This is a genomic window from Patescibacteria group bacterium, assembly GCA_035549555.1.
GTDB lineage: Bacteria > Patescibacteriota > Microgenomatia > UBA8517 > UBA8517 > Co84-156.
Map to the genome: position 1 here is coordinate 340794 of DASZQR010000010.1, position 56626 is coordinate 397419.

Annotated in this window: 65 protein-coding genes, 1 tRNA gene and 1 pseudogene (2 of these 67 only partly in view); 13 read left to right on the forward strand and 54 right to left on the reverse strand. The window is 33.4% G+C overall.

The genetic code is table 11. The annotated features are described in order from the left end of the window. The 4 genes in view from VG895_02630 to VG895_02645 are tightly spaced (each overlapping or abutting the next) and all read right to left on the reverse strand, a layout consistent with a single transcriptional unit that may run on beyond the window. Positions 1–193: the 5' portion of an oligosaccharide flippase family protein gene (locus VG895_02630; GenBank protein ID HWA51920.1), read on the reverse strand. It extends 1049 nt beyond the left edge of the window; 193 of the gene's 1242 nt are visible here — the first part of the coding sequence; its start codon is at positions 191–193; the stop codon falls past the left edge of the window. Beyond that, the gene (locus VG895_02635) at positions 168–1040 is read right to left on the reverse strand and encodes a glycosyltransferase (protein HWA51921.1); all 873 of its coding nucleotides are present in this window, start codon (positions 1038–1040) and stop codon (positions 168–170) included. Before VG895_02635 ends, VG895_02630 begins: the two co-directional genes overlap by 26 nt. After that, positions 1028–1957, reverse strand: a complete 930-nt coding sequence (locus VG895_02640) for a glycosyltransferase family 4 protein (GenBank protein ID HWA51922.1) — start codon at positions 1955–1957, stop codon at positions 1028–1030. Before VG895_02640 ends, VG895_02635 begins: the two co-directional genes overlap by 13 nt. Then, positions 1954–2694 (reverse strand): class I SAM-dependent methyltransferase, encoded by a 741-nt coding sequence (locus VG895_02645; protein ID HWA51923.1) that lies wholly within the window; start codon positions 2692–2694, stop codon positions 1954–1956. Before VG895_02645 ends, VG895_02640 begins: the two co-directional genes overlap by 4 nt. Positions 2695–2751: 57 nt before the next feature. Between VG895_02645 and VG895_02650 the strand changes: the two genes are divergently transcribed. Then, complete coding sequence (locus VG895_02650; GenBank protein HWA51924.1) at positions 2752–4521, forward strand: C39 family peptidase; 1770 nt, start codon at positions 2752–2754, stop codon at positions 4519–4521. 103 nt (positions 4522–4624) lie between these two features. Here VG895_02650 and VG895_02655 read toward each other — a convergent pair whose 3' ends face one another. Next, positions 4625–5029 carry a hypothetical protein gene (locus VG895_02655; GenBank protein ID HWA51925.1) on the reverse strand — a complete coding sequence of 135 codons (405 nt, stop codon included), beginning with the start codon at positions 5027–5029 and terminating at the stop codon, positions 4625–4627. 152 nt (positions 5030–5181) lie between these two features. Between VG895_02655 and msrB the strand changes: the two genes are divergently transcribed. Beyond that, complete coding sequence (gene msrB, locus VG895_02660) at positions 5182–5568, forward strand: peptide-methionine (R)-S-oxide reductase MsrB (protein HWA51926.1); 387 nt, start codon at positions 5182–5184, stop codon at positions 5566–5568. Here msrB and VG895_02665 read toward each other — a convergent pair. Both VG895_02665 and VG895_02670 read right to left on the reverse strand, forming a co-directional pair. Then, complete coding sequence (locus VG895_02665; protein HWA51927.1) at positions 5534–6064, reverse strand: hypothetical protein; 531 nt, start codon at positions 6062–6064, stop codon at positions 5534–5536. The genes msrB and VG895_02665 overlap by 35 nt on opposite strands. A gap of 37 nt (positions 6065–6101) precedes the next feature. After that, a tRNA-Val gene (locus VG895_02670) sits at positions 6102–6175 on the reverse strand. Between the two features lie 89 nt (positions 6176–6264). Here VG895_02670 and VG895_02675 point away from each other — a divergent pair. The 3 genes from VG895_02675 to lepB are packed head-to-tail and all read left to right on the forward strand — an operon-like array spanning position 6265 to position 7907. Next, positions 6265–7017 (forward strand): guanosine monophosphate reductase, encoded by a 753-nt coding sequence (locus VG895_02675; GenBank protein ID HWA51928.1) that lies wholly within the window; start codon positions 6265–6267, stop codon positions 7015–7017. After that, positions 7007–7321 carry an IMP dehydrogenase gene (locus VG895_02680; GenBank protein HWA51929.1) on the forward strand — a complete coding sequence of 105 codons (315 nt, stop codon included), beginning with the start codon at positions 7007–7009 and terminating at the stop codon, positions 7319–7321. The genes VG895_02675 and VG895_02680 overlap by 11 nt, the downstream gene beginning before the upstream one ends. A gap of 22 nt (positions 7322–7343) precedes the next feature. Beyond that, a complete protein-coding gene (gene lepB / locus VG895_02685) occupies positions 7344–7907 on the forward strand; it encodes a signal peptidase I (protein HWA51930.1) in 564 nt (187 codons plus the stop codon). Between the two features lies 1 nt (position 7908). Here the strand turns inward: lepB and VG895_02690 are convergent, their stop codons facing one another. The 14 genes and pseudogenes from VG895_02690 to mraY all read right to left on the reverse strand — a co-directional run bounded on the left by VG895_02690 (position 7909) and on the right by mraY (position 21291). Beyond that, complete coding sequence (locus tag VG895_02690) at positions 7909–8748, reverse strand: ParB/RepB/Spo0J family partition protein (GenBank protein ID HWA51931.1); 840 nt, start codon at positions 8746–8748, stop codon at positions 7909–7911. Next, positions 8741–8989 (reverse strand): 50S ribosomal protein L27, encoded by a 249-nt coding sequence (locus VG895_02695; protein ID HWA51932.1) that lies wholly within the window; start codon positions 8987–8989, stop codon positions 8741–8743. Before VG895_02695 ends, VG895_02690 begins: the two co-directional genes overlap by 8 nt. 42 nt (positions 8990–9031) lie before the next feature. After that, on the reverse strand, positions 9032–9337 hold the full coding sequence (gene rplU, locus VG895_02700) for a 50S ribosomal protein L21 (protein HWA51933.1): 306 nt from the start codon (positions 9335–9337) through the stop codon (positions 9032–9034). A gap of 17 nt (positions 9338–9354) precedes the next feature. Beyond that, positions 9355–10377, reverse strand: coding sequence for an FtsW/RodA/SpoVE family cell cycle protein (locus VG895_02705; protein ID HWA51934.1), 1023 nt, complete (start codon positions 10375–10377; stop codon positions 9355–9357). Between the two features lie 25 nt (positions 10378–10402). Next, positions 10403–13150: an isoleucine--tRNA ligase gene (gene ileS, locus VG895_02710; protein ID HWA51935.1), complete on the reverse strand. Its 2748-nt coding sequence runs from the start codon at positions 13148–13150 to the stop codon at positions 10403–10405. A 147-nt stretch (positions 13151–13297) separates the two neighbouring features. Continuing rightward, on the reverse strand, positions 13298–13564 hold the full coding sequence (locus VG895_02715) for a hypothetical protein (protein ID HWA51936.1): 267 nt from the start codon (positions 13562–13564) through the stop codon (positions 13298–13300). Between the two features lie 21 nt (positions 13565–13585). Continuing rightward, positions 13586–14536: a phosphodiester glycosidase family protein gene (locus tag VG895_02720; protein ID HWA51937.1), complete on the reverse strand. Its 951-nt coding sequence runs from the start codon at positions 14534–14536 to the stop codon at positions 13586–13588. Positions 14537–14646: 110 nt separating this feature from the next. After that, positions 14647–14898 (reverse strand): hypothetical protein, encoded by a 252-nt coding sequence (locus tag VG895_02725; GenBank protein HWA51938.1) that lies wholly within the window; start codon positions 14896–14898, stop codon positions 14647–14649. Between the two features lie 212 nt (positions 14899–15110). After that, a pseudogene (gene ftsZ, locus VG895_02730) lies at positions 15111–16073 on the reverse strand (cell division protein FtsZ). A gap of 60 nt (positions 16074–16133) precedes the next feature. Continuing rightward, positions 16134–17402 (reverse strand): cell division protein FtsA, encoded by a 1269-nt coding sequence (gene ftsA, locus VG895_02735; GenBank protein ID HWA51939.1) that lies wholly within the window; start codon positions 17400–17402, stop codon positions 16134–16136. Positions 17403–17406: 4 nt separating this feature from the next. Beyond that, entirely contained in the window at positions 17407–18066 is a 660-nt protein-coding gene (locus tag VG895_02740) for a hypothetical protein (protein HWA51940.1), read from the reverse strand. Continuing rightward, a complete protein-coding gene (locus VG895_02745; protein ID HWA51941.1) occupies positions 18063–19178 on the reverse strand; it encodes a UDP-N-acetylglucosamine--N-acetylmuramyl-(pentapeptide) pyrophosphoryl-undecaprenol N-acetylglucosamine transferase in 1116 nt (371 codons plus the stop codon). Before VG895_02745 ends, VG895_02740 begins: the two co-directional genes overlap by 4 nt. Next, positions 19162–20235 (reverse strand): putative lipid II flippase FtsW, encoded by a 1074-nt coding sequence (gene ftsW / locus VG895_02750; GenBank protein ID HWA51942.1) that lies wholly within the window; start codon positions 20233–20235, stop codon positions 19162–19164. Before ftsW ends, VG895_02745 begins: the two co-directional genes overlap by 17 nt. Positions 20236–20238: 3 nt before the next feature. Next, a complete protein-coding gene (gene mraY, locus VG895_02755) occupies positions 20239–21291 on the reverse strand; it encodes a phospho-N-acetylmuramoyl-pentapeptide-transferase (GenBank protein HWA51943.1) in 1053 nt (350 codons plus the stop codon). Between the two features lie 52 nt (positions 21292–21343). Here mraY and VG895_02760 point away from each other — a divergent pair, with 52 nt between their 5' ends. After that, complete coding sequence (locus tag VG895_02760) at positions 21344–22030, forward strand: M15 family metallopeptidase (GenBank protein HWA51944.1); 687 nt, start codon at positions 21344–21346, stop codon at positions 22028–22030. Here VG895_02760 and VG895_02765 read toward each other — a convergent pair. The 4 genes from VG895_02765 to VG895_02780 are packed head-to-tail and all read right to left on the reverse strand — an operon-like array spanning position 22027 to position 25211. Continuing rightward, positions 22027–23706, reverse strand: coding sequence for a penicillin-binding protein 2 (locus VG895_02765; protein ID HWA51945.1), 1680 nt, complete (start codon positions 23704–23706; stop codon positions 22027–22029). The genes VG895_02760 and VG895_02765 overlap by 4 nt on opposite strands. Next, positions 23703–23978 (reverse strand): hypothetical protein, encoded by a 276-nt coding sequence (locus VG895_02770; GenBank protein HWA51946.1) that lies wholly within the window; start codon positions 23976–23978, stop codon positions 23703–23705. Before VG895_02770 ends, VG895_02765 begins: the two co-directional genes overlap by 4 nt. Further along, on the reverse strand, positions 23956–24777 hold the full coding sequence (rsmH, locus tag VG895_02775; protein ID HWA51947.1) for a 16S rRNA (cytosine(1402)-N(4))-methyltransferase RsmH: 822 nt from the start codon (positions 24775–24777) through the stop codon (positions 23956–23958). Before rsmH ends, VG895_02770 begins: the two co-directional genes overlap by 23 nt. Then, on the reverse strand, positions 24774–25211 hold the full coding sequence (locus VG895_02780) for a hypothetical protein (GenBank protein ID HWA51948.1): 438 nt from the start codon (positions 25209–25211) through the stop codon (positions 24774–24776). The genes rsmH and VG895_02780 overlap by 4 nt, the downstream gene beginning before the upstream one ends. A 125-nt stretch (positions 25212–25336) precedes the next feature. On the opposite strand from VG895_02780, the gene VG895_02785 reads away from it, so the two are divergent. Further along, positions 25337–25531, forward strand: a complete 195-nt coding sequence (locus VG895_02785) for a hypothetical protein (protein ID HWA51949.1) — start codon at positions 25337–25339, stop codon at positions 25529–25531. Here VG895_02785 and VG895_02790 read toward each other — a convergent pair. Genes VG895_02790 through VG895_02805 form a run of 4 tightly spaced genes read right to left on the reverse strand, consistent with a single transcriptional unit; the run spans position 25528 to position 28284 of the window. Then, positions 25528–26196 (reverse strand): hypothetical protein, encoded by a 669-nt coding sequence (locus VG895_02790; protein HWA51950.1) that lies wholly within the window; start codon positions 26194–26196, stop codon positions 25528–25530. The two genes, VG895_02785 and VG895_02790, sit on opposite strands and share 4 nt — an antisense overlap. An 18-nt stretch (positions 26197–26214) precedes the next feature. Next, positions 26215–26526, reverse strand: a complete 312-nt coding sequence (locus tag VG895_02795; protein ID HWA51951.1) for a hypothetical protein — start codon at positions 26524–26526, stop codon at positions 26215–26217. A 39-nt stretch (positions 26527–26565) separates the two neighbouring features. Next, the gene (locus VG895_02800) at positions 26566–27873 is read right to left on the reverse strand and encodes a glycine--tRNA ligase (protein HWA51952.1); all 1308 of its coding nucleotides are present in this window, start codon (positions 27871–27873) and stop codon (positions 26566–26568) included. A 24-nt stretch (positions 27874–27897) separates the two neighbouring features. Further along, positions 27898–28284 (reverse strand): TspO/MBR family protein, encoded by a 387-nt coding sequence (locus tag VG895_02805; GenBank protein HWA51953.1) that lies wholly within the window; start codon positions 28282–28284, stop codon positions 27898–27900. 24 nt (positions 28285–28308) lie between these two features. On the opposite strand from VG895_02805, the gene VG895_02810 reads away from it, so the two are divergent. Further along, the gene (locus VG895_02810) at positions 28309–29367 is read left to right on the forward strand and encodes an LCP family protein (GenBank protein HWA51954.1); all 1059 of its coding nucleotides are present in this window, start codon (positions 28309–28311) and stop codon (positions 29365–29367) included. On the opposite strand, the gene VG895_02815 is transcribed toward VG895_02810, so the two are convergent. From VG895_02815 to VG895_02840, 6 genes are all read right to left on the reverse strand, one after another. Then, positions 29368–30201: a PD-(D/E)XK nuclease family protein gene (locus VG895_02815; protein HWA51955.1), complete on the reverse strand. Its 834-nt coding sequence runs from the start codon at positions 30199–30201 to the stop codon at positions 29368–29370. 22 nt (positions 30202–30223) lie between these two features. After that, positions 30224–30562: a hypothetical protein gene (locus VG895_02820; protein ID HWA51956.1), complete on the reverse strand. Its 339-nt coding sequence runs from the start codon at positions 30560–30562 to the stop codon at positions 30224–30226. Between the two features lie 44 nt (positions 30563–30606). Further along, a complete protein-coding gene (locus tag VG895_02825; protein HWA51957.1) occupies positions 30607–30840 on the reverse strand; it encodes a hypothetical protein in 234 nt (77 codons plus the stop codon). After that, on the reverse strand, positions 30841–31323 hold the full coding sequence (locus VG895_02830; protein ID HWA51958.1) for an NUDIX hydrolase: 483 nt from the start codon (positions 31321–31323) through the stop codon (positions 30841–30843). Next, positions 31324–31722, reverse strand: coding sequence for a cupin domain-containing protein (locus tag VG895_02835; GenBank protein HWA51959.1), 399 nt, complete (start codon positions 31720–31722; stop codon positions 31324–31326). A gap of 103 nt (positions 31723–31825) precedes the next feature. Further along, positions 31826–33079: a DUF2130 domain-containing protein gene (locus VG895_02840; protein HWA51960.1), complete on the reverse strand. Its 1254-nt coding sequence runs from the start codon at positions 33077–33079 to the stop codon at positions 31826–31828. A 28-nt stretch (positions 33080–33107) separates the two neighbouring features. On the opposite strand from VG895_02840, the gene VG895_02845 reads away from it, so the two are divergent. Continuing rightward, the gene (locus tag VG895_02845; protein HWA51961.1) at positions 33108–33767 is read left to right on the forward strand and encodes a hypothetical protein; all 660 of its coding nucleotides are present in this window, start codon (positions 33108–33110) and stop codon (positions 33765–33767) included. Here the strand turns inward: VG895_02845 and VG895_02850 are convergent. From VG895_02850 to VG895_02880, 7 genes are read right to left on the reverse strand one after another with little or no spacing between them, the layout of a single operon-like run. After that, positions 33764–34522, reverse strand: a complete 759-nt coding sequence (locus tag VG895_02850) for a PD-(D/E)XK nuclease family protein (protein HWA51962.1) — start codon at positions 34520–34522, stop codon at positions 33764–33766. The genes VG895_02845 and VG895_02850 overlap by 4 nt on opposite strands. Next, complete coding sequence (locus tag VG895_02855; GenBank protein HWA51963.1) at positions 34515–35216, reverse strand: hypothetical protein; 702 nt, start codon at positions 35214–35216, stop codon at positions 34515–34517. The genes VG895_02850 and VG895_02855 overlap by 8 nt, the downstream gene beginning before the upstream one ends. A gap of 2 nt (positions 35217–35218) precedes the next feature. Beyond that, on the reverse strand, positions 35219–38053 hold the full coding sequence (locus VG895_02860; GenBank protein HWA51964.1) for a type I restriction endonuclease subunit R: 2835 nt from the start codon (positions 38051–38053) through the stop codon (positions 35219–35221). Beyond that, positions 38013–38687 (reverse strand): DUF4145 domain-containing protein, encoded by a 675-nt coding sequence (locus tag VG895_02865; GenBank protein ID HWA51965.1) that lies wholly within the window; start codon positions 38685–38687, stop codon positions 38013–38015. Before VG895_02865 ends, VG895_02860 begins: the two co-directional genes overlap by 41 nt. A gap of 2 nt (positions 38688–38689) precedes the next feature. Further along, a complete protein-coding gene (locus tag VG895_02870) occupies positions 38690–39913 on the reverse strand; it encodes a restriction endonuclease subunit S (protein HWA51966.1) in 1224 nt (407 codons plus the stop codon). A 2-nt stretch (positions 39914–39915) separates the two neighbouring features. Continuing rightward, positions 39916–40758, reverse strand: coding sequence for a KilA-N domain-containing protein (locus VG895_02875; GenBank protein ID HWA51967.1), 843 nt, complete (start codon positions 40756–40758; stop codon positions 39916–39918). Between the two features lies 1 nt (position 40759). Further along, positions 40760–42337 (reverse strand): type I restriction-modification system subunit M, encoded by a 1578-nt coding sequence (locus VG895_02880; GenBank protein ID HWA51968.1) that lies wholly within the window; start codon positions 42335–42337, stop codon positions 40760–40762. A gap of 46 nt (positions 42338–42383) precedes the next feature. On the opposite strand from VG895_02880, the gene VG895_02885 reads away from it, so the two are divergent. Next, positions 42384–42590: a hypothetical protein gene (locus tag VG895_02885; GenBank protein HWA51969.1), complete on the forward strand. Its 207-nt coding sequence runs from the start codon at positions 42384–42386 to the stop codon at positions 42588–42590. On the opposite strand, the gene VG895_02890 is transcribed toward VG895_02885, so the two are convergent. Further along, a complete protein-coding gene (locus tag VG895_02890; protein ID HWA51970.1) occupies positions 42568–43296 on the reverse strand; it encodes a site-specific DNA-methyltransferase in 729 nt (242 codons plus the stop codon). The two genes, VG895_02885 and VG895_02890, sit on opposite strands and share 23 nt — an antisense overlap. Here VG895_02890 and VG895_02895 point away from each other — a divergent pair. Then, positions 43274–44038 carry a phosphodiester glycosidase family protein gene (locus VG895_02895; protein ID HWA51971.1) on the forward strand — a complete coding sequence of 255 codons (765 nt, stop codon included), beginning with the start codon at positions 43274–43276 and terminating at the stop codon, positions 44036–44038. The genes VG895_02890 and VG895_02895 overlap by 23 nt on opposite strands. On the opposite strand, the gene recO is transcribed toward VG895_02895, so the two are convergent. From recO to VG895_02925, 6 genes are read right to left on the reverse strand one after another with little or no spacing between them, the layout of a single operon-like run. Continuing rightward, positions 44004–44558 (reverse strand): DNA repair protein RecO, encoded by a 555-nt coding sequence (gene recO, locus VG895_02900; GenBank protein ID HWA51972.1) that lies wholly within the window; start codon positions 44556–44558, stop codon positions 44004–44006. The genes VG895_02895 and recO overlap by 35 nt on opposite strands. Then, on the reverse strand, positions 44555–45727 hold the full coding sequence (locus VG895_02905) for a hypothetical protein (protein HWA51973.1): 1173 nt from the start codon (positions 45725–45727) through the stop codon (positions 44555–44557). The genes recO and VG895_02905 overlap by 4 nt, the downstream gene beginning before the upstream one ends. 10 nt (positions 45728–45737) lie before the next feature. Then, a complete protein-coding gene (locus VG895_02910; protein ID HWA51974.1) occupies positions 45738–47774 on the reverse strand; it encodes a DUF4012 domain-containing protein in 2037 nt (678 codons plus the stop codon). A gap of 47 nt (positions 47775–47821) precedes the next feature. Continuing rightward, a complete protein-coding gene (locus VG895_02915) occupies positions 47822–48457 on the reverse strand; it encodes a sugar transferase (GenBank protein HWA51975.1) in 636 nt (211 codons plus the stop codon). A gap of 6 nt (positions 48458–48463) precedes the next feature. Further along, positions 48464–49546 carry a sugar phosphate nucleotidyltransferase gene (locus VG895_02920; protein ID HWA51976.1) on the reverse strand — a complete coding sequence of 361 codons (1083 nt, stop codon included), beginning with the start codon at positions 49544–49546 and terminating at the stop codon, positions 48464–48466. Positions 49547–49557: 11 nt separating this feature from the next. Next, positions 49558–50610 carry a glycosyltransferase gene (locus VG895_02925; protein HWA51977.1) on the reverse strand — a complete coding sequence of 351 codons (1053 nt, stop codon included), beginning with the start codon at positions 50608–50610 and terminating at the stop codon, positions 49558–49560. Positions 50611–50640: 30 nt separating this feature from the next. Here VG895_02925 and VG895_02930 point away from each other — a divergent pair, with 30 nt between their 5' ends. Then, positions 50641–51042, forward strand: coding sequence for a hypothetical protein (locus VG895_02930; GenBank protein HWA51978.1), 402 nt, complete (start codon positions 50641–50643; stop codon positions 51040–51042). Here VG895_02930 and VG895_02935 read toward each other — a convergent pair. From VG895_02935 to VG895_02945, 3 genes are read right to left on the reverse strand one after another with little or no spacing between them, the layout of a single operon-like run. Beyond that, positions 51039–52175 carry a glycosyltransferase family 1 protein gene (locus VG895_02935; protein ID HWA51979.1) on the reverse strand — a complete coding sequence of 379 codons (1137 nt, stop codon included), beginning with the start codon at positions 52173–52175 and terminating at the stop codon, positions 51039–51041. The two genes, VG895_02930 and VG895_02935, sit on opposite strands and share 4 nt — an antisense overlap. Position 52176: 1 nt before the next feature. Further along, positions 52177–53025, reverse strand: coding sequence for a glycosyltransferase family 2 protein (locus VG895_02940; GenBank protein HWA51980.1), 849 nt, complete (start codon positions 53023–53025; stop codon positions 52177–52179). After that, the gene (locus VG895_02945; protein ID HWA51981.1) at positions 52997–54187 is read right to left on the reverse strand and encodes a glycosyltransferase family 4 protein; all 1191 of its coding nucleotides are present in this window, start codon (positions 54185–54187) and stop codon (positions 52997–52999) included. Before VG895_02945 ends, VG895_02940 begins: the two co-directional genes overlap by 29 nt. Positions 54188–54240: 53 nt before the next feature. Here VG895_02945 and VG895_02950 point away from each other — a divergent pair, with 53 nt between their 5' ends. Beyond that, the gene (locus VG895_02950; protein HWA51982.1) at positions 54241–54768 is read left to right on the forward strand and encodes a hypothetical protein; all 528 of its coding nucleotides are present in this window, start codon (positions 54241–54243) and stop codon (positions 54766–54768) included. 10 nt (positions 54769–54778) lie between these two features. Here the strand turns inward: VG895_02950 and VG895_02955 are convergent, their stop codons facing one another. Both VG895_02955 and VG895_02960 read right to left on the reverse strand, forming a co-directional pair. Next, positions 54779–56254: a glycosyltransferase family 39 protein gene (locus VG895_02955; GenBank protein HWA51983.1), complete on the reverse strand. Its 1476-nt coding sequence runs from the start codon at positions 56252–56254 to the stop codon at positions 54779–54781. After that, positions 56235–56626 carry the end of an O-antigen ligase family protein gene (locus tag VG895_02960; GenBank protein ID HWA51984.1) on the reverse strand. Its footprint extends 949 nt past the window's final position, so the window shows 392 of its 1341 coding nt (coding positions 950–1341); its start codon lies off the right edge, out of view; its stop codon occupies positions 56235–56237. Before VG895_02960 ends, VG895_02955 begins: the two co-directional genes overlap by 20 nt.

The window sequence follows — 56626 nt, forward strand, 5'->3', positions numbered from 1 at the left end:
TATTTATTCCGGTTTCTGTAATAAGCTCCAAAATTCCAAGTACTAAAACGCCTACACCAAAAACTCCAAATTCGACTGGACCAAAGACAAAATGAGACAAAAGTATTATTTTAATCAAGCTAATACCCATTGCAATTGCGTTTAAAACTGCAGCCCAAGAAAAACCTTTAATTATTTGTTTTGTATATCCCATTTAAAAAACCAAGCATTATTGCAAAATCGCTTGATACTTGAATTATAATTCCCCAAAGCCCTGCTTTCCAGTAACTATAAAATAAATACACTATAAATAACGGACAAATAAGTATAAAAATAAAATATCTCAAAAAAATAGTTAATACTTTTATGTTATGTTTCGTTAATTTGCCTGACTGCACATCTCCTCTTGCATAATAAAAAAACTTTTTACAAGCATCTTTTAAATTATCGGCTACTTCCCAAAAAACAATTGCCTTTTTGACTCTTACAATTTTAAAATTATTTTTTAAAATCTTCTGATTAAAGTCAGTATCTTCTCCAGCTTTATCAAATTTTTCATCAAATCCTTTAACGCTTTCCCAAATATTTTTACGAAAAGCAATCGATCTCGTTGATGGTAAAAAATTATCATCAAAATTTTTCGGCAATACTCCTAAATATTTTTTTAAAGATTGCTGAAATTTAGATTTTCCTGTCATTTTATAAAATCCGGCAACAACGCTAGTACTCTTATTTTTAAAAGGTTCTGTAATATTTTTTAGCCAATTTTTATCACAAACACATCCAGCATCAGTCATTGCAATAACTTCTTTTTTAGAATTCTTAACAGCCAAATTTCTTCCTTTTGAAATACTCGCACTTGTATAAACAATTAACTTTAAATTTTTTAATTTATTTTTATAACTATTAATAATACTAATGGTTTCATCAGTGCTTCCTCCGTCAACTAAAATAATTTCATCCGGTTTTCTTGTTTGTAAAATTATTGAATCAAGAAGTTTTTTTATACTTTTCTCTTCATTAAATGTCGTAATGCAAAGTGAGACTTTTAAGACTGCCATAATTGCAAATATTTTCCAGCAAGATTTTGATATGTATTTTCTTTTGCATATCTATAAGCGCCGTCCGTGTCTTTATTTTCTATAAATTTATATATTGGCGACATTTTCCAATAATCTTCTTTGAGTTTTGTGTCCCAAAAAACTTTTACTTTTGCTTTATAAACAAAAGCTTCAAGACAAGCAAGATAGCCTCCAGGAACAATATATTCACTTTTTTGCAAAAACTTTATTGGGTCAGTAAATCCATAAATTTTTCCATATTTTTTGCACTTTTCTTTTAATTCTCCATCTCCAACAAAATTTACTTTAATATTTCTGTTAGTTTTTAAATATTTTAAAAAATTCAAAATTCCAGTATCTTTTGAGAGTCTGCCAATAAAAGTAATTTCGTGCATTTTTTTAAAATTCCTTTCTGGAATATTAGCTGCTCCATAAATAAGTAAATTACATTTACACCCGATATATTTCTCTAAAAATTTTCCAACTCCAATGGAGCCTTTTGCAAATTTCACTGCAAGTTTTTTCTGCCAGATAGCGCTTGGAGAAAAAGGATTACTCCATTCAAGTCCGTGAATTGTTACAAAAAATTTTTTATCAGGATATAAAAATTTAAAAGGCAAATACCAGATAAAAACATCATGTATATGAATAATATTGGCTTCAAAAATCATCTTACGATTGTCAAAAATAAACTTCCAGATATAAATTAGTCCAATATATCTTTGTTTAGGATATTTAAAACGAATAATTTTAATACGTTGATAAATTTCTTCGTCTTTAAGTTTATCGTCAAACTTTTCAGTAATAATAGTTACTTCATGTTTTTGCTTAATTAAAATTTTAGAAAGCTCGAGTACATGTTTTTCAACTCCACCAATATGAGGATAAAAATAGTGAGAAAAGAAAATAATTTTCATTTTTTTTGTGCAACAATATAATAATTAGAAGCACCAAAAATAGGTATTGTTAAATTATCAAAAAAGGTAACAATGTCGGAAAAAGGTCCTCTTATATATCTAATAAATTTTCCGGCAGTGGAATTAGTAAAAAGAAAGTTTCTAAGTATACCTTCAGTTTCGACAAATTTTATTATTTTAAATCCATTATTTTCGAATAGTTTTTTAAATTCTTTGGCAGAATATCTCCTCAGATGACCAACCCTATTGTCAAAGTTTTTTAGCATTCCCAACCTGTATAAAGGAGCTGTGATTGAAGGTGAGGATGCGATTACAATACTTTCATTACCACACATCGAATAAATCTTATTAACTGCAATCTTGTCATTAGGAATATGCTCTAAAACCTCTGAAATTAAAACACCATCAAATTTTCCTTTAATTACTGACCCAGGGAAACTGGTAATCGAATATGATATATTTTCTCCAAATCCAAATTTGGAGGAATTTTTAACAGCAGCGTCAATAGCCTTCTCAGAAATATCAACACCTTTTATTTTTATGTTTGGATAATTGCTTACTATATAAAAATCGATTGTTCCCACTCCACATCCAATATCTAAAATTTCAGACTTTTTTGCAAAGAATTCATTCACCAACAAAATAGTGTTCCTATATGTAAAGTTATTAGAACTTATAATTCTTTTCTGCAACTTAACACCAGAGTGATATTTTTCATGAATGTTCTTTCTATTCATAGAATATAGTTTATAAGCACTTGACAAACAAACTCAAGTTTTATTTACTTAATTAATGTGAATAAGTTTAAGCTAAAATTCATCTTAACCTCAATAACCCTTATATCACTTCTATTTCTATCCCCAAAAAATATCTTCGCAATAAGTTTCAGCGACGATTTTGAAAATCAAAACTACAGTAATTGGACCATAATTAATGGTAATTGGTCCGTTCAAAACATACAAAACAGCTATCGCTTTGGAGGTACAGTTACAACTCAAAATACCGGAATTGAAGCTGAAACAGGAGATTTTAGTTGGTCAAATTATAAATTCTCTGTAGACCTTTTACCATTACAAGGAACAGACAGAAATATTCTCTTCAGAATAACAAACCAAAGAGTCAATCTCTTTAATTTAAACTTACCAGTTTCTTATGGAATACATATGTACTCAAACCATATTTGGTTACAAAAATTCACGAGCAGTGGATACGTAGAACCCGTCAACAATGATACAACATTGCCACTAGGAGTAGTCAGCAAAATTACCGTAACAGCGAATGGAAATCATATACAAGTATTTATTAATAATACCTCATCTGCAGTTTTAGATTGGACAGACACAAACAACCCCATATTATCAGGGAAAATTGGTTTATTAATTACAACTGGAGCCAATGCACCTTCCGAAGACTGGTTTGATAACATAACAGTCTCTGACCTCCCTTCAAATCCATTACCATCTCTAAATGTTCCAGACATTAAACAATTTACTTCTCCCTGGGGAACAAAAGTTTACGACACAGCCAAAAGCTGGTCGCCATTTGATCCAACAATCAAATCTTGGGGCTGTGCTTTAACATCAGCGGATATGGTTTTGCAATATTATGGTTTTAATATAAACCCAGAAGACTTAAATACTTGGCTTAATTCCCAAACCGATGGCTACATTTATCCTGGTTTATTAAATTGGCTTGCAATTTCTCGTTACTCAAAAACTCACGCAAACAATAATCAACCATCACTGGAATTCTTAAGAAAGGGAAATACAAATCAAAATTTAACTGACGAACTGACAAATAATCGTCCTGCAATCCTTGAAGAACCGGGCCATTTTATAGTTGCAAAGTCGCTAACCTCAAATAGCTTTGGTATAAACGACCCAGCATATAATAATCATCCAGATTTAACTTCTTATGGTAATACTTTTGAATCCCTTGAAACTTACACCCCAAGCCACACAAATTTGAGTTATATAATGTTAACAATCGATCCAAACTTTAATATTAAAGTTTTTGATACAAATAATAATGAAATAACGGGCGACACATTTATTCAAAATCCTCTAATTAACGATACAAATAATTCCTCATTAAGTGGAAATCCACTAAAAATATTCATGTTTCCAAAACCAATAAACGGAAATTACAAAATTGAAGTTTCAGGAAACGGAATTTATGAATTAGATTCTTATCTTTATGATGCAAATGGAAATGTAAATTTAAATAAAATAAACGGAATTTTAGGAAACAATGAAACAGATAATTACCAAATCACAATCGGCCAGAAAAATTCCACAAATGAAAACTTAACAATAAATTCAATTATTCAGGATTTGTTTGATGCAAAAAATCAAAACAAAATAAAATCTCAATATGTTTATGATGAAACTCTACTTCTATTAAATACTGCAAACAAGGCGTTAAGTTTTAATCAAACACTCGCTGCCAAAAATACCTTAAATGCTGCAATTCAGTTTCTTAAATCTCAAACTCCAAAAGGAATAGACAATCAAACTTCCCAAATTCTCCAGTCAGAAATTCAAAATTTAATCCAAACAATTTAATAAGGATCAGTATGCCATCGCATAACACTAAGACTCGAAAGAGTACTTTCAACTAAAGGTTCTTTTCCTTTTTTATTATTCTTTGTTATTACTATTAGATTTCTCATACTTTGGATGCGTTTGCAAATTCTTTATTTTTTCTACTATTTACCTCAGTCATAATTTCTGTTTCTGAAGGCCATATTTGCAATCCTTCTTTTGTTTCTGAATCAGTAATATTGGTCAACAATTCATTTAAATCATCACCTCTAATATGTGTAAACATAGGATTGTTTTTCTTCTTGTCATCAAAGTTTGCAGGACTAATAAAATGCCACTTTCCCAATACATCTTCAAAGACCAAACCAGAATGCGATCTCCAATTTCCCTTTTTAAATGAATCATTATTGTCAGCTCTTGCTTCGATTAGAAATAACGTTTTAAATAAATTTGAATATCTATCAACCAAAAACATTGCAGCAAATTCAGAATTAATAAAACAATTCTGTTCTGTAGATCTTTTTGCCAAAACTCCTAAATTCTTATTTCCAAAAAAAGTATAATTATTTGTTGCATCTTTTATAGAAATTGCCAGAGAAAATGTAATGGCATCTGCTACCGCACTTTCTATATCTGAAACTTTAGAAAATATTTCTGTAATAAATATATTATAATATACTTATGCCAACAAACGCAGATTGGAAGAAAAAATTAACAGCAAAACAATATGCTGTAACTTGCGAAGGTTCTACCGAGCCACCGTTTACAGGTGAATATTTATATAATCATGAAACTGGAATGTACAATTGTGTTCGCTGCGGCAATCCTTTATTTTCATCCAAAACAAAATTTGATTCAGGAAGCGGTTGGCCAAGTTTTTGGGACACGGCCAAAAAAGAAGGCAGTGTTATAGAAAAAAATGATGATTCTCTTGGAATGCATAGAGTAGAAGTAGTTTGTGCAAATTGTTGCGCTCATTTGGGCCATGTTTTTGAAGACGGCCCGCAAGATCAAACAGGTTTAAGGTATTGTATCAACTCTGCGGCTTTAAGTTTTCAAAAGAAGTAACCAAAGAATCTCTAAAGCCTCTGAGTAACTCAATTCTATGTTGATGTATATATCTATCTATTTCTGATTCTGTTTCTTCACTTTCAGCATCCGGACCATCATAAGCTATCCATAATAATTCTTTAAGATTACGAAACTCTTGAGAGACAACACATGCATAATCCTCCAACAATCCATTAAAATTATCTGTTTCCAAATATATAGAGTCGTTATCAACAAACTCACCATCAGGAGCAATTTTTATCACTTTTTGTTGATTAATATCACCTCCACAAGCTTGCCTAAACCTAGGAGTTAAACTTTGAATAAAACCAGACAAATTACCCTGGACCACAACAACTTCAGGTAGAACTTTGCTTAAAGTACTATTTTCTAAAGGTATAGGTAAACCACTAATATGATTTATTAAATTAGCTACAACAATTTTATTCCTTATCAATAAGATTTCTTCTTTTAATGTTTCTGCACTTTCTGGAGAAGCTGTTTTTTCCACCATTTTCAGAATAATACATCAATTTATATCAAAAATAAAGTGGTCGTGGCTGGGCTCGAACCAGCGACCTTTGCAATGTGAATGCAATGCTCTAACCAACTGAGCTACACGACCTCTTATTAAATTCATATTTTAGCATTTTTAAGATTTTATTAAAATTCTTGATTTTGATTTTATTTTTTCTTAAAGTATTTCTTGCGCCTATGAAAAAAATAAAGCTTGGTCTTTCTTATGACGATGTGCTTTTAATCCCTACATATTCAGAAATTGAATCACGGTCTGACGTAGATCTTACTACTAAAATTTCTCCGCATGTAACTCTATCACTTCCTCTTATCAGTATTAATATGACTGATGTCACCGGAGTTGAAATGGCAATTGCTCTTGGAAAATTAGGAGGTTTAGGATTTTTACCAAGATTTTTTAGCCCTGACGAACAATCAGACATGGTTTCAAAGGTTAAAAAAGCAAATGTGCAAGTTGGCGCAGCTCTTGGAATAAAAGAAGGATATCTGGAAAGAGCTGAAAAATTAGCAAAGGCAGGAGTTGATATTCTTACAATCGATGTTGCTCATGGCCATATGCAAAAAACTCTTGAAGTCACTAAAGATTTAAAAAATAAATTTGGCAAAGATATCGACATCATTTCTGGCGTAATTGGAACATACGAAGGTGCAGCTGATCTATTTAAAGCTGGCGCTGACTCTGCCAGAGTTGGAGTCGGCCCAGGGACAATCTGCATTACAAGAATTCAAACAGGAGTTGGAGTTCCTCAAATTACTGGAGTAATTGAGGCATCACGTGCGGCAAGAAAATTTGGAAAAACTATTCTTTGTGATGGCGGAACAAAAAATTCTGGAGACGTTGTAAAAGGTCTTGCAGCTGGAGCATCGGCAGTTGTCATTGGAAGTCAGTTTGCAGGAACTGAAGAAGCGCCAGGAGAATTTGTTAATTAATAACGGAATAAAATACAAATCATATAATGCATCAACTAGTCTTGCCGAAAAACAAAAACACGTTAAAAATTTAAAAGATCTCGGAAAAAATTATACAAAACATATCGAAGGTGTTGAAAGTTTAGTGCAATATAAAGGCCCAATGGCAGATTTAGTTGAAAAGATGTCTGCAAATATCAGATCTGGATTTAGTTATTGTGGAGCAAGGAATATAAATCAACTTTGGGAAAATGCCCAATTTATTCGCGTTAGTCCGCACGGCGCAAAAGAAAACGGACATCATGATGTAATTGTAAACGCCTAGTTTTTCCTGCATAATAAGCTATATGCTTTTATCACGACTCAAATCCTTCTTTTTAGATATTATCCAAGTGGTAATTTTTGCCGTTTCCATTTTCCTTTTTGTATATCTTTTAATTTTGCAGCCTCATAAAATAAATGGAGAATCCATGGAAACTAATTTCCACGACGGAGAATATATCTTAACAGAAAAAGTAACTTATGATTTCAACAAACCGCAACGAGGAGACGTAATTGTTTTCAAAGCTCCGCCAGATGGCCATGATGAATATATAAAAAGAATCATTGGTCTTCCTGGCGAGACTGTAAAAGTTCAAGGTTGCCATGTTTATGTAAACGATAAGTTATTGGATGAGGGAGCTTATTTATCAAGCGATGTCTGTACAAATCCGGGAACTTTTGCAACTGAAGGTCTTGAAATCCAAATTCCTGCAAATAATTATTTTGTACTAGGAGACAATCGCCAGCATTCTCTCGATGGAAGATATTTTGGTTTAATAAGCCAGGATAAATTTACAGGACGTGCATGGATTGTTTATTGGCCAATTAAAAACGCAGAGGTCGTAAAAAGGCAGACTTACTCATTATAAATTAAGCAGCTTTCAAAGAATTATAAATCTTTTGGAGTCTATTTTCGGTTTCTTCCAAACTTCCCTTAAGTAAAAATGTAACTTTAGTCTGGCTTCTTGAGCGAACAAGTTTTACAGAAGTTGATTTTGGATCATCGCCGTTTGTGAGCCCCTTTTGCATTTCATCCTGCATTCGATCAATATCTTCACTAATAATTCTCATATCTGCAATTCTAGACTTTGGTTTTGGAGCCTGTCCTGTTTTTGCTTTCATACGTCTCGCAAGCTCTTCTGCTCTTCGCACAGATCCGCTTTCGCGTAAAATTATTTTATAAGCTTCAATCATTAATCCAGAATCATCAATTGCGCTTAATGCTCTTGCATGTCCTTCAGAAATAAGTCCTGAAAGAAGCCCGTCTTTAAGTGCATCAGGAAGTTGTAAAAGTCTCATTGAATTACTTACATAAGCAACAGATTTTCCAATTCGGACTGCAACTTCGCTAGTTGTAAGCGCAAATTCATTCATTAATCTTTCAAATCCTTTAGCGCGGTCCAGCGCATTAAGATCAACTCTTTGCACATTTTCCACAATTGCCATTTCAAGCATTCCCTTTGGCGAAGTTTCACGAATAATCGCTGGAACATGTGTAAGCCCGGCAAGTTTGCTTGCTCTCCATCGCCTCTCACCTGCAATTATTTGAAATCCTGCTGGGGTTTTAGCAACAACCAAAGGTTCAAGAACTCCATGTTCTTTTATAGAATCAACCAAATCAACTAAAGATTCTGGTGTTATAACTCCGCGAGGCTGTAAAGGATTGCTTTGAAGCTCTTCTACTGCAATTTGTACAATTTGATCAGCCATTTATTGAAATGAATTTTTTACCTAATTTTGTCCCAAAATTCACAGTTCCTTCAAAAATAGAAAATACAGTGAAATCTCGTCCGTATTTGGTGCCGGATCCTGCATGAACTTTGCTTCCGTGCTGGCGTACCAAAACTGATCCAGCTTTTACTTTTTGTCCATGAGAAACTTTGACGCCAAGCCTTTTTCCTGCTGGCGATGTATGTTGTCTTGTTTTCCCTGCTGCTTTATGATGTGACATATTTAATTAACTATAAGAAATTTTTTCACGAAAGTCAATAGATCAGATTTTAATACTTTGTACTAGAAGTTTAGAGTATTTAGCTCTAAATCCAATTCGTCTTCGATATCGGCTTTTAGCATGATATTTAGCTGAATAAATCTTTTCACCCTTAACAACAGGCTCAATCATTTTAAGTGCAACCTTTGCTTTTTCCAATATTGGAGTTCCAAGAGTCACTTTTCCCTCATCAGAAAGCATGAGAACTTGTGCTTCAGCTACATCTCCGGGGAGTTTATCCACCAAAATCTCGTCTCCCTCAGAGACTCTATATTGATGCCCTTGAATCTTAATAACTGCGTATTTCATAAATCTCAAGTATGATATCATTTTTTCGCTCCAATTACCATTCCAAGCATGATGGCCGTTGCAACCAAGCTGCTTCCTCCAGCAGAAACAAGCGGCAAAGTCACTCCCGTAATTGGCAAAATTCCCATGTTCATTCCAACATGAACTAAAGTTTGCACAAGTAATGCTACAAAAACTCCAGAAATAAAACTGCGCGCCGCAGGATTATAAGCATTTGCTACATTTGCAACAATCCTATAAAGCATAAAAAAACTTACTATTAAAACCAATCCGGCTCCCACAAATCCCATTTCTTGGGCGATACTTGCAAAAACAAAGTCAGTTTGTTTTTCAGGCAAAAAAGCAAGCTGTGTTTGTGTCCCCTGCCCAAGCCCCTCCCCTGTAATTTTTCCGCTTCCAACAGAAATAGTTGCCTGCACACTATTATAATTATCAAATGACAAAATACGCTCTCGCTGATAGGGTTTCAAAAAATGCCAAAAAATCGGCAAGCCAATAATTACAGCAATCAAAATTGCGATAATTTTCTTTTTATCAAAAGTTGTTGCTAAAACTATTCCCAAATATCCAAATGCCGTAAGCATTGCGACTCCAAGCGATGGCTGGACAACTATTAATAAAAATATCACTAAAAATAAAAAACTAATTTTTGCAAACTCTTTAAATTGCAAATCATCTTGAGTCAGTTTATTTGCAAAAAAAACAAACAAAAAAGGCCTCACAAGTTCTGAGGGGAGTACTTGTATCGGTCCCAAAGGAATCCACCTTACAACTCCACGAGTCACTTGCCCAATCAGAAGAGGAAGTAATAATAAAATTACACCTCCAATGTAAAAATGATTGCTAAATTCGCTCAGTACATCAAAACCAATTTGAGAAAATATGAAAAAGGCGGCAATAGCGCTAAATATATAAACAAAATATATTGGAAACTCATGTGGAGCAATTGCACGAAGTATGACAATGCTAAAAATAATTAAAATAAAAAAAGAAATGATTAAACCAATATCTTTTTTAAGCCCTGAAGAGGTGATATTCATCCAATCATTTTAGCACGCTTTGAAGCTACTTAATTCTCTCGACTTTAAATTCACCCTTAGAAATATTTTTTACAAGCGCTCGCTTTTTAATTTCTTCTTCAAATTCCTTTGGCCAATCAGGAAGTGTAACATCCACAAATTCATCTAAATTAGTTTTCAAGTTCTTGCGTTCTTCCTGAATTTTACGAACAACATCTCTCATTTCCCCTTCAGCCTTAAGTTCAGCAGTTATGTTTGTATCAAGTTTAAATTCTTTTCCAAAAACAATATTTTTTACATTAACTTCATCCATCAAAACATTTTTAAGTTCATCACTAAATTTATAATCTACAGTCAACAAATTAAGTGGTTGTCGCAATGATATTAAACTCTCTTTTCTCATTGAATGAGTTTTTTCAGAAGCTTTTCTCACCTCATCCATTTCATTTAAAAGTTTTTGACTATTTTTGTCCAACTCTTTACTTTCAGGCCAATCAGCCAAATGCACTGAAATTTCTTTTGTTAAATTTTTATAAATTTCGTCGCTAACAAACGGCGCAAATGGTGCCATCAATTTTGCAACTGTTACTAATACTTTATAGCTTGTTGCAAAAAATCCATCATCGGTTCTACCTCTACTTCGTCTTATATACCACTGCGAAAAATCCTTAACCACAAAATCTTCAATCTCATGTGTAGCAGTAAACATATCAAAATTATCCAAACTATTTGTAATTTTATTAACTAATTCTTGAAGTCTTACTTCCATCCATCTATCTAAAATATTTTCGCTCTTTTTTTCTTTTCCTGGTTCCCAATTATTCAAATTTGAGTAAGTTACAAAATAATTATAACTATTCCAAAAAACCAACATAAATCTTTTTATGACATCGCGCACTAAATTTTCTGAAAATCTAAAGCTTGGCCCTGGTGCAATTGTCGAATACATATACCATCTTGTCGCATCCGCTCCAACATTATTAATCACTTCAAAGGGATCAATTACATTTCCTTTCGATTTGCTCATTTTATTTCCTTTTTCATCAAGCAAATGCCCCAAACAAACCACATTTTTATATGCATTTTCGCGTCCTAAAAGGGTTGCTTCAGCAAGAAGTGTATAAAACCACCCTCGAGTTTGATCGATTGCTTCGCTAATATAATCAGCTGGAAAATGTGTTGCTCCGGATGCATATGGCATTGCGCCGCTATCAAACCAGCAATCCAAAACAAAGTTGACTCGCACCATATGGCCGTTATCACACTTGCTGCATTTAAACTTTATTTCGTCAATAAATGGCCTATGAAGATCCAGATTCTTTAAATCTTTTCCAGAAAGTTCTTCTAATTCTTTAACACTCCCAACTAATAATGTATGCTCGCAATTATCACATTTCCAAATTGGAAGAGGCGTACCCCAATAACGGCTTCTCGATAATGCCCAATCATGGTTATTATTAAGCCAGTCCCCCATACGGCCTTCTTTGATGTGTTCTGGAATCCAGTTTACACTATTATTATTTTCAATTAATTTATCCTTAACTGCAGTAGTTTTTAAATACCAGGAAATCATTGCATAATAAAGAAGTGGCGTCCCACATCTCCAACAAAATGGATAAGTGTGTTTTAAAGTTTCGGCCTTGAATAAATTCCCGTTTTTATCTAAAGTTTCAATAATTTCTTTTTCAAGAGTCTTATTTTTTACAAATTTTCCAGCCCAGGCAGTTACATCTCCAACAAATTCTCCTTTTTCATTCACAGAATGTTTCATAGGAAGATCATATTTTTTACCAAGTTTAAAATCATCTTCTCCGTACATCACAGCGGTATGTACAATTCCTGTCCCTTCGTCCATAGAAACAAAGTCAGCAGCTACAACAAAATGAGATCTTGTGTCATAAGACATATAATTAAACAAGGGTTCATATTCAATATTTAGTAATTCTTTTCCTTTAAATTTTTCTAAAACTTTTCCTTCAATCTTTAAATCTTTAAATCTTTTCTCAGCTAAAATTAATTTACCTTTTTCCGTTTCAACTTTTATATAAATTTGCTTTTCATCTACTGCTAAGGCAACATTTCCCGGAAGCGTCCATGGTGTTGTTGTCCATGCAAGAAAATAAGTTCCTTTTTCCTTTTTCAATTCAAACTTTATAAAGACAGATGGATCTTCGGTCATCTCTTTATAACCAAGAGCTAGTTCATGAGAAGAAAGTGAAGTTCCACATCTTGGGCAATACGGCAAAACTTTATAATCTTCATACAAAAAGTCCTTCTCCCACATTTCAGCAAGAAGCCTCCATTCTTTTTCAATATATGAATTATCCATTGTCCAATATGGTTTATCAGTATCGACCCAATAAGCCATGCGCTTTGTTAATTTTGTCCATTCATCAACATATTGCAAAACACTTTTTCGGCAAAGTGCATTAAATTCTTTTATTCCGTATTCTTCAATCTGAGGTTTTCCAGAAATTCCTAGTTCTTTTTCAACTTTAATCTCCACGGGAAGTCCATGACAATCCCAGCCAGCTTGCCTTGGGACATCAAATCCTCTCATGGTTTTATATCGAGGAACAATATCTTTAAAAGAACGTGCTTCGACATGATGAATTCCAGGATTTCCGTTTGCAGTTGGCGGCCCTTCATAAAAAGTAAACGTCTTTTTTGAATTTTTGTTTTTTTCAAGAGATTTTTGAAAAATGTTTTCTTTTTCCCAAAAAGACAAAACATTCTCTTCCATTTTTGGAAAATTTACCCTTGGATCAACTTCGTTAAAATATTTTTTTGACATATCGCTCCTTTGTCTAAGGGCGATTCTTGAAGGAACGCGGTACCACCTTAATTTGATCTTATTCCTTGAGTTCTAGTCCCCGATCGCTTTGCCGAGCGGGTTTCTTCTCCAAGCTCCGGATTGATAATCCATCAAAGCTTTGAGTCATTATAACACACCATTTTCATATCTATCAATCAACCTTTGAATACTATCATCAAGATTCGGAATGTTATCACCAACATTGATTATTAAATCATTTACCGATTCTTGAGAAATAGTTCGTGAAGAAATCATCTTCAATAATTTTTCGCGTTGTTCCATTTCTTTAGCAAACCTTAAAAAGGCTCGTGCATCCTCTCCAGAAACAGCTTGGCTATCACATGTCCTGCTAAATAAAACGAAAAATGATTCTTCTTGTTCAGTTCTTCGCATTTGGCTATTTTACAGCCAAAATCATTTATTTGCAAAAACAACAGCATTAGGAATATTTCTCCCTGGTCCAAAAACATATCTTCCTTGATAATACATTGCTGTGCTTCCTCCTTCATCAAGGTTCATGGCTCCTGTTGCGCTTAATGCTTTAAATACATAAGCAAACTGCTCCATATTTACACTTTGCGCAACAACTATCATCACTTTATTTGTCCCAATAATCCCAATCCCTTCTTTAAGCCCAACAGCTTTTTGCTTATCGGAGAGTCCTGATTGATTATCATCAATTTGCACATTCCCTCCATCAACTAATCCTGGGCTCATAACTATTCCAGCAGTCAGCCCTCCTCCAAATCCGCTGGCGTTTTGCATATAATGCGCCCCACTTCCATCAAAATAAACTATTGAGCGTCCTGAATATCCCAAATTTCCTTGATTTATCCAATGATTAAGTCTCGTGTTATAAAAACTAAAATCAAAGGAATTGTTTTGCCCGCAACTCGCATACGCCGGCTCCGCCGGACAAAAATATGTTCCATTAACTCCTGCAAATCCACCGTTTTTACTAACAAAATCAGCTAAGTTATCAACTGGGCAAGCGCTTGTGCAATCAGAGTCGTTTGCGCTGTCAGTTATTACTCTTGTGCTCCCTAAATCAAAAGACATAACTGTTGCAGTGAAATCTCCTTTTTCTGTATGCACATTTATTGTAGAAACTCCTGTTCCAGGCGGCCCAGAAACTGGAGGCAACGTCGGCTTTACAGTCACAACTGGCGTCGGAGTAATTTTTGGAGTAGGAATTGGGGATGGAGATGGTGTTGGTGTTGAACTTTCAGTTGGAATTGTAGAAACTGTCGGTACAGGAGTTGGCATACCAATTTTAATTTCACCGCGTTTTATAGCAATATAAACTAAAGCGATAATAAACGGAACTAAAATCAAAAGAACAATTGGTATAAAACCTTTTTTCATTAAGTTAATCTTAAGCTATTATTTTTTATTTTTGAAGTAGTAGAGTAACGGTCCAACAATCGCAGCAATCATTGCAATTATTACAAGTACAAATCCACCAATTGTCATACTTAATTATAGCTATAATCAAAAAAATTCTCCACACATCGACAATAATCTTCAGCTTCTGTAAAAACATCCATAACATACAAAACTGCATCGCAGTCAACAAAGCTTATTCTCAACTTTAGAGGTTTAGCATCATCCTGCCTCTCACGTAATTTAATAATCAATGAATAAAACTCTTTCTCACTAATCTGAGATTCAAAAATTTCATTAGAAGTATGAACTTCTACACGAAACGGATCATTTTCACAACGCATCAGTGAATTTTACGAAGAAACGCAGGAATATCAAAATCATCTTCAAACTGATCTTTTTTAATTGGTTCAACAATTCCTTCACGTTTCTCTGTCTCTTCCATGCTACTTTGTGGTATTTGATTTTCCTCTTCCTTCTTTTGTTCACCCATAATTCCGCTCATTCCAGAAAGTGTTGGTGCTGGCGACATTGAATGTGTCATTTGAGCAACTCTCGAAACGCTTTCATCAAACCCGGTTGCAATAACTGTAATTCTTACTTGGTCTGTAATTCCATCTTTAACTACAGCTCCAAAGATCACATTTGCATCAGGATCTGCTGACCCTGAAATAATTCTTGCAGCTTCATCAACTTCAAACATTGTAAGGTCAGGTCCTCCAGCAATATTAAATAGAATTCCTTTTGCTCCTTCAATTGAAAGGTCCAGTAGAGGAGATGACACTGCAGCGCGCGCTGCCATTTGTGCACGATTTTCCCCAACTCCAGTCCCCACTCCAAGAAGCGCACTTCCTGCATCAGACATAATTGTTTTAACGTCAGCAAAGTCCACATTAACTAAGCCAGGAGTTGTAATAATATCTGCAATTCCTCCGACTGCCTGTCCCAAAACACTATCTGCAACTCGAAATGCTTCAAGAAGAGTAACTTTTCGGTCAACTACATCCATAATTCTCTGATTTGGAATCACGATTAATGTATCGACTTCTTTGCGAAGATTTTCAATTCCCTCTTCAGCAAGAATCATTCTTCTTGTTCCTTCAAAAGTAAACGGCTTTGTCACGACTCCAACAGTCAAAGCTCCCGACTCTTTTGCAATTCTTGCAATAACAGGCGCCGCTCCAGTTCCAGTTCCTCCGCCCATCCCCGCAGTAACAAATACCATATCAGCTCCAACCAAAAGTTCTTTAATTTTTTCTATTGATTCTTCAGCAGCTTGCGCTCCAATTTCAGGATGCCCACCGACTCCAAGCCCTTTAGTCAATTTCTCACCAATTTGAATTTTTGTAGGAATGCTTGTTGAAAGAAGAACCTGTGCATCTGTATTTGCAGCAATAAATTCAACACCATTTATTGTTCCACTATCCACCATTGAAGAAACGGCGTTTCCGCCTCCGCCGCCAACCCCAATAACTTTTATTTTCGCGATACGCGCCGCGTCAGGTTTTACTAATGCCATAATTGTAATCAATTACAAGCTATTTGCTTATAATCCACCTAATATATCACACTTATCAAATTAGGGCAGAAGATCTTTGATCGTATCAATCACTTTACCAAACATATTTGCGTTTGGCAACTTCATTTTTATATTTGTCTTTTCTTTTATATTAGCAGCAGGAAGTTCTTGCATCACTCCATATTGAAGCAAACCAATTGCGCTTGCAAAAGAAGGGTTTAAAATTTCATCAACCAATCCTTCCACTCCAGTTGGTTCTCCAATTCGAACTGGAAGTGTAAGCATACGCTTCGCACTATCAATCACACCAACAGTCAAAGCTCCTCCTCCGGTAATTACAGCTCCTGATGGAATTTTATTAATTATTCCATTTTTCTCTAGATCAAGCCTTATCATTGTAAATATTTCATTCAATCGTGGCCTTATAATTCCTTCAGTAAGAGTTCTTCTTGAAATCTTTTTGGTTTCTTTTGTGTCATCATCAACTACTTCAATCACATCGCTTTTTGCAGTGTTATCTTTTTTAGGTTGAGAAAGTGAAAGCTTTATTTTTTCAGCTGTTTCAATCGAAACACGAAGTCCAATCGCTAAGTCATTTGTTACATTTCGCGCTCCAATTGGAAGAGCTCCTGAATAAACCAATCCTCCATCAACAAATGCCGCAATAGAAGTCGCTCCAGCTCCAATATCAATCAAAACACATCCTAATTCTTTTTCTGTATCAGACAAAACTGCTGTGCTTGATGCGATGCCACTAAAAACAACTCCATCAATATTTACTCCGACTTCATTGACCGTTTTAGTTAAATTTTTAAGCGCTGGAGATGAAACTGTAACAAGATGTGTTTCCACTTCAAGCCTTACTCCAGCCATCCCAACTGGATCTTTTACTCCGCCTTCGCCGTCAACAATAAAATCTCTCGGAATTACATGAATTATTTCGCGAGATGCTGGCATACTCACAGCGCGCGCTGCTTCAATAACGCGTGCAACATCTTCAGCAGAAACTTCTCCGTTTGGATCAGATACTGCGACAACCCCAGTCGAATTTTGTGAAGAAATATGTGCTCCCCCAACAGTTACCCATGTACTATTCAAGTTATACCCAGCCATTCGCTCAGCAGCTTCAACAGCTGAGATTGTCGCTTCGACTGCATCATCAATATCAACAATTTGTCCCTTCTTTATTCCTCTTGACGGACTGGTAGCAACTCCAACAATATGAATAGAATTTTCAAAAGTTACATTGTCAGTTGCGACTTGAGCAATAAGAACAGTAATTTTGGAAGAGCCAATATCTATTCCAGCAATAATTCTATTTTTCTTCATGTGTCTATCTTAATACAGGATTTTTATACCTTAAGTCAATCTGACTAATTGTAGAAGCTTCTTTTATACTTGGCAATCGTGAAAAAATAATATTTAAAGAACCAATTAATTCATCCTGATCTCCATCCATTGGAAAAATAACCGTCTTGCCCTTTAAATTCTCAAAATAAATTCCATCAGACATAACTTTTGTTTGCGTTGGTGTATACAAAGTATAAATTCGCGAAACCAAATTCGCAATAAAATCAAGCTGATCTGAAGTTGGATTATAATAACTAATTATTTTTGGCAAATTTGTATCACGAACTTCTGAAATTAAAACTCCGTTCCTATCAATAAGTCCATAATTTCCATCCTTTAAACTAAATGCAACAATTGCAGTTCGCGATATTACATTTACTTTAAAATCAAATAGCAAAACTAAATCAATTCTGTAATCTAGAATACTTTTTGAATTCTTTAAAATATTTTTTAAATCAAAATAAGTTTGTATAAAATTTTCATTTTTGTTTTGCAAATTATTTATTGAAGTTTCAAGAGTTGTATCACAATTTCCATATTGAGATGTGCAAATTATTTTTTGAATCTTAATAAACTTCAGAAGTAAAAACAAAATTAAAAAAATAAAAACTAAAAAAATAATTAATCTAATTGTCTTCTTCACTTGAGGTATTCCTCTATCTCTTGAACAATTTTCCCTGCAGCCTTTTTATCAAGCTCTGCAATTTCGCTCTTTTTATTTGCCATACTCTTCCAATTTTTTATTACCAAATTAATTTTATTAAGTAAATTTTGCCCAGTTAAATATTTTTCTTCCAAAACAATTGCCTGTCCGGATTTCTCAAGCATTTGCGCATTTTTAAATTGTTCATTATAAGAAGTCCAGGGAATTGGAATAATAATCGCAGGTCTTCCAGTAATCGCAATTTCAGAAATTGTATTTGCTCCAGCTCTTGAAATTATCAAATCTGACTTTTCAAAAATATTCGAAACATTTTTCGGATCTAAAAAAGCATAAACTTCATAATTTTTCTTTAGATCCGTTGGAAATTCATTCTTTAGATTTTCAAATTTCTGATAATCTAATTTTCCAGTTTGGTGTATTACTTTATAATTTTTAAGCAGTTCGTATAAAATTTCGCTAACTGCATTATTAATTCTTTGTGCTCCGCTGCTTCCTCCAGTAATATAAAGAGTTGGAGACTTAGAAATTTTAGTTTTTGCTGGTATTTTTAAAATTTCACTAGAGATAGGATTCCCAACCAAAAAAATTTTCTTACCGAGGCAGTCGTGCAAGCTCTGCTTACTCTCTTCTCGCGCGATAAAAATTTTCTTTGCAAAGCTTGAAGAGATTTTATTTGCCAAACCAACTGCAACTGTCTGTTCGTGTACGAAAACAGGAATTCCTAAAACAAATCCTGCAAAACAAACTGGCACACTTGCATATCCTCCAAAAGATAAAATTATTTTTGGTTTTATATCAAACAAAATTTTAAATGATTGCAAAATTCCGATTGGAATTTTAAGTAGCGATGGAATAGTCCAAATTGTAAATTTTCGCTGTAATCTTCCTGTAGTTATTGGAATAAATTTTACTCCAAGTTTTGGCATTACTTCTGAAGCAAGAGTTGGTACAAATTTTCCTTCAACAGCGCTTTTTGGCCCAACCCAAAATAAATTATATCCAGAATATTCTTTTTGTAACTTTTCAATCACAGGAATTGCAGTTGTTGCTGCATGGCCTCCTGTAATTAAAATATCATTCTTCTTTTGCATGCTTGCTAATATTTAATAATACCCCAACGCTAAATAGTATTACAGTTAAGCTGCTTCCGCCATAAGAAAAGAACGGAAGCGGTACTCCAGTTAAAGGAATAAGTGCAACCATCGATGCCAGATTTAAAAATATCTGAGCGCAAAACCAGGCAATAATTCCTGTCGCAACAATTGTTGAAAAATTATCGGGCGCATGCGTTGCAATTTGCATGCATTTATAAATAAAAAAACAAAGTAGTCCAATAACAACAATCGCTCCCAAAAATCCTAATTCCTCTGCAATATTTGCAAAGACACTATCCGTTGCCGATTCTGGTAAAAATAAATATTTTTGTTTACCTTGCCCAAGCCCCACTCCAAAAAAGCCTCCGGACCCAAGAGCAATCAAAACTTGGCGAATATGATAGTTGCTTGGATTAAGCGGGTCGCTTGAAGCATTCAAAAAAGTTTCCAATCTTGCCCTTCTATAACTTGATGTAATTGTAAGTAAAAACCCAATTAATCCCCCAACTATTCCAGTTGCCGCAAAAGGAATTAAAGAAACTCCTGCCACAAAAAGTTGTGTCAATCCAATCGTTATTACAACAATTGTAGTTCCAAGATCTGGCTCAAACATAATTAATCCTGCCACAAGCGCAATAGGTAAGATTAAATTTAAAAATGGTTTTTTCAAATCAGCAAGCTTTGCAATATAAAAAATAATACTTACCTTAATAAGCTCTGATGGCTGAAGTGTAAAACTTCCAATACTTATCCATCTTCTCGCTCCCAAAACACGACTTCCAATTCCAGGAATTAAAACAACCAAAAGTAAAACCACATTGATTGCAAAGAAAATTGATGCAAATTTTTTCCAAACAGAGTAATCAATAATCATTGCAGCAAACATTGCAGCAAAACCTAGAATTGCCCACACAATTTGTTCCTTTAAATAATAAAAACTGTCATGAAAATAAGCGAGCGCTTGAGGAGCAGACGCATCAGCAACAGCAAAAAGCCCCAAAAAGGTTAAGACAATAGTTAAAACAAGAAGAGTCCGTCCATTATTTTTTGTCACAGATTAGATTCTAGCAAGCCAAAGACCTAAAATCGCTAGCATTATTCCGGCAAGCCAGGCACGCATAACAATTTTCGGTTCCTCCCAGCCAATCGCCAAAAATGCATGATGGATTGGAGCAATTGGAAAAATTCTCCTTTTTAAAATTTTCCAGCCTAAAATTTGTATTAGCGAAGAAAAAGCTTCTATTACAAATATTCCCCCAATTATAAAAAGCGACGCGACATTTCCTGTCAAAAGTCCGATCACAGCAATCATTGCACCAAAAGAAAGAGCACCAGTATCCCCAAGCCAAATACGTGCAGGGTTTACGTTAAAATATAAAAATGCCATCACAGCACCAATCCAGAGAGCAATAAAAATAGAAAGCGGAGTATCCAGATTTGCTGCCGCAATAACAATAAATGCAAAAAGATAAATAGCGAGAAGTCCAGATGCAAGCCCATCAAGTCCATCTGTAAAATTAAATGCATTTGTAAAAAAGACAATAACAAACATTGCAAATGGTATGTAAAAAATTCCCAGATTAATTACATGAGAAAGAAGTGGTATATGCACAAACTGTATTCCCAAGAAATGATAAAGCCAAAAAGAAACAACACCAGCCAACACAAACTGAATGGCAAACTTAGTTTTTTTACTTAAACCAAAGACATAACCAAGTTGCCCTTCCTTTCCTTTCTTAAAAATTTTTACATAATCATCCAAAAGCCCCAAAATTCCAAAAGAAATAAAAGTAAAAAAGATCACAAAAAGTTCATTTAATAAATTATGTGCAGTGGTTATATAAACTCCAAGCGAAGACATGATAGGAAATAATATTGCAAACATAATAACAACTGTAACAACAAGCAAAACTCCTCCTCCAGTCGGTGTCCCAGCTTTTTTATCATGCAATTTATCAAAAAGAGATTTGCTATTTTTCCCTCCCTCAACTTGTCTTTGAAATTTAAGTTTATAAAGAAGATCAATAAAAGGAACAATTAAAACCGCGTTAATTAAAAATGAAAAGATCAAAAAACCAAGTGAAAGTGGCAAAAGATTTGGTAAATTCATGTTCTGTGAAAAGTATAATCTATTTTACAATAACGAGGCAAATTTACACAAAATGATAAAATATTTCATGAGCGATTACCTTGTAAGTGTGAAAAAATACAATCAAAAATTAGTAGAATTACCAATTAAAAAAAGAATTGAAACACAATATCCGATATTAATTAGAGATGAAGTTTCAAAAAAGCTAGCAAAAGTATCATTCAAATTACCAAAAAATCTAAAACTTCAAATTAACGGAGGTTACAGGTCAAGAAAAACCCAAGAAAAAATTTGGAACTATAGATTAAAACAATTTAAAAATTACAAAAATACTCGTAAATTAGTTTTTGATCCAAAAGAGGGAATTCCTCCACATTCAACAGGAGGAGCAGTCGATATTGGACTATTCAATATAAAAACTAACAGAGAAATAAATTTATCTAATCCTTTCCAAAAATTTTATGAAGAGGCTAATCCATTTTCCAAAAAAATAAGTAGGGAATCTCACAAACAAAGAATGCTAATAAGAAAACTTATGTTAAATGAAAATTTTGCACCCAATCCAAGAGAATACTGGCACTTCTCTTATGGAGATAAAGCATGGGCAGATTTCTACAAAAAGAAAATTTTATATTCTGAAATATACGAAGAAGAAATTTCTAATTTAAAATACAATTTGTTAAAGAGATTTGTAATTAAAATACATAGAAAAATATTTCAGTTGATAAATAAAATATTTAAACTAGACTTAAGCTATTAATTATTTGGGCTTATTCCAAAATAAGGAAATAAATCTTCAGCAATATGAAACCAAAGCGGAGCTGCAGTTTCGCTTCCCCATTCGCTTGAAGTCGGGCTTTGAAGCGTCACAAGCATTACAAATTTTGGATTTTTTGCAGGAGCAAAACCAACAAAGCTTGCAATTGTTTTTGTAGGATCATAGTGCCCGGAAACAGGAATCTGTGCAGTCCCAGTTTTTCCTGCAATTGAAAACCCAGCTGGAGCGGCCCATTTTGCTTCTCCGTCAGTAACTGCATGTACCATCATATCTGTAATCTCGCCTGCTGCATTTTGCGAAATAACCCTTGGCCCAATTTGTGATTTAATTTCACTGCTCCATGTGCCATTTTTAATTTCCTTAACCACTTCAGGCTTCACCATTTGTCCTCCATTTGCAATAATTCCAATTGCTCGAAGTATTTGGATTGGAGTAACAGCAATTCCTTGGCCAAACGTCGTAGTTGCTGTGTCAATATCGCTCCAAGTATCTTTAGTTCGAAGCGGCAATGCAACTTCTCCCTGCAAATCAATTCCGGTTATTTTTCCAAATCCAAATTTAGCAAGATAATCATAAAGTTTATCCTGGCCCAATTTCTGCCCTACAAAAGTCATTCCAATATTGTCTGAATTTACAATCACATCTGTCATTGAAGAATTTGGATGATGCACACTATCCCAAGTATCAATCGGATATCCATCAACATTTATAATATTTGCGCAAATATCACACTCTGTATCTGGCTGAACAACTCCTGCATCAAGAGCAGAAGCCATCACAATCGGCTTGAAAATAGAACCGGGTTCAAAAGTATTTGAAATCGCAGCATCTTTAAAGTCTTCATTTGTATAGTTCCAATATTGTCCTGGATCAAAACTCGGGCTTGATGCCATGCCAAGTATCGCTCCAGTGTTTGGATCCATCATAATTACAGAGCCAGCTTTCGATCCGTATTGGACAAGTCCGTTTGCAAGTTCCTTTTCTATTGCAAACTGCACAGTTTTATCAATATTTGTAACTAAGTCAATTCCGTGTGTCGGATCAACTTGGCTTGAGTTTCCAAAAACAATTGGAGTTCCATTTGCATCTGATTCTCGATCCAATAATCCTGGCTTTCCAGCAAGAGTTAAATCATAATAACCTTCAAGTCCAAAATACCCTTTATCGTTTCCGTTGACATCTTTTCCAACAAATCCCAAAATATGCGCTGACGATGAGCTTTCCGGATATGTTCTTGAAGGCTCTGGATCAAAACCAACTCCGGCAATATCAAGCGCTTCAATATTTTTCTTTTGATCATTTGTCACTCTATGCTGTAATGATATCCAAGCTGTTCCGCTATCAATTTTATTCCTTATATCATTTATATCAGCATTTATAATTGGAGCAATTTGTGAAGCAATTGTAATTGAATTTTCTGTCAAATCCGGCTTTGTGACATAAAGATCCCAATCCATTTCATCCGTAGTCAAGTAACTTCCGTCTGTTGCATAAATACTTCCCCGCGTCGCAGTAAGTGAATCAGAGCGCTGATACTGAAGTTGTCCTTGCTGTGCTAAATTACTTGCATCAATTACCTGCCAGAAAAAAAGTCTGGCAATAAGCCCGCAAACAAGAATTACAAATAAAAAACCAAATATTCGAAGCTTTGTCCTCATCTTAAAGCTATTCCTGAATTTGTTATATAAACATATGCTTCAGGCGATATCATTCCCGAGCTGCTTGCTTCTTTTGCAATACTTGTCAAAGAAGTGCTGCCTACAAGTTTATCTTGCATTTCCTGGTTTTCCTGAGTAAGTTCATCATATTTATTTTCAAGAGCAACAAGTTTATTTCCTGCAGCTGATGCTTCAACAGCTGCAAAAATAGTACCAACAAAAAGTACAATTAAAACTAAAATAATAATATTACGAGTTATTTTTTTTGACATAACTTCTCAAAATTGCGCTTCGTGATTTTGGATTTCTTTTTATTTCCTCATCACTCGGCAATACAAAACTTTTGCTTTGTAAATAATGCTTCACAATTTCGTCTTCCGACGAATTAAAACTAACAACAACAAGTCTTCCCCCAGGCTTTAAAATTTCAATTGCCTGCGGCAAGGTTTCCTTTAAATTCTCAAGTTCGCTATTGACTGCAATACGTAACATTAAAAATGCTTTAGTCGCTGGATGTGTTTTATCCGCAAACTTTTTCTCCGGAAATAAACTTAAAAGATCACCAACTTTTTCAAATAATTTCTGCTTTCTAAAATTAATAATTCTCAAAGCCAAGCTTCGTCCAAATAATTCTTCAAGCTGATCTTCTCTCAAACCATTTAATAAATCTTTCGCCATAACTCCTTGCGTTTCTGAATTTAGTCTCATATCCAAAATCGCATCAGGATTTTTAAACGAAAAGCCTCTTTTTTCATCTGCAAAATGTACATTGCTTATCCCCAGATCAAAAACAATTCCATCAGCTGGGTAAAAGTCATAACGAGTTGCAATCTCTTTAATATTTCTAAAATTTCCGTTAACCAATTTTGCTTTCTCGCTATCAACATTCTGTTTTGCAATTTCAAGCATTGAATCATCTGCATCAATTCCCAAAACTTCTCCTCCGGCATCGACAATTGCTTTTGTATAACCTCCCGCTCCTTCTGTTGCGTCAATATACTTTCCTTGATTTTTAATGTGCAATTCTTCAATCACCTCTTTCAAAAGTACTGGCTCGTGTAAAACTGTCATTTTTTATTCCTCTCTGACAAACTTTCAATAAATTCCTTTGTAGTTTTTGCTACTTCAACACTTTTCAAATCCCAATCATTTTTATTCCAGATCTCGACTCTATCTCCAAGCCCTACAAATATTAAATCTCTTTCTAAATGTGCATATTGTGCCAAAATTTCTGGAATAATTATTCTTCCCTGCTCATCTGGCGTAACCTGAAACGCACTTCCGATAATAAATCTATCTATATCTCTTACCCCAAGCTCTAAAACTTTTGTTCCGCCAGTTAATCGATCAATTACTTTATTCCAAAATTCATTACTAACTAAAACCAGACAATTCTCATACCATTTAGCTACAATAAATTCTTCCCCAAGCTCTCCTAGAAATTTTCTAGGAACTGCCGTTCGCCTTTTATCGCCCAAACTGCTTTCGTACGACCCAATTATCATTTTCTATAAGTCTGGGCAGGCTTATTGGTGACACTTCTCACCACTTTTATCCATTCTGAAGTTTTTTTCACGCAATGTCAACAGGAATATTCACCGAACAAAATAGAACATGCTATAATCTAAATATGACAACAGAAAATAATCGCAAAACAAACGAACACTACAAAATTGCGTCATTATTACAAAAAAACCGTCGTTTAACTATCGAAGAAGGAGTATTTTTTCCAAACGAGTTGAATAAATTTAAACAAAATAACTTAAAAGCAATCACACAACAATTAATTGAAGATAACAGGTCAGAAGACGAAAACGAGCATTAATTCGAGCTTCCTGCATGAGGCTTGCCATCTGAAGAATAAATTGCATATCCATTTTGATTAACCACAAGATTTGGAGAGCTTGGTGTCCCAAATGGTTTAATCGTTATAAACCAAACTCCCGTTGCAGCTTTGCTCAATGTATATTTAAAACTACCATCAACACTGCTTAAATCAGTTGTATTTGTTTGCAAATGCCAATCGCTAACAACTTTCCCCAGAAGTTTTCCGTTTCCATCCCGAAATCTTAAAGTAAGCTGACCTGTTTCAACCCCACTATCAAATCTGATATGTCCTGAAGATTCACTTCCAAGCAAAATACTATCGCGGCTAACTCCAGTTTGGCCATTAAGCTGTATTGTCCCAGGAACTCCTTGCGTGGTTTGCCCCACTCCGTTATTTGCCTTATATTCCAAAATATAATCCATAGAAGTTGCAGTCGGAACATTAATTCCAGTTACATTTAAAGAAACATAATGGCCATCGCTGCTTGGAATAAGCTCAACAATTGGCCACTGGCTTTGTGGAAGGTCAGGAACACTTTCATCAACTGAAGTACTACCGTTATCAATAGGTGCAGTTAATTTCTTAAATGCAAAGATACCGCCGACAACAACTATTGCAAAAACAATTACAGCAACAAACGGCCAGTACTTTTTATAATTCATAAATATATATTGCCAGTTTTATTTTATCCCTGTCAAGTTTTCAACTTGTCCCATATTGAATCCCTCCCAAAAAACCTTGATTTCATTCTCGTCTAGATTTAGATAACCATCAAATGATTTCCGATCAAAAATACAATTTTCACAAGTTGTATTTCTACCAACAATAAAACCTAAAACTTTCAAATAAGGCATTCTTATCACCTCAGTAGGAACAAAATATCCATCACTGCATTCAGGACCAAACATCCAAATATACTCATCTGCAAAATATTCTTCTCCATCAGTAGAAATTAGATATCTTTTTATTGAAGTGTTTGCTTCTGTTCTCATCAAAACCCTCACAATGATGCCAGTTTTATTTATGAAGTGTCAAGAGTTTATTTTCTCTTCTAAAAATTCCTGAAGCTTATCAATTTTAATCCTTTCCTGTTTCGCAGTATCTCGATCTCGTACTGTTACAGCCTCGTCTTCAAGAGTTTGGAAATCCACAGTTATGCAAAATGGTGTTCCAATTTCATCCTGGCTTGCATAACGCTTTCCAATGTTCCCCCTATCATCCCAAGCAACCATATAAAGTGGTTTCAATTTTTCATAAATTCCTTTTGCTTTTTTAATTAGCTCTTCCTTATTAGAAAGAAGAGGAAATATTGCAGCTTTATAAGGAGCAAGCTTTGGATTTAATTTTAAATACACTCGCTCATCATCTTTTACATATGAATCGATTAATAAAAACAAAATGGATCGATCAACTCCAGCAGAAGTTTCAATATCCCAAGGAATATATTTTTCATTTTTAGCTTGGTCAAAATATTCCATACTTTTTCCAGAAAACTTCTGATGGCGCGATAAATCCCAGTCTCCGCGATGATGAATTCCCATAAATTCGCTCCAACCCCAAGGAGAATTGTATTCAATATCAGTTGCCATTCTTGCATAGTGAGCGCGTTCATCATCTTCATGATCGCGAAATCTCAAGTTCTCTTTTTTCATTCCTAAGCTTAAATACCAATCCATTCTGTTTTGTTTCCAATATTCAAACCATGTCTTACCTTCTTTTTCAGAGGGATGAATATAAAATTGCACTTCCATCTGTTCAAATTCACGGGATCTAAAAGTAAAATTTCCGGGAGTTATTTCATTTCTAAATGCTTTTCCAATTTGTGCAATTCCAAAAGGAATTTTTACACGAGTTGAATCCACCACATTCCTAAAATTAACATGTACTCCGTTTGTAATCTCCCCTCGAAGATATATAGTCTGCTTAGCATCCTCCACAACTCCAAGTTTCGCCTCAACCAATAAATTAAATTTCATTGGGGCTGTCCATTCGACTTTTTTCCCTTTATGAGTCTTTTCATGCGCTGCAATTTCTTCAGGCTTATCAGCCCTAAATCTCATATGGCAAATTTTGCATTCAACTAATGGATCAGTAAAGGCTTCAACATGTCCTGATGCTTCCCAGGCTTTTGGATTCATCATAATTGCAGCATCCACTCCCACAACATCGTCACGAAGCTGCACCATTTCTTTCCACCAAAGATCTTTCAAATTTTTCTTAAGAAGTGATCCTGTTGGTCCGTAATCCCAAGTCCCTCCAAGTCCTCCATAAATTTCGCTTCCAGGAAAAATAAATCCGCGTCGCTTACATAAAGCTACAATTTCATCAAGGCTTACCATACGCCTAGTATAACTTAAATCAAGTTAGTTTAGAAGCATAACTGACAAATTAAGAAGCCCTGCAATAGTTATCCATCCCAAATATGGATAGAGAAGAATTGCCGCAGTTTTATCAATCTTTTGAAATTCAACAATATTTTTGTAAACAAGAATCCACATGGCAACAATTATTAAAAATGCTAAGCCAATCTGGTGCAGTCCAAAAAATACTGGCGACCAAATCAAATTTAAAATAATTTGTAAAAAATAATATCTAAAGGGCGAGTGGCTTTTTATTTTTTTCCTTTTCTTCCAAATTAAAAAACCGGAGATTGCAATAAATATATATAAAATAGTCCAAACTGGTCCAAAAGCAGAAACTGGAGGAGTAAACAAAGGTTTATTTAACGAGCTATACCAACCCAAATCCATAATTCATGCTAACATAAATAATAAATGTTACAAAAATATTTAAACAAAAAATGGTTTCTGGCAATTATTTTAATTTGTTCTTTTTTATCAGGAATCTTGATTTCAGCAACTGGCTTTGCGGTTTATCACGTAATCGTGACAAGCTCTGCTTACAATCATCCTTCTACTGTAAATTCCTTTGCCAAAGCTACTCCAGCTCCAATTAACCAAAATAATCCTGAAAAAGGAATTTATAATGCACTTCTTTTAGGTTATGGAGGAGGGAATCATGAAGGGACAGATCTTACAGATAGTATTATCGTTCTCCATGTAAACACAAATACCAAAAATGCCGATCTAATTTCAATTCCCCGTGATCTTTGGGTTCCAGGAAATCAAAAAATAAATTCTGTTGGAGCAATTTCTGGATTTGCCAATGTCGGCGCTGCAACCACAAATGTCACAGGTTTACCAATCAATTATTATGTTGCAATAGATTTTGACGAGTATTCAAAATTAGTCGATAATTTAGGAGGAATTACAATTATCATGCCAAACACTCTTGATGATCCATATTACCCAATAATAGGCCAAGAAAATAACACCTGCGGTTTTACTGACGCACAGATTTTTGATCTAAAAAATAAATATGGCCAAAGCGGATTTGATTTAGAAAAACAATTTACCTGCCGCTATGAACATCTCCAGTATCAGCAAGGTCAAAAATATAATATAGATGGTGCAACTGCTTTAAAAATTGCCAGAAGCCGCCACGGAGATTCTGATTTTGCAAGAAGTTTAAGGCAATTTGCAGAGCTTCAAGGTATTATGCAAAAGCTCATATCGCTTCGCTCGTTAAACAAATTAGATAACACAGTAAGTACTTTATTTAGTATGGTCAAAACTGATTTAGATCTTGGGACAATTAAAAGTTTAAGTGAAGTTTTCGGAGATCCAGGATTATACAAAATCAATCAAATTCAATTAACAAGTGATAATGTTTTACAAAATAGTACAAGTAGTGACGGAGAATTTATTTTAGTTCCAAAGGCAGGCAATCAGGATTTTACACAGGTTAAAAATTATATAAATCAAAATCTTTGATTACAAAATATAAATATCCTGTCGATATTCGCTCTCGCCCACTTTTTCTCCCTCACCGTTATAAACTCTCTCTAAATCTCGGCAGGCAAAACATCCTCCCTTTGGGCATTTGAAAAGCTCAATTTGTCTTGCAAGTTTTATTCTTTTTGCAACTTCATAAACTCTGGTTTTTGCATCAATTTCATTTGGAATTTCCATTTCCACAATATCTTTTGGATTTTGATGATCCAAATACCAATAGCTTATTTTTTCAACTTTTCTTTTTTGTAAATTTTTTGCAAGTAAATAATAAATTGGAAGTTGCAGCGAATCTTCGTCTTCTTCGTTTTTTCCCGTTTTAAAATCTAAAATATTTATAGCGTCCGTTTCTTCTAAATATTCAATCCAGTCAATTTTGCCGCACAAAATAATATTTTCTTCTTCTGATAGAAAGTAATACGGAAGCCCTCCGTCTGCTCGTATTTTAATTGCCTTATGAGAAAGCGGTCCTGGATTATCAATAATCACTTGAAGCATTGCTCTTCCTCTTTCTTTATATTCTTTTTCTTTTTCTAAATCCCTAAAGCCTCCAAGTTTCCCGGATACTTTTTTCCAAGCTTCATCGTATTTTTCAAAAATTTTTGCATTAAATCTCTCTTCAACTGGTAAAAAAGATAGAGATTCAATTACTTCATGCACAGATTGCCCCAAAGCAAGAGGAGGAGTCATAATTGTGATTTTATGTCCAGTTTTTTTATCTTTATAAACATTACGAAGATAATAAAGTCTCGGGCATTTTAAAAAATCAGCTATTGAAGAATGAGAAACCCAAACTGCTTTATATTTATCAGGCATATTAGTAAATTATAATATATCACTAGTTTCGAGTATTTCGAATATGACTACATTCATTTGAAGCAAAAGCCATATTGTCACAAGCTTGCGGTCTGTCTGGATCGTTTTTTCCCAGGCAATAAAGACCTTTATTTTTTGGACACATTTTATTTATATGCATTAATATTTTATCTCCAGAAATACAATAAAAAACACCTCGTTTTGATTCAGCACCAAGATCCCAATATTCAATTTGAGTCATTTCTCCAAAAAATTTCTTAAGATTTGGTAGTTTTTGCAAGGGGATATTTTGAAACCACATATCATGGCAGCATGCGGCTTGGCAGCCACTTTCAATACAAGGATTACTTATTTCTGTCATGCTTATATTATATACCTATAGTACAATTATATTTTGAAGTTCACTTATTTCCCCCATCGCCATCTTGCCGGTTCGCCTTTCGCTCGGCAAATACAAATTAAAATAAAGGCAATTATTGGCACACCAATTGCAATATCTAGTCCTCTTCCCTTTACAGCAATCAAAAAAATTGCGGCAGCTGCAGTTATAACAACAACCCATCCCTGCCAGGTAATAGGAAACCATCCATAACCATAATATTTTGCCCTAAACCATAAATCTTTTTTCTTTTTTACCATTTATATTTTATCTTTTAATTCAATAGCTCTCTCCAAAATTCTTTCTCCTACCTTTCCCCACTTTACATAATTCAAGAAATCCTCAGAATTTATAATTTCTATACCAGTAACGTTTCCACCCGGATCTTTAACAAAGTCACCATAAGGTTTTACCTTACATATATATCTTAGCTGATAAAAGTCATTAGAACCATCGCCTGGAATATACTGAAAACCAATAGGCAAATAATTAATTAATTCCATATTTGATTCTTCTAAAATTTCCCTTCTCAGTGTCTCCTCTGGCTTTTCTCCCTTTTCCCTAGTGCCTCCAATCAAACTCCAGTGATCTTTATAAACACCAAGTACAATTTTATTCTGATAAAAACAAACTCCATAACATTGTCTTATTTTTTCAAGTGGAATATCGCTAAATGAATCAATATCTTTGTAAGTAAAATTTATATCTTTGTTATTCCATTTAAAACTACCGTTTATTTTCATTTATTCTGTCGTTTTGCCATCAAATTTTTCGTCATCTGCCTCTGCTTCTTCTTTTGTTTTATGTATAACTCCATCTCTGTGATGAGCTGGAGAATAAATGGTGTACATTTTTAAATATTCTCCAGATGACACATTGATCACATTATGATTTGCTCCGGCCGGAACAATAACAACATCCCCTCCATTTACATCATACTCATTTCCATCAATAATTACCTTTCCCTGTCCGCTTTCAAAACGGAAAAACTGGTCATTATCAGGATGGATTTCCATACCAATTTCTTCAGAAGGTTTTAATGTCATCAAAACTAACTGCGAATGTTTTGAAGTATAAAGAACTTGTCTAAAATATTCATTTTTAGAAACCAGCTCTTCAATATTTGCTTTGTATCCTTTCATAACTAAATCCTAGTTCTCTCCAGTGTCAATTGCAAGTGTTTCAATTTCAGGAAGAGATTTTCCAATTATTCCCTGCAAATCTCCATACATTCCATGAGTATGATCAACTGATTTTCTGATTTATTTCTTCAAATTTTGCTGTCATTGTAGGATTACCACGCGTTAATTTCTTGATAGTTAAATCCTGTGCTTTACTATTTGCAAGCCTAAGATTATTCACAGATGACAATAAAGCCTCTTTCGTTTTCTGTAAATGATCCATCGTTTTATCAATTTCATCTATAGCTGTTTTAAATTTACGGCTAGCAAGATCAAAATTACCTGCAAACCCTTCCTTAAATTTATTTATATCATTCTCAAAATTTGTAATATCAATATTTTGACTTCTCACCAATGCAAGCTCTGTCTTATATTTAAGTGAATTCATAGCAGCATTATGAAGCACTGTTATTATAGGAATAAAAAACTGAGGACGGACTACATACATTTTGGGGTATTTATGCGAAACATCAACAATACCGGAGTTATATAAATCATTATCAATTTCCAATAACGTAACCAAAACAGCATACTCACATTTTTTTTCTAATCGATCTTTATCAAGTTCTTGTAAAAAATCCTCGTTCTTATGTTTTGTAGCCGTCTCGTCTCCTTCGTTTTTCATCTCAAACATAATTGAAATTATTTCAGTACCAGATTCATCCACATCTCTATAAATGTAGTCTCCCTTACTCCCACTTCTAGAATCATTATCTTTTTCAAAATAGGCCTTTGGAAAAGCAGTAGCTCGAAGTTTGTTAAATTCCACCTCACAATGTTGCTCTAATGTTTCGCCTACCATTTTTGTTGACAATCTAAGTTTCATATCTTTACGAAGAGCAATCTCATCATCTTTCATCTTGATAACATCATCTTTAGTCTTAAGTTCGGCAGAAAATTTCTCGGTTAGAGACTTCTCAAGTAATTGTTTTTCTATCTCTTTATTTCTTACTTCATTAACTAAATCATTTCGTTCTTTCTCAATTTTTTTTGTTGCTTCTGTAACAGCAAGTTTTTTCTCAATATCTGCTGTCTGAATTCTTATGTTCAGAGCTGCAATTTCCTGGTCTCTTTTTGCAAGTGCTTCCTTTTCTTTAATTTCAGCTTCAAGTCTTTTCTCTTTTTCTATACTACGTTTCGCAACTTCTAATTGCGTATCAAACTCATCCGTTTTGATTGATTTAATTAGGTTATCGATTGAAGATTTATCAATATCTGTTTCATGTATTGATTTAAGATCAACCAAATCACCTTTTTGAGCATCCTCCAATAGCACCAAAGTGTTTTCGTCTTGAATAGAAACTTTTATTTTTTTCATAAAACCAATTATACTCTACTAAATAAAGATGAAAAAGAAAATCCTAAAAATTACCGGTGTGACTTTCTTGATATTACTGTTAGCTACATTTATATATTCAAGAATTCTCCAGTCCCAAGCAGATGAAAACGGAAAAATTTTCGACGATAGATGTAATAATGTAAATCCAGCCTTAATCGCTTATAAAAATTCTTATCTTCAGATGTGGCAAGTTATGAACAATAATGGCTCAAAAGATGAAGCAATGCAAGATTTCAATAACTATATTTCAGGTATTCAAAAATATATTCCCCTCGAAAATAACTGGTTAGACAAAGATTCAAAATATATAAATAACTGGGCATTCCAAATATTTCAGCCAAAATATATCAAAGATTTAGCAACTCTCCAATACAATATGTATAAAGCTCAAAGAGATGACGCAGAGTACATTCAAAATCTCTTCGAAAACCCAAATAGTCAAAATAATACTGATCCAACAATTCCGGCAAAAAATCTTCAAGATGCAAGTAATAAATATTTTAGTGCGCAAGATGCTGCATCAAAAAAGAAAGACTGGAGAAAATTACTATGGACAGAGCCACCAGTCAATTGCGATCGCAAAAATCTAATTATTCCAAATACTTCAATTGATAATATCTTTGCAACTCCAGTTCCAGAAGTTAAAAATCCAGAACAAACAGGTTAAGCTTTCTCATATTCTTTCACAGCTTTTCTATAAGCACAATAATCACAAGCCTCTCCACACTCTGGAAGTTCATCAGACTTCAAACAATTGATTGCATTCATTATTGTTTCTGCAATCCATGAAGTATCCCCTTTATAGGCAATTAATTTGATATCAAATTCAAGCTTTGCATCAAATGCTTTTCTATCTGTGTTGCCGTTACAATAAACAAAATATCCAGTGTCAGAAACTTTAAATCCATTTTTACGAAATAGCCACTGATAAACTTCCATTTGCCTTTTATAAGCTATCTGCCAATCAGCATCCAAATTAACTTCCGTCTCCTTTGAAGTAGATTTGTAGTCAACAATAATAAACTCGCCAGCTAGGTTTACCCACACATCATCAACTCCTCCAGTAATAATCACATTTGTCCCATCTATTGGCGCAGTTACTCCTCTTCTTAATGAATCTCTCCATTCATCAATTTTCTCGTGTGCTAGAGGAATTGCATCAATTCCATACGCTTTCATTAAAGGATGCTGCGTTTTTGCATTTCGGTGAATATCAAATTCTTTTTTAAGAAGCTTATCAACAGCACTATTTAAAGAAAACGGATAAGATGGAGGTTGAGAAACCCCAAGTCGCCGATCCAAATAAAAACACCTCGGGCAATTTATAAAAAGATCAATTTTAGAGCGGCTAAGCCGAAAAGGCTCGCGAGATTCCGGATCATAAATATTTCTTTTCCTGTTTGGTTTGTAATAATCAGACATAATTTAAAAGAATATCGAATGAATGTTTACCTACATACCAAGCTCCAGCATTAAACAAAAGAGGAGATGTGTGTTCAATTAAACATTTATTTATTATTTTGCTTTTAGTCACTTCTCTGTCATCTCTCGGTTCAGTAACTCCAAGTTTATCACTAACTTGCTTTACCCATGTATCAATTGGCTGAAAGTAAATAAAATCTTGCTTTTTTATTTCATTTTCTAATTCAAAAACCAAAGCCAAATCTCGAAGAAAAAATGTTGCAATCTTATCAGCAACCCCGTAAATATTACATAATTCTTGATAAACACCAGAAATATTTCCATCATGAATTTGTTCAATAGAATATAAAACAATATTTCTTCCGTTGTTGTGTCTGATCATTTCTATTGTCTGACAAATCATTCTTCTATCAACCCTATTATTAACTTTATTTGCAACCAAAAGCTCCTCAAATTCACTCGATTTAAATCTTTTAATATTATTTTTTAAGTCAAAATTCTCTACAACTTCCATCGCACGTTTCTGAAAATTTTCAGAAATTTCATCCTTCCTTCCTCTATAAAACGACTTAGAAAAGAAAAACTTCAACCCCTCATACCAATCACTTTTTATTTCATCTCTCCTGCCAATATCAGCCACCAAAAATTCTCCCACATATTTCTCACCAAACTCTCCAATGGTTTTTATATTCATTTTCACCACTCAAATATTTCTACAATTTTTTCTATTGCTGTTTTGATTCTGTCGATAATCCCTTGTCTTTCTAGAATATGCGGTGTTTGAGGCAATGAATCAACAATATCTTGGCCGCTTGGCAGTTTTTGAGTATATAAATATTCACTAATTAATTTTTCAAATTTTTCTTCTTGGATGTTTTCCTTTATTGCAATTTCTTTAAGTTGTTTTGATCGCTCACTATTCCAAAAGTTTTCAAATGCGTCTTCTGCCTTGCCAGAATCAACAACCTTAGGTAAATTCTCCTCAATAAACTTTCTTATTAGCTCCTTTTTGCTTCGAAGCTTTACGCTATGATCAAATAGTTTGAGTATCTCTTCGGTTTTCTTCTCACGAAGAGCTTTGGAAGTAATATCTTTAAGTCCCGCAATAAGTTTAATAATATAATCAAAATCAATAATATCACGCACTGTTAACTCAATTTCAAAATCAATTTGATCAAGAACCGATTCTTCTTCAGTTTGGTTTTTCCTTTTTTCATAAATATCTAAATATTTACTTTGATAATCATAAAATTCCTGTTCTGTTATTCCAAGATTGTCAAAAGAAAATTCGGCAAAGGTTTCCAAGGACGATTTTATTCTAAGCAAATCACGAAATGTTTTAACAAAAGAAGCTTTTTCTTCATCTCCCTGCAAATTATCTACTGATTCTACTGTTGGAGTCTTTTCTCTAAGTTCTTGTAGTTTGATTTCAAACTCTATCTTTTGTTCTTCATATGGTTTTTTGAATACAATTTCCCTTGCGTTCTCATCGCCAAACAAAGCAAGTGCTTGGTCAGTAGCTTCTTTTAAATTCCGAAATGTTACAATATTTCCATGAGGTTTATCAGCATTCAAAAGTCTATTTGTTCTTGAGTATGCTTGAATAAGTCCATGATAACGAAGGTTTTTATCAACATATAAAGTATTAAGCCTTGCACTATCAAATCCAGTTAAAAACATGTTTACAACCAACACTAAATCTACCTCTTTATCTTTAATTCTTTTTTGTAAATCTTTGTAATAATTATAAAACTTATCAGTAGAAAAATTTGTTCCAAAAACTTCGTTATAGTCTTTAATACATTTTTCTAAAAATTCCCGGGACTGTTCATTTACAGCCCCTTCTGCAAAAACATCAACATCAAGCATATCTGTTGATTCTTCTTCATTTGCCTGATATGTAAAAATTGTTGCAAGCTTAAAATCTTCAGGTTTTCGGGTCTTTAGATGCTTATAATATTTTTTCAAAACTTCAATGTTAGAAACCGCAAAAAAAGCATTAAATTTTCCATTCTTTGTTTTCTTTTTCCAATCACTCAAAATATAATCCGTAATTTTCGAAACCCTATCATCACTTTCTAAAACCTCTTTAGTATCAATTCCTGAAACCGTAGGATCAACAAAATTATCCATATATACAGTATCTGGAAACTTTTGTTTATATTTACCAACATACTCAACAGCAAATCCTAAAACATTTTTATCTTCAATTGCATGAGTAATAACATATTTATGCAAGCATTCTCCAAACACATCTGCAGTGGTTACCCCACCAATGTTGTTTTCTGCAAAAATCGGAGTGCCTGTAAACCCAAACATCTGGGCGTTATGGAAAAAATTTCTAATTCGCGCATTTGTCAGACCAAACTGACTTCTGTGACATTCATCAAAAATAATTATCACTTTTTCGTCTTGCAAATAAGCAAACTGGTCCAAATATTTTTCGCGCCTTATAGCAACATCCAGTTTTTGAATTGTTGTAACAATTAATTTTCTATTTTTATCTTTCAGCTGCTTAACTAAATTTTTAGTATTTTCTGTCCCGTCCACAGAATCTTTGGAAAAAGAGTTAAATTCTTTAGTTGTCTGAATATCTAAATCTTTTCTATCAACTACAAAAAGTATTTTTTTAACTTCAGGAATTCTAGAAAGTATTTGGCTAGTTTTAAAAGAAGTTAAAGTCTTTCCTGATCCAGTTGTATGCCAGATATATCCATTTTTATTTCCTTCACGAACTCGTTTTTGGATAGCCTTCACTGCATAATACTGATAGGGCCGCAAAATCATCATTGTCCTATCTTTGGCTTCGGCTAAAACAATATATTCAGCAATCATTTCTGAAAGGTTACATTTTTCTAAAAATACATCAGCAAATTCGTTTAACTTTGTAATTTTCCTGTTCTTCTCATCTGTCCAAAAGAAAGTTTGTTCAAAAAATTGCCTTGGATTATTAGCAAAATATTTCGTATTTACGCCATTACTAATTACAAATATTTGAATATATTCAAACAAAGTTCCAGTAAAAGTATTTCTCTGATAGCGATTTATCTGATTAAAGGCTTCTTTCATTTCAACGCCTCGCCTCTTTAATTCTATTTGAACAAGTGGAAGTCCATTCACAAGAAGCGTTACATCATATCTATTTTTATAATTCCCCATTTGCGTTATCTGATGAGCAACTTGATAAACATTACGGCACCACTGATCCATATTAAAAAAGCGAATATAAAAAGTTGTCTCATCATCTCGGTGCAATAAAAATCTATCACGCAAAGTTTTACCTTTATCAAATCTATCACCATGCATAAGATGATTAAGAATTTTCTCAAATTCCCTGTCAGTAAGTTTAGTTTCATTAAACTTTTCAAGTTGAAGTTTAAGATTTGTTATTAAAGCGGTGGAGTCAGGAATTGTAACACTCTCAAACCCCAGCTTATTAAGCTGTTGTATAAGTTCCAGTTCTAGTTGTGCTTCAGATTGTGTGGTCATGTTAGTTTTGATTGTCTCTCTTTTTAATTTTTTCTTTTTCATCTTCAGGGAGACTGTCGAACAATCTGTTAACTTCTTTTGGTTCACTAATCGTCTTTTCAGCGATAAAGTTAATAACCTCAAAAAGTTTTAACGCTATATCTTTATTATCAGAAAGATCAATTTGTCCAGGGTGAACTGCGTTGTTTCCTGTTATCCTTACATAATCAAGTGCTTTCTGAATCGTAGGATTAAGTCCGTTAGCGATTAATTTCTTTATATCTTCATTAATATTATTTCCTTCTTCACCAAGTTGTTTTAATAATTTTTGTAATGACAGTCGCAGAAGTGCAGCCGAGCCCCTAGGAGATTTATGAAGTATCTCCGCTGCTTCTTTATAGTCTCTTTTTATATCTGGATTTAAATCATCATTCGGATCGTCTACTGAAATTTTATCTGGATAAACGATGTCTTGATTCAACCAAAACATATAATTTCCGCAATGTTCACATCTAGAAATTCTCCACTCTACAGAAAGTGCTTCATCAAAAGGAGTATTGTTTCTGATAACAAAATCGGAAAAATGTAGATTCGTTGCCCTTATATGCGCCCAAAATTGTTTTGCATAAACACCGCAGTGAGGACAATGAAATTGACCTTCGTTAAATTTTGGAGGATAAAATTTTGATTTAGCCATATTTATACAAACATCCTTTGCATTAAGCCTTTTTTCCAATTTTCTGCCATAGAAATTTGCTGTTGCTTGGATTGTAGAAGATTATCAATTGAAGTCAAGAAATTGGCAATTTTTTCTTGCTCTTTAGTACTCGCAGGTATTGTCACAATTATTTCAGAAAAATGCTTAAATTTAAGGTTCCAAGTATCTGATGTAAGCCCTTGAGAATATCTATAAAAATTAAACACTATTCGAGGATATTTAAAAAGATATCCAAAAAAAATAACATTGCCTTTTTTAGGTCTAACAACTGTATATGCAGGACTCACTATGCCATCAAAACTAGAAACAGCAGACGCACCTTGCCACATACGCATGGTGTTATATGCTATGTCTCCAACTCGAACTATTTTATACTTGGATTTGTCTAAACTAGAACTATCTTTCTTAATTGTTGTATCTTGCTTAACAATGCCCTTACTTTGCGAAATAGATAACATTTCAAAACTTTGATTTTCTTTTCTGTCGTTGCATTCGTCAAACAAATCTCCTAATTTATTTTCTTCCCATTTAGGAAAATTTTTACCATTATCATCTTTATATCTTATTTTTTGACTAAAAATCTTTTGCATCATGCCTTTTTTGTATTTTTCTAATTCCTCCTGTTGTTTTTTAAGGCTTTCAATCCAAGAATCTACAGAAGTTAAAAATAAGGCAATTTTCTGTTGTTCATCTGAATTTGGTAAAGAAATACGAATTGCCAAAAACCCAGGTTGCGAAATATTTTTCATACTATTACTCGTGCCTGTAGCAATAGTCGATAACTTACTTCTAATTTTACCTTCTGAAATCAGAAAGCTTATAAATTCACCATTGCTATATTTATTAAACTCAACTAGCCAAAGTCGATCAGGAAGATATAAATCGTCATGGTCTTCATAAACATAGGCACTTTCACCTACTAAACCGGGGGTGTTCATCCTACTAACAATTACAGTTCCCTTTTTAGGATTAATTTTTGCTCTCTTATTCTCACTCAACAAAATAGTTTTATGCTCATAAGGCTTAAATTTTCTTTTAAAAACTGCACTTGTTTTTAAAATACCCAACTCGCTAGTTAACTTTAATCTTTCTTCAGAATTGACACTTACTCCTGTCTTAATTCGCCACACTACATCCCCCATTTTTTTTTCTTCCCACTCCCCACTAAATTCAGGAAATCTGAGTTTGGGAATTTTAATCATCATGTTTATTTCTTTGCTTCTAAAAGTTTTTGCTCTTCTTCGTCTTCTTTAATAAAAGTTCGTAATTGCCTTTCTGCCGAGTCTATCAAAAGTGTCACCCTCTCCTTTTGCGTTTTCTTTTCATTTATAAAATGTGCATTCAAATTTTCCAGGTTTGCAAGTATAACTAATTCCTGAGAGGATGCATAATCTCGTTGATTTCGTCCTGATTTTGTCAATTTCTTATTTTTGGCTCTCCATTCTGAAGCAGTTTGACCAAATACAATTTTGTTCAAAAGATCTGCCTCATCTATATATACAAATGTTTCGTCTGATTTAGCTAATTGGAGAAATGGTAGCAGCACATTTTTAATAGAATCAGTGTGCAACTTGTAGTTGACTCTACTCAAATATCTATGTGCATCCCATCGTGCAAATTTCTGCTCACGCTCCTTCAACCTTTGAAATTCTGTAATTATCAACAACTTAAACTCAGGACTCAGCCAACTTCCAAACTCAAAAGCGATATCTTTGTGTGCGTATGTTCCACCATACCGTCCTTTTTTAGAAAAAATACCTTTTGCACCTGTCTTCAATATCCAATCAGCAACTGATGGATTAAAGCTATTCGAACCTGCATTATTTTTAAAATACACGAATTCGTGTATTTTAAAATCAGGGTTATTTATCTTCTCCCAAAACCCCAAGAAATCTATTGTGTTTTTTGATCTTAGCCAACTGTGAAGTGCTCTATCCGCACCAGCACTACGAGCCATATCTGTTAAACAGATATAATCTTCAGCTCCTACTTTAGCAACATTTATATTACTCTCATGGACTGACATCGCAAGTTTGGTGTTTCGCTTCATATCAAAAAGGGATTTCTATTTTTAATTCTTTGCAAAATTCTGCTATTTTTCCTTGAAGTTTCACTTCATCTATTTCCAAAGTCTTAATTTCTTTTGCAACTTTTTCTATATCAATTTCCGGTTCTGGCTCAAAGGTATCTACATATCTTGGAATATTTAGGTTATATTCATTTTCTTTTATTTCATTCAAACTTGCTCTGTGAGAATATCTTTTTAATTCTTTTCTATTTCTATAAGTCTCAAAAATCTTCTCGATATTTTCATCTGTTAATTTATTTTGATTTTTTCCTTTTTCAAACTCTTTCGAGGCGTCAATAAATAAAATATCTTGATCTTCTTTTCTGCATTTTTTGAAAATTAGGATACAAGCTGGAATTGAAGTGCCATAAAAAAGATTTGCCGGAAGCCCTATCACTGCATCCAGATAATTTTGTCTTTCAATTATGTGCTTTCGTATTTGGCCTTCTGCTCCTCCCCTAAAGAGTGCTCCATGGGGAAGAACTACTGCCATTACGCCGTTATCTGCCAAATGATAAATCATATGGGTCACAAACGCATAATCCGCATATCCCTTTGGAGCTAATCTTCCGTACTGAGAAAACCGCTCATCCTGTTCAAGCAAAGGATTTTTATTACTCTCCCAATCTGCTGAAAATGGAGGATTAGCAACAACTGCTTCAGCTTGTAAATCTTGATGCATGTCATCAGTTAGCGTATCGCCATGCCTAATACTAAAATGGTCAAAACGAACTCCATGAAGGATCATATTCATACGTGCCAAATTGTAAGTTGTAGGGTTTAATTCCTGTCCGTAATAATCAACAATTTGTGCAAAATCCCCAACGCGAAGAAGAAGCGACCCTGAACCACATGTCGGATCATAAACCGATTTAATTCTTTGTTTTCCTTCAGTAACAATTTTCGACAATAATCTTGAAACTTGAGCAGGTGTATAAAATTCCCCTCCCTTTTTACCAGCACCTGCCGCAAACTCTCCAATCAAATATTCATAAGCATCTCCCAAAAGATCGCTTTTGGTATCTTCCAATTTAAAATCAATTCCAGAAAGCAATGTTAAGACTTCAACAATTACCTCATTTTTCTTAGTCTCAGTTTTCCCAAGTTTTGAAGAAGTTAAATCTACATCATCAAACAAACCTTTAAAATCATCTTCACTCGCTGTTCCCATTGATGTTTGTTCAATTGTGTTTAAAACACTTTTAAGATCTTCAAGTATGAAGTTTTCCTGTCCTTTAATTTCCCGGTTGCCTTTTTTGACTAAATACAAAAACAGTTCTCTGGGTCTCAAAAAGTATCCTAGCTGCTCTACACAGGCATGTTCTACTGCTTTTAAAACATCCCTATCTTTTTGGGTGTTTCCCCCAATTCCAGAAAATTTATAGTTCTCTCTAGAAAGAAGTTTATCGTTTATAAAGCGTTCAAGTTTTTCAGAAAGGTATTTGTAAAAAATAAAGCCTAGAATATAATTTTTATATTCATCCGCATTCATTTTTCCTCGAAGAACATTGGCAACTGCCCAAAGTTGTTTCTCTAAATTTCTTTTATCCTCAACAAGCATGAGCTTATTTTATCACTTCTCCAACTTCACAGTGTTACAATGATTTATGAACCTTTCAGCTCTTGTTATCGCAATCACAATAACTTTTAGCCCGTTTGCTGGGTTTATCGCTTATGTAGTTTCTCTTGATGAATATCAGCATCATTTTGCAAGTAAAAGCGCAGCAAGAAAGCAAGCTTTGCAAACAGCAATTTTCACTTCTGCAGTCTTTTTAATTCTTGGAGTTATTCTTAGTGTTTATTTTGGTCACTAATTCTTGTTTTTGAACCTTCAAAATATTTCTCGTCAATTTCTATTCCAATTCCTTTTCTTAATAATTGTTTACACGCCATAAGCGTCGTCCCGCTTCCCAAAAACGGATCTAAAACAATATCATTTGTTTCGCTAAACATTTTTATTAGTCTTCTTGGAATCTCAACTGGAAAAGCTGCAGGGTGGTTTACTCTTTTTGGATTTTCGCCGCTAAATTTCCAAATTTCATTTACATAATCTCTAAATTCTTTTTTTACAGAAATCCATTCATCTTTGTAAAAAATCAAAATTAACTCTATATTTTTAGAAAACGCCATTGCATAAAACTTTTTTTGTTTGCTACTAGTCATGAGCGAAGTCGAATGATCCCAAACAATTGTTCCTTTATATTTAAAACCAGTTCTTTTTGCAAGAATTGTTAAGTCAGCGGCCAAACTTCTTTTTCCGTTCTTTCCTGTGTCAATTGGCACATTAATGCAAATTCGTCCGTTACTTTTTAAAATGTCAAAACTTTTTCCTAACCACTTTTTTGTAAATTCAAGATATTCTTTATAAGTTTTGTTATCGTTATAAATTCCATAATCTATTCCAATATTGTAAGGAGGGGAAGTGATTATTAAATCAACCGAACTTTCGGATAGATTAAAGTTTAAAAAATTGCAATTGTGAACTATAATATCTTGTATGCGAAAACTTTTAATTGCCATTTTAATTTTTATCCCTTTAGTTATCTTTGGTATTTTAATACTTAAAAACAAAAATACTAATCCGCAAAAATCAAATGCTCAAATTCCATCCCCTACTCCAGTTGCTCAAAATAATTCTGCAGAAATAAATAATTACACTTTTTCCTGGTACCAAATAATAAACATAAATAATTTAAAATTAATTCCCAATTTTTCTCAAAAGCTTTCTTCCAAAGATGTAATAGATCAAAATAGTTGTATGTTTTTAGCAAACGGTCCGTTTTATGGTACAAACAATCAACCTCTTGGATTAATTATTACAAATGGAAATACAATTTCAGATTATGAAAATAACAATTTATTAAATGGTGTTTTGTCAGTTAATGATTTCGCAACTCCAAGAATTACCCAAAATTTACCACAAGACCATTTACAAATTGCAGTCCAAACAGGTCCAATAATTAAAGAAAATAATTCTTACGACAGCTTACAAATTACAAATGATAAAAATTCTCGAAGAGTTTTGGCAGCTGTTGACGGCAACAATAATTTATATTTTTTAGTTATTTATGACAAGGATTCAGAATTTTCAGGTCCGTTTTTAAACGATGTTCCAAGTTTATTAAATCAATTTGAACAAAAAGAAAATATTAATTTTGCAGATATTATCAATTTAGATGGAGGTTCTGCGTCTGTCTTTATCACAAGAAATTTTGATTTAACAGAGTTTAATCCGGTCGGAGCATTCTTTTGCCAATCTTAGAGGAGTTTATTTGCCTCTCCGTAACATTTTCCAAAACTGCATCAGGATTATCCATTGGTTTATCAAACGCCCAAAATCCTAAATTAATTAATATTTCTTTTACAAAATTTAATCTTAATTGTTTTAAATTTTTAGAAAATTCCAATTCTTGAAAATATTTATTTAAAATTTCGTAAATCTCAAAATGTTTTTCAGCTTCCTGTGTTGTTTTACTAATTACTTCACAAAAATAATAAGCAACAGTTAATTTTTTTAAATCTTTTCTAATATTTTCAAAACTTTCCAAAATTTCAATTTCGCTTAAAATATCAAATGAGTTTTTACTTTCAATTGCAGAAAATTTTATTTTATTAAATATCTCAATTCCGCCGCGCTTTCTGCTTGTTAGTTTCCGCGATCCTTTTGCAATAACCACAATTTTCCCTTGAGTCTTCGTAAATAAAGTTAAAATTCTATCCGCCTCTTTGAAGCTGCGTCTTCCTATCACAAACCCTTCCGAAGAATATGTCTTGTAATTCATGAAGCTATTGTAACAAGCTGACGAATGTTTGGAAATTCTGGCGTCTTAGCATTTGGATTACCAACTGCTGTAAACCTTTTATTCCCTTCTTCCAATCTTTTATTATTAATCCTTCTTTTAATCTCATTTGCAGCCACTATCTGACCTTTATGCTCATATATATTACCTCTGTACGATAAAGTATGCTCTCTTATCCATCCCTCTGAGTAACCGTTTTTCAAAAGTTGAATACATGTTTTTTGATAATCACTTTTAGGCACGCCAATATAAGCGTTACCTAAAGGAAGAAGAAGATCGCTATCTCCATTAGGTGGAACAGAATCATTTTCAGTATCACAAACATCTGAAACTACTCGTTCGTATGGAAATTTCCCAAATTTTCCTTCATAAAAATATAAATTATTGTCAGCCAAGATATCTTCAGGCGCGTATGCAATAATATTATTTCCATAATCCATACCATCAAAATGTGTATCAACTGAGAAAAATATCCTATCTTTATCTTCTTCTTGCATAGGACTCCATTTATCATAATCAATACCTTTAAAGTTGTTTTTTGATGAATTTTCCTGGTGCAAACTAAAATATTCAGGGTCATGTCTTTCCATCCACGACTGAGTTGCAAGACCACCTGTTTCAATTATATGACCCAAATGCCTAGTTGTATGAAACCAAACTTCGTGCGAAACTTTTTCACCTTTATCTTCCTCTCTTTGAACTGGTTCGCGTCCAGCCATTTCCAAAAAAGAATCACCTGGGGCCAGTTTTGAAGAGAGTTCTATACCAAAAGTATTTTTAACTACACCATGTACTCTAGAAACAGCAATAGCCAAATCTTCAGAGTCGCTCCGTTTTAGTTCTTCCTCATTAATCTCTCTATCTAAATCCTTCACTTCTTTATCAAGAGAACTAAGTCGTTTTGAATATTGTGTATTACCTAGACTAGCTTTTAAACGATTCGGGTTGTTTTTTCTATCTAGTAAATCAGCTTGATAAGTTTGATTTCTCTGTAACTGTGCGCTTTCTAATCTAGCGTTTAATTCACCGTATCTTCTAGCATCAAAACCCATAGGCTTTGTTCCTAAAAAATCAGCCTCTGTCTTTAATAATTTTTCAACTTGAGAAGACGCATTAGTCGCTACTGTTTCAACAGATACAGCACTTTCCATACAAGAATCATTATATCTTAAATTTAAACTCCTGGTCAGATTTCAAGAAAGTATCTTGTTCTTGTCTCCCGACTTTTACAGTTTCCATTATAGACTCGACACCGGACTGCTTTTGTACAAACAAATTATATTGCCCATTTGCAGCTTTAAATGGTAGTTTGTATTTTACTGTAATAGTTACAACTCCAAGCGGCCTTAATGAATAGCTTCCGGCAAAAACGGTTTTTCCCAAATCTTCATATGGCGCCTGTTTATTATCAAGACCATCAATCGAAATTAATGTACTTCCTTTTGGTACATAAATACGAAGCCATGAAGGTAAAACGCTATTGAGCCATCCATCATAGCCTTGAGAATTTTTATAAGTCAAAGTTACAGTTTTTGTAATGCTGCCATCAAGCCCAATTGAAGCATCGCTCTCAACTTCATTTGTGACATACAAATTAGATTTACGTCCTCCTAAATTTGCATCATCCACAAAAAGGTAATCATCATTGGCAGGAGTATCACTAACGCGTCCTGCAATATTAAACGATTCAACGCCTTGTTGTGCATTTGCATCAAGCATATAAAACAAAACATCTTTTTGCGTCAGAGAATTCCATGCCGCCTGGAAAAGTGCGGGGATTTTTTCTTTTGGCTGCCCCAGCGAATTTTTAAGAACAGAATTCATCAACGGCCCAATAATTGCTTTTCGATTATAATAGTTGGCTGGAGCATAAATAATTTTTGTCGGATCGTTTTGGTCCCAGACAACGCTTCCTTCGACATCGGCAAAATCTTCAAGTTGATAAACAACATCAGGGCAATTACATTTAGGATTAATCTGTGTGCCAAAATTCCCATATCCAGGAACTCCAACAGTCCCAATAACATTCAAGATGTTAACCAAAACTTGTGTATCAACAGCAATCACCCCATCGATTTTCGGAATTCCGGCTTTTTGCGCTTCAGCGACAAAAGTCGTCATCGAATCTTTAAAATCAGGATCAAAATTCATATCACGAAGACGAAGATTTGGATTTATTACATAAGGACCTTTTATAAATTGAATGATTGGTTGTGGCGCTTTAATAGTTGGTGTATATATATTATCCAAATTATAAATATCATTACTTGTAACATTGCTTACTTTTCCTTTATCAACTGTCATGATTGAATATCCAGTTATAAATCCGCCAGTTGGTCGAAGCTCTTTATCGTTTTGGAATAAAACTAAATAAGTTCGCGGTGAATCAATTCCCATCATATAAGGAGCTGATTGCAATAATGGTTTGCTATTGGCAACAAGCCCTGCAGCTTCATCAATTAAATCAATTCCTTTTGTTAAATCTTCCCGAATAGGTTTTCCAGCAAAAGCAGTTGGATAACGATTTGGATCTATTTGATCAAATTCGCTCTTTGCTGCATCTGCCTCTTTTGAAACCTGGTCAACTTTTGGCAAAATATCTTTTATCGTGCTAACTAAAAATTGTATCCTGTCGTTTGCGTTTTCTTCAGCATTTGTCGCTTTTGTTCCCCCTGGAGCAAAACCAATAATATCTGCATAAGGCTTTGCAGTTTCAATTCCAATTTCTCCAGCATTAATAGCATGCTGCGCCCCGTTTATTGCATGGTTTCCATCATTCCAATATCCGCTCAAAAATGGCATAAACTTCATCCAGGACAATAAGTTATATGAAGATTGAAACGAAGTTAAGTCAGTTTTAAATTTTCCAACATCTGTCTGCACCAAATTTATATCCTGCTTTGAGAAATCTGCTTTCATGGTTTGTGAATCAGCAACCAAAACTTTAGCTTTTTTATAAACTGTAATTCCTGGAATCAGCGTTGCAAGAATCAAAAAAACAAAAATTGCCAAAACAACAGCAGCAACTCTAATGATTATTTTCTTTTTTTTGTTATTTTTAAATTTCAAATTTGGAATCTCCACAAAACCCTGCTCGTTTTTTATATTCTGAGGTACGGCAGCTGAAACTTCACTGAAACCTGTATCTGGAGTTTCTGGCAATTTTATTTCTGGAATATCTATTTTTTTTTCGTCCATAATTGTAATCAATTACAAGCTTTGCTTATAAATACAAATTAATTGTATCACGAAGCACCTTTCCCAGAAATCATAGCCCAAGGAGTTTTCAATAAAATCTGTATATCAAGCATAATTGATTTTTTTTCTGCATAATATGCATCCATTGCAATCCTTTTATCAAAGTTCACAGCACTCCTTCCATTTATTTGCCAATATCCAGTTATCCCGGGTTTTACTGATAAAACATCCGGTAAATACTTTTTTTCCTCGGGATACTTCTCAAACTGCTCCTTAAGCTCCTCAGGATAATAAGGTCTTGGCCCAACAATACTCATTTCTCCTTTTAATACATTTATTAATTGTGGAATTTCATCAACAGAATGTTTACGTATAAATCCGCCAATCGGAGTCCATCTTGGATCATTATGAAGTTTATAACTACTTTTTTTATATTCCTCATATAATTCTTTAAATTTTGGGTCCGTCTTTAATAAATTATGAGCATTCATAATCATTGATCTAAATTTATAAGGATAAAATAGTTTTTCGTTCTTTCCAACTCTTTTTGGTGTATCTGCAAAAACTGGTCCAGGAGATGTTAATTTTATAGCAATTGCTGTAACCAAAATGACTGGAGAAAAAAGAACTAGCAAAATTACTGAGAGGAAAATATCAATTGTTCGCTTAAAAAAATAATACATTTAAATTTATTCCACGTATTGAGGTTTTTCTTTTTCCAGTTTTGTAAACAATTCTTTAACTTTAGGCGTTGCGCTAAGGTCGGCAACCAAAAGCCCATCATCAGTATCAATAACTGCAACATTTGATAAGCCAATTACTGCAATTTCTTTTCCAGGCTTCCCAATTATTAAATTATCGTTTGAATCTATAAATTCTGTATCGGCTCCTTCAATAACATTTGGTTTCTCGACAGATCTAAACGATTCATAAAAAAGTTGCCATGTTCCAGAGTCGAGCCATCCAAAATCAAGTGGAATTGTGACTCTTTGATTGCTTGGTATTTTTTCAAAAAGTCCGTAATCAATCGAGACTTTTTCAAATTTATGATATTCCCTGTAAAGCTCCGTCTCCCACATTTTTGTATCCATACTATCAACTATTTTCATTAAACCCTTATATACTTCAGGTTGATACTTTTCGTAATAACCAAGTAATGTATCAGTTCTCCAAACTTCATATCCAGTATGAATTAAATAATTTTTGCCGGTAAAAAATTTCTTAGCTGTAGCAAGATCTGGTTTTTCAATATGTTTTTCAATTTCTGCAATTCTATATTTTTTATATTCATCAATTGTCGCTCCATATTTCACCCATCCGTTATTTGTACTTGGAAAAGTCGGTTCTTGATCGATCGATACAGGTTTCCCAGTTTCAGTTGCATATTCTCCAGCAGCTATAACTGCATCCAAAAACAAATCTTCCTTTGTAATTACGTGATCACACCAGGATAAAAATACAACCTCATTGGGAAATTTTTTATGAATAATTGCGGTCGCAAGCCCAATCGCTCCCAAATTATCCCTTCTTTCCGGCTCACCAATAATATTTTCCAATGGGATTTCAGGAGCTTGCTCCCGAGCGAAATCAACATACGATCTCTCAGTAGAAACAAAAATATCTTCTGCTTTAAATCTTTTTTTAAATCGTTCAACTGTTATCTGATAAAAAGATTTTCCGCCAATTAAAGGAAAAAATTGTTTTGGAGAAGTTTTACGTGAAACAGGCCACATTCGTGTTCCATAGCCTCCACAAAAAATAACAACCTTCATAACTTAAGATATCACACGGCTTTCACAAATTGCAAAAACTCTTGTTTAAATCTTTTTTTAGAAAATCTTTTAGAATTCCTTTGGATAACTCTCTTGTTAAATTTCTTCTTTTCAAATTTTCTTACAGCTTCTATTAATTCTTCTTTAGTTTGTTTTTCAAAAAAAATTCCAGTTTTATTATTTACAGTATCCAAACTTCCTCCTTTTTTATATGCAATAATTGGAACACCAAAACTTTGCGCTTCAACTGCTGTAATTCCAAAATCCTCCTCCTGTGGAAAAATAAATCCTTTTGCATTTTTATAATATTTTGCAAGTTCCTTATCATCAACTTGCCCTGCAAAAAAAATATTTTTCTTTGCAAGTTTTTTTAATCTTTTTTCTTCGTGTCCAACTCCAATTATTATTAAAGGTTTATTAATTTCATTAAATGCTTCAATAACCAAATCCACTTTCTTATATTTCACCAATCTACTTACTACAAGATAATATTCACTTTTACTTTTATAATTATATTTATAAATATTTACAGGCGGAAAAATAATTCTTGCTTCTCTTTTATAATATTTCTTAATTCTTTTTTGTACCTCAGTTGAAATTGCAATTATTTCTTTCGGCTTTTTTGCAGCTTCCAAGTCCTTATCTTTTAAAAATAAAATTAAAGGTTTTAATAATTCACGAACAGTTTGATTTCCAAAATACTCTTCATAATGGCTCCATAAATATCGAGTCGGCGTCAAACAATAACAAATATGTTTTTTTGCCGTAACATTCTTTGCAAATTCACTTGTAACTGAAATTACTAAATCATATTCGCTAAAATCAAATCTTTCAAAAACAAATGGCATAATCGGTGCAAGAAACTCGTGTTTGTCTCTTAAAAATTTTATTTTATTTAAAAAACTAGTTTTAATTTCAGGAAAAATTTCCGCCCATTTAGCGCCATCAGGCGAATATAGCGACGTATAAAGAGGTGCTTTTGGAAAAATTTCATGAAGAGCAAGCAAAACTCTCTCCGCTCCTCCAAATTTATTTACTCGATCATAAACAACAGCAATTTTCATCTAGAAGCCATACTATACTATAATATTCCTATGTCGTGCGAACAAAACATTTTAAATTTTATAAAAAATCCAGATCTACAATTACCAAGCTATATATTAGTATTAATTAGCGGATCTGGAAATTTTAGACTTTATAACAAAGCCGAGTTTAAAAAATCTTTTTGCAGAGAGTGTCCAAGAGGATTCAGCTATCATGTTACTCTTTGTGATATTGATCTAAATGAAATTCCAACTATTGTAATCGATCCCTCTCGAAAAAAAATAATTCAGCAAAGATTTGCAGATTACATGCAAACTTCAATTGCAGTACCAAATGCCGATGATTCGTCACTTTTATACGGAACACTTCCTTTAGAAAAATTCCTGGCACAAAAAGCAGCAAACATTTTTATACCAAGTAGCGTTCCAAATTTAAAATTAACCTACATTTAATTATCATACTGTTCGTAAACTTCCAAAGTTTCCTTTGCCATCTTTTCCCAGGAATATCTCGTTATAAACTTTTTGTTTTCTCTTATCATTTTTTCTGCGTTTTGTTTTGTTAATTTCATTGTTTGCTCTATTGCATTCTCGATTGATTTCTGATCAACAGGATCAAAATAAACTGCATGATTTCCGTAAATTTCTCTAAAAACAGGAATCGACGAACATAGCAAAATAGTTCCAACGTTCATCGCTTCTAGCCCTTGAAGTCCGAACCCTTCTGACAAACTTGGGTAAATAAATCCAACAGATTTTTCATACAATTCTTTTAAATTTTCATCTGTCATATTCTCTAAAAATAAAATATATTTTTGAGCATTTAATTTATCCACTAATTTTTCAAGTCTTACCCTGAAATTATTTTTCTTTGTAACAATAATAAAATTAATTTTCATATTGGCAAAAGCTTTTATCGCAATTTCCAAATTTTTGTGAGGATACACATTCCCAACATATAAAAAATAAAGTTTATCTAAGCGAACGGAAGAAAATTTTGATAAATCTGGCGACGAAGTCGAGATCCGAAGATTTTCAAAATTTTTGTGTGAGCTTAATTGTGAAATACCTTCATAAATAACTTTCACTTTCGTTTTCTCAATTTTAAAATTCTTAATTAATTCATCTTTTACAAACTCACTTGGGACAATTATTTTTTCAGAGGATTTAATTGCATGATTAAAAACTTTTTTATAAATAAAATGTTTTACAAAATATTTTGGCAAGGATAAATTACTGGCATTAGTTTTTTGAGAATGCATAGTCATATCATGAATCGTCACAATAAATTTCCCATTAAAATTAAGTGGCGCATTAAAATGCAAAAAATGGACCAAATCCGGATTTTGTTTTTCAATAATTTTTGATAATTCCAAGTGTTCTTTTAATGAATAATGGGGAATATCTACAATTACTTTTTCAAAATTTTTATTAAAATTTAAATTATCAAAATATTTTTTTCGAAGTAAAATAATGTATTGATTTGTTTTGTCTAATCTTTGTAACTGCTCTAATAAATTAATTGTATATCTTCCAAGTCCTGCATTTTCAAGTCCGTAAAATCTAGCATCTATTAGAATTCTCATATCATCTTCCAATTATTGCTTTTCCAAATCTCAAAGTTTTGAGTAAATAAATAGCAAAAACTACAATTAAATTTAAAATTAAATCATATCTTTGCCATAAAAACTTTTTATAAAAAATCTCCATAGAATTTACGCCAGCCATTTTTGATTTTAAAGATCTTTTTTTCTTAGAAGCTTTTTTAATATGAAGTATTGAAACTTTTGGATAATAAATTATTTCTTTCCCTAAAGATTTAATTTTAAAACTTAAATCAATATCCTCTCCATCTAAAAAATATTCCTCGCTAAACCAATCAACTTTGTCCAAAGTTTCTTTTTTTACTAAAAAGAATGCTCCTTGAATTGCATCAACTTCCTGAATTTCATCAGGAGATTTATATCCATACCAGTATTTTGCAAAGATTTTAGATTTTGGAAAAACTTTGTCTAAACCACTGAAATGTGTAAGTGCAACAAATGGCGTCGGGAAACTTCTCCTTGCATCACGGTCAGGTTTTCCGTTTGGTAAAACAGTTTTACAGGTAAGCGCTCCAATTTCGTCATGTAATTCAAAATATTTTAAACACTCACTTATGCTATCTTTGTAAACTTCTGTGTCAGAATTTAAAAACAAAACATATTCACCTTTCACATAATTCCTTGCAAGGTTATTTCCTCCAGCAAATCCCAAATTAATATTGCTTTCAATCAATTTGTAATTTTTGGATTTAGGAATTTTTTCATCACTACCATTATCTACAACAACAATTTCATAACTAATTCCCTTAGTGTTTCCGATAATAGAATCAACACACTTTTGAGTTAATTCTTTTGTATTAAAATTAAGAATGACGATTGACAATTTCTGCATAGATTGGCTCATGTAATTTTACTATAGATTTCCAGTCATAATTTTTGCGTACAAATTCTTGTCCAGCTTTTCCAATTTTATTTCTTAAATTTTTATCGTTAAGTAATCTTACCGCTTCTTTTGCAAGTCCTTCGTTGCTATCAACTATTATCGCATGTTTATTATTTATTAAGTTAAGCCCTGCCACTCCAATACTTGTTGATACAACCGGCAACCCGGCAGCCATTGCCTCTAATATTTTAAGTCGTGTTCCCCCGCTTCCCCGAATTGGAGCAACCATAATGCTCGCAGATAAATAAGCGTCCCTTGCATCAGGAATTGATTCCGTAACTTCAATGTCACTATTTTCAGAAATTGACTTGGGAATCAATCTCCCAACAATCCAAAGTTTCGCATTATCATATTTTTCATGTATTTTTGGCCAGACATTATTTATTAATGTCTCAGCAGCTTCACGGTTTTGCAACCATTCAAAGTTAGTAACGCCGTACATCACTCTTTGAGGAATTTTTTTCTCCACTTTTTTGTCTGAGTAATATTTTGCATCAACTCCGTTTGGAATGACATCAACTATTGTTCCAGGAATTAATTTTTCCATAATTATTTTATCATCAGGCGAAACTGTTAAAAGTTTCGTAGCCTTTTTCCAAAAATATATTTCCCAAAATTTTAACTTGTAAACATCAATCATAAAAAACGGCCTGAGTAGTGAGTTTACTTCCGTTTTTACATGATGCTCGTATACTTTATGCCAAATTGTTTGCTCAACTTGAATTGAAGGAGTTGAAGTTTTAGGAATATGCGGCATAACATAAAAAGCTTCAGCATGAATCAAATCATAATTTCCATCTTGAAGTTCTTTTGCAACAGCTGATCTTTCAGCAAATGAGAAATTACGAATTAAAAGAAGCGGAAATGGAGAAAAAATACTTAAAAATAAATTGCGAAAAGTCCAAGGAGATTTTGGGCGAGAAAATACTTCCACTTTTTTACAATACTTAAGAAGTTCAGGAATATATTTGCGCTCACTTTCATCTTTTATTAAAGAAAATAAAGTAATCTCATGTTTTTCACTTAAAAATTTTACAATGTTATACCATCTCGTCTGCCCACCTGAAGTTTCAGTATTGGGCAAAAACGGCACTAGCATTAATATCTTCATTAACTTAAGTATATCAAATTGACAATTACAAAAAGTGTCTTATAATATGAAATATGGCACAAGAATACCTCCGAAGACATGCAGAACATTTATGGAGACTTCAAGATGAAAAAGCTTCTTATCCCGATGATTTAGCTGCTGCACAAAAAAATCATCGAACAAGACCAATCGAACCATCAGGTCGCGACTTTGATGAAGCACTGGCTGCTGTATTAAGTTATCCTCTACAATATCACGAGGAGTTATTAAACTCTTACTCAAACAAAAACGATCAAGAAAAAGCAGAAAGAGAACGTAAAATTATGCTTGGTATACACACATATCAATCTTTAGAAAGTTTACAAAAGGCAAAGGCAAATAGAGATTATGCAATTATTAATCAAAAACCAGCAAATGAAATAACTACAATGTCCGAGTCCATAAACCAAATGGAACAAATGTTATCAGAAATACCGCTTGAAGCACACTATATTGCGTTATTTATGTATGAGTCGAAATTAAAAGGATTAGAAGTAGAACATAGATTAGCAGCAGTACGTGTTTTAGATCAACAAGAACGTATAAAGAAACTTCAGAAGTAAAAAATAACAATTATTTATTTCTCTGTATTAGTTGATGTAAATCAATAATCACAAAAGTTGGATTTTGCTCAATTGCTTTATATTGCTTCAACAAATTATTTGTATCATTATCGTAATTTACGCTTATATAATAGTCTGCCCCGTCTTTAATCATATTTTTAATATCATCGTCAACTACTGGCCAACCAAATCTTTTTGTCTGATAAAGAAAAGTCGTGTCTCCGTTATATGGAGCAATTACTTTTGCATTTTTGGGCAAAATTTTATTTGCTTCCATCCCTGCAACAATAATTTCATAATGGTTAATTTGATAATCTCCAGAAATTCCAAACCATCCCATCCCTAGCATCATCAAAGTACAAAATCCAACAAATCCAGCAACAACTAATTTGTTAAATTTCTGTTCAAACAAAAACACAATTCCTGAAGCAAGCATCAAACAAATTGCTGGAATAGTTTGCGTTTGGTAATAATCATGCTGCACATTCCCATCGGCTACAACAGCAACATAAAGAAGCATTCCAGTCGCCATCAAAATTATTGGCAAATTTTTGCGCTTCAGGACGCCGAAGGCGAAAAGCGGCAATCCCCAAACTCCCAAAATTAAATCTCCTAATCTTGTTCCAAAAATCCACCGGAACCATGCAGGTCTAAAACGAATTCCATTTCCGTTTAATAGCCAGACGAAAAAGGGAATTCCTATAAAATTGGTACCGCTATCCATCCAGGCTCTCCAAAGAAAAAATGGAACTAACGCTAATGCCAGATAAATATAAATCCAAACATTTGTCCAAAAAACTTTCAGTCCATGTTTTTTAATTAATAAATACAAATAAACCGGAAAGTAAAATGCAACAAACGGTTTCAAAAGCATTCCAATTGCTAAAAATATCGCAGACAACAATAAGAAAAATAAATAATTTTTCTTGTGATCTAAGAAGATCATGAAAAACCAGAGTGAAGCAAGTGTTACAAAAACCGCCATCGGCTCGGGCAAAATTACGCGAGTGAAATAAATATTATATGGAATAAATGCATAAAAAAATGCCGATGCAAGTCCTCCCAGTTTTCCCAAAAATCTTTTTCCGATTAAATAAATAAAAAAACTGGATCCAACCGCGCTAACTACGGAAATAAGTCTCGCCCAAACTTCCAAAGAAAAGTGATGCAGTGTTTCAAATAAAACAACATTTATTAAGTTATAAATTGGAAATTCTACAAACCTTAATCCTTGTGGATTAAAATAACCTGTTTGTGTCGATGAAATATCATAATATCTGGGTTTTAATAAATTTATCCCCTGATCTACATAAACCTGAGAAACAGAAACCGTGTCAGCTTGTCTCCATGAGTGCCAATCATCAAGAGGATTGTCTATTTTATAAAGTCTTACTCCAAATGCTCCAATAAGAATAAGAAGTAAACACGCTACTTCAATTATTCTCGAATCGCCAATTTTTAATAATTTATTCAAAGTTTTTCGCATTGTATAAAATTGCCATCGCAAATCCAATCAAAAACCAAAACGGAATCGCAAATTTACTCGCTTCAAAAATATCAATAAAAACTGCGTTTAGTAAAACTGCAGGAATTATACCAATTACTCCAGCCAAATATGCAGTTCGGAAGTTGATTTGCTTTTTGCTTAGAATTCCCTTTGGCCAGGATTTCATAATTAAATCTTTTGTAATTCTAAAAAAAACAACAAAAAAAGTTATTGCCCCAAGTGCTCCTGTTTCCGCAAGCGCACGCAAATAATCATTATCAGTTGCAAGAGTTGCAGATGCATATCCTGTTCCCAAAAGCGGATCTTTCAAAAAAGCTCGAATAGCACGAGGCCATTCAACATTTAGCCTTA

Bases quoted from the DNA above. Each gene is read 5' to 3' on its own strand.
- VG895_02635 (HWA51921.1), bottom strand. From the start codon at position 1,040: ATGGCAGTCTTAAAAGTCTCACTTTGCATTACGACATTTAATGAAGAG.
- VG895_02640 (HWA51922.1), bottom strand. From the start codon at position 1,957: ATGAAAATTATTTTCTTTTCTCACTATTTTTATCCTCATATTGGTGGA.
- VG895_02645 (HWA51923.1), bottom strand. From the start codon at position 2,694: ATGAATAGAAAGAACATTCATGAAAAATATCACTCTGGTGTTAAGTTG.
- msrB (HWA51926.1), top strand. From the start codon at position 5,182: ATGCCAACAAACGCAGATTGGAAGAAAAAATTAACAGCAAAACAATAT.
- VG895_02665 (HWA51927.1), bottom strand. From the start codon at position 6,064: ATGGTGGAAAAAACAGCTTCTCCAGAAAGTGCAGAAACATTAAAAGAA.
- VG895_02675 (HWA51928.1), top strand. From the start codon at position 6,265: ATGAAAAAAATAAAGCTTGGTCTTTCTTATGACGATGTGCTTTTAATC.
- lepB (HWA51930.1), top strand. From the start codon at position 7,344: ATGCTTTTATCACGACTCAAATCCTTCTTTTTAGATATTATCCAAGTG.
- VG895_02690 (HWA51931.1), bottom strand. From the start codon at position 8,748: ATGGCTGATCAAATTGTACAAATTGCAGTAGAAGAGCTTCAAAGCAAT.
- VG895_02695 (HWA51932.1), bottom strand. From the start codon at position 8,989: ATGTCACATCATAAAGCAGCAGGGAAAACAAGACAACATACATCGCCA.
- rplU (HWA51933.1), bottom strand. From the start codon at position 9,337: ATGAAATACGCAGTTATTAAGATTCAAGGGCATCAATATAGAGTCTCT.
- VG895_02705 (HWA51934.1), bottom strand. From the start codon at position 10,377: ATGAATATCACCTCTTCAGGGCTTAAAAAAGATATTGGTTTAATCATT.
- ileS (HWA51935.1), bottom strand. From the start codon at position 13,150: ATGTCAAAAAAATATTTTAACGAAGTTGATCCAAGGGTAAATTTTCCA.
- VG895_02715 (HWA51936.1), bottom strand. From the start codon at position 13,564: ATGCGAAGAACTGAACAAGAAGAATCATTTTTCGTTTTATTTAGCAGG.
- VG895_02720 (HWA51937.1), bottom strand. From the start codon at position 14,536: ATGAAAAAAGGTTTTATACCAATTGTTCTTTTGATTTTAGTTCCGTTT.
- VG895_02725 (HWA51938.1), bottom strand. From the start codon at position 14,898: ATGCGTTGTGAAAATGATCCGTTTCGTGTAGAAGTTCATACTTCTAAT.
- ftsA (HWA51939.1), bottom strand. From the start codon at position 17,402: ATGAAGAAAAATAGAATTATTGCTGGAATAGATATTGGCTCTTCCAAA.
- VG895_02745 (HWA51941.1), bottom strand. From the start codon at position 19,178: ATGCAAAAGAAGAATGATATTTTAATTACAGGAGGCCATGCAGCAACA.
- mraY (HWA51943.1), bottom strand. From the start codon at position 21,291: ATGAATTTACCAAATCTTTTGCCACTTTCACTTGGTTTTTTGATCTTT.
- VG895_02760 (HWA51944.1), top strand. From the start codon at position 21,344: ATGATAAAATATTTCATGAGCGATTACCTTGTAAGTGTGAAAAAATAC.
- VG895_02765 (HWA51945.1), bottom strand. From the start codon at position 23,706: ATGAGGACAAAGCTTCGAATATTTGGTTTTTTATTTGTAATTCTTGTT.
- VG895_02770 (HWA51946.1), bottom strand. From the start codon at position 23,978: ATGTCAAAAAAAATAACTCGTAATATTATTATTTTAGTTTTAATTGTA.
- rsmH (HWA51947.1), bottom strand. From the start codon at position 24,777: ATGACAGTTTTACACGAGCCAGTACTTTTGAAAGAGGTGATTGAAGAA.
- VG895_02780 (HWA51948.1), bottom strand. From the start codon at position 25,211: ATGATAATTGGGTCGTACGAAAGCAGTTTGGGCGATAAAAGGCGAACG.
- VG895_02785 (HWA51949.1), top strand. From the start codon at position 25,337: ATGACAACAGAAAATAATCGCAAAACAAACGAACACTACAAAATTGCG.
- VG895_02790 (HWA51950.1), bottom strand. From the start codon at position 26,196: ATGAATTATAAAAAGTACTGGCCGTTTGTTGCTGTAATTGTTTTTGCA.
- VG895_02795 (HWA51951.1), bottom strand. From the start codon at position 26,526: ATGAGAACAGAAGCAAACACTTCAATAAAAAGATATCTAATTTCTACT.
- VG895_02800 (HWA51952.1), bottom strand. From the start codon at position 27,873: ATGGTAAGCCTTGATGAAATTGTAGCTTTATGTAAGCGACGCGGATTT.
- VG895_02805 (HWA51953.1), bottom strand. From the start codon at position 28,284: ATGGATTTGGGTTGGTATAGCTCGTTAAATAAACCTTTGTTTACTCCT.
- VG895_02810 (HWA51954.1), top strand. From the start codon at position 28,309: ATGTTACAAAAATATTTAAACAAAAAATGGTTTCTGGCAATTATTTTA.
- VG895_02815 (HWA51955.1), bottom strand. From the start codon at position 30,201: ATGCCTGATAAATATAAAGCAGTTTGGGTTTCTCATTCTTCAATAGCT.
- VG895_02820 (HWA51956.1), bottom strand. From the start codon at position 30,562: ATGACAGAAATAAGTAATCCTTGTATTGAAAGTGGCTGCCAAGCCGCA.
- VG895_02825 (HWA51957.1), bottom strand. From the start codon at position 30,840: ATGGTAAAAAAGAAAAAAGATTTATGGTTTAGGGCAAAATATTATGGT.
- VG895_02830 (HWA51958.1), bottom strand. From the start codon at position 31,323: ATGAAAATAAACGGTAGTTTTAAATGGAATAACAAAGATATAAATTTT.
- VG895_02835 (HWA51959.1), bottom strand. From the start codon at position 31,722: ATGAAAGGATACAAAGCAAATATTGAAGAGCTGGTTTCTAAAAATGAA.
- VG895_02840 (HWA51960.1), bottom strand. From the start codon at position 33,079: ATGAAAAAAATAAAAGTTTCTATTCAAGACGAAAACACTTTGGTGCTA.
- VG895_02845 (HWA51961.1), top strand. From the start codon at position 33,108: ATGAAAAAGAAAATCCTAAAAATTACCGGTGTGACTTTCTTGATATTA.
- VG895_02850 (HWA51962.1), bottom strand. From the start codon at position 34,522: ATGTCTGATTATTACAAACCAAACAGGAAAAGAAATATTTATGATCCG.
- VG895_02855 (HWA51963.1), bottom strand. From the start codon at position 35,216: ATGAATATAAAAACCATTGGAGAGTTTGGTGAGAAATATGTGGGAGAA.
- VG895_02860 (HWA51964.1), bottom strand. From the start codon at position 38,053: ATGAAAAAGAAAAAATTAAAAAGAGAGACAATCAAAACTAACATGACC.
- VG895_02865 (HWA51965.1), bottom strand. From the start codon at position 38,687: ATGGCTAAATCAAAATTTTATCCTCCAAAATTTAACGAAGGTCAATTT.
- VG895_02870 (HWA51966.1), bottom strand. From the start codon at position 39,913: ATGATGATTAAAATTCCCAAACTCAGATTTCCTGAATTTAGTGGGGAG.
- VG895_02875 (HWA51967.1), bottom strand. From the start codon at position 40,758: ATGAAGCGAAACACCAAACTTGCGATGTCAGTCCATGAGAGTAATATA.
- VG895_02880 (HWA51968.1), bottom strand. From the start codon at position 42,337: ATGCTTGTTGAGGATAAAAGAAATTTAGAGAAACAACTTTGGGCAGTT.
- VG895_02885 (HWA51969.1), top strand. From the start codon at position 42,384: ATGAACCTTTCAGCTCTTGTTATCGCAATCACAATAACTTTTAGCCCG.
- VG895_02895 (HWA51971.1), top strand. From the start codon at position 43,274: ATGCGAAAACTTTTAATTGCCATTTTAATTTTTATCCCTTTAGTTATC.
- VG895_02890 (HWA51970.1), bottom strand. From the start codon at position 43,296: ATGGCAATTAAAAGTTTTCGCATACAAGATATTATAGTTCACAATTGC.
- recO (HWA51972.1), bottom strand. From the start codon at position 44,558: ATGAATTACAAGACATATTCTTCGGAAGGGTTTGTGATAGGAAGACGC.
- VG895_02905 (HWA51973.1), bottom strand. From the start codon at position 45,727: ATGGAAAGTGCTGTATCTGTTGAAACAGTAGCGACTAATGCGTCTTCT.
- VG895_02910 (HWA51974.1), bottom strand. From the start codon at position 47,774: ATGGACGAAAAAAAAATAGATATTCCAGAAATAAAATTGCCAGAAACT.
- VG895_02915 (HWA51975.1), bottom strand. From the start codon at position 48,457: ATGTATTATTTTTTTAAGCGAACAATTGATATTTTCCTCTCAGTAATT.
- VG895_02920 (HWA51976.1), bottom strand. From the start codon at position 49,546: ATGAAGGTTGTTATTTTTTGTGGAGGCTATGGAACACGAATGTGGCCT.
- VG895_02925 (HWA51977.1), bottom strand. From the start codon at position 50,610: ATGAAAATTGCTGTTGTTTATGATCGAGTAAATAAATTTGGAGGAGCG.
- VG895_02930 (HWA51978.1), top strand. From the start codon at position 50,641: ATGTCGTGCGAACAAAACATTTTAAATTTTATAAAAAATCCAGATCTA.
- VG895_02935 (HWA51979.1), bottom strand. From the start codon at position 52,175: ATGAGAATTCTAATAGATGCTAGATTTTACGGACTTGAAAATGCAGGA.
- VG895_02940 (HWA51980.1), bottom strand. From the start codon at position 53,025: ATGCAGAAATTGTCAATCGTCATTCTTAATTTTAATACAAAAGAATTA.
- VG895_02945 (HWA51981.1), bottom strand. From the start codon at position 54,187: ATGAAGATATTAATGCTAGTGCCGTTTTTGCCCAATACTGAAACTTCA.
- VG895_02950 (HWA51982.1), top strand. From the start codon at position 54,241: ATGGCACAAGAATACCTCCGAAGACATGCAGAACATTTATGGAGACTT.
- VG895_02955 (HWA51983.1), bottom strand. From the start codon at position 56,254: ATGCGAAAAACTTTGAATAAATTATTAAAAATTGGCGATTCGAGAATA.